General features: G+C 62.3%; 48 protein-coding genes and 1 pseudogene (1 of these 49 running past the window's edge). 24 read left to right on the top strand and 25 right to left on the bottom strand.

All coding sequences use genetic code 11. From position 1 onward, the window contains the following. From VGN82_RS05975 to VGN82_RS05965, 3 genes are all read left to right on the top strand, one after another. Nucleotides 1-631, top strand: partial view of an NAD(P)-binding protein gene (locus VGN82_RS05975; RefSeq protein WP_327526081.1) — the 3' portion only. 785 nt of this gene lie to the left of the window's left edge; the window shows 631 of its 1416 coding nt (coding positions 786-1416); its start codon lies off the left edge, out of view; it ends in the stop codon at nt 629-631. After that, a complete protein-coding gene (locus tag VGN82_RS05970; protein ID WP_327526080.1) occupies nt 628-1800 on the top strand; it encodes an MFS transporter in 1173 nt (390 codons plus the stop codon). Before VGN82_RS05975 ends, VGN82_RS05970 begins: the two co-directional genes overlap by 4 nt. A gap of 73 nt (nt 1801-1873) precedes the next feature. Further along, nucleotides 1874-2698, top strand: coding sequence for an IS110 family transposase (locus VGN82_RS05965; RefSeq protein ID WP_327526079.1), 825 nt, complete (start codon nt 1874-1876; stop codon nt 2696-2698). 163 nt (nt 2699-2861) lie between these two features. Here the strand turns inward: VGN82_RS05965 and VGN82_RS05960 are convergent. Then, nucleotides 2862-3867: pseudogene (locus tag VGN82_RS05960) on the bottom strand (IS110 family RNA-guided transposase). 203 nt (nt 3868-4070) lie between these two features. On the opposite strand from VGN82_RS05960, the gene VGN82_RS05955 reads away from it, so the two are divergent. The 4 genes from VGN82_RS05955 (at nt 4071) to VGN82_RS05940 (ending at nt 8025) form a co-directional block, all read left to right on the top strand. Then, complete coding sequence (locus VGN82_RS05955; RefSeq protein WP_327526078.1) at nt 4071-4199, top strand: hypothetical protein; 129 nt, start codon at nt 4071-4073, stop codon at nt 4197-4199. A 906-nt stretch (nt 4200-5105) separates the two neighbouring features. Then, a complete protein-coding gene (locus VGN82_RS05950) occupies nt 5106-6221 on the top strand; it encodes an ABC transporter substrate-binding protein (protein ID WP_327526077.1) in 1116 nt (371 codons plus the stop codon). Next, nucleotides 6218-7282 carry a FecCD family ABC transporter permease gene (locus tag VGN82_RS05945; protein ID WP_327526076.1) on the top strand — a complete coding sequence of 355 codons (1065 nt, stop codon included), beginning with the start codon at nt 6218-6220 and terminating at the stop codon, nt 7280-7282. Before VGN82_RS05950 ends, VGN82_RS05945 begins: the two co-directional genes overlap by 4 nt. Further along, nucleotides 7279-8025, top strand: coding sequence for an ABC transporter ATP-binding protein (locus VGN82_RS05940; protein WP_327526075.1), 747 nt, complete (start codon nt 7279-7281; stop codon nt 8023-8025). The genes VGN82_RS05945 and VGN82_RS05940 overlap by 4 nt, the downstream gene beginning before the upstream one ends. A 4-nt stretch (nt 8026-8029) precedes the next feature. On the opposite strand, the gene VGN82_RS05935 is transcribed toward VGN82_RS05940, so the two are convergent. The 5 genes from VGN82_RS05935 to VGN82_RS05920 all read right to left on the bottom strand — a co-directional run bounded on the left by VGN82_RS05935 (nt 8030) and on the right by VGN82_RS05920 (nt 12443). After that, nucleotides 8030-9052: an amino acid ABC transporter substrate-binding protein gene (locus VGN82_RS05935; RefSeq protein WP_327526074.1), complete on the bottom strand. Its 1023-nt coding sequence runs from the start codon at nt 9050-9052 to the stop codon at nt 8030-8032. A 109-nt stretch (nt 9053-9161) separates the two neighbouring features. Continuing rightward, a complete protein-coding gene (locus tag VGN82_RS05930; protein ID WP_327526073.1) occupies nt 9162-9506 on the bottom strand; it encodes a PLP-dependent transferase in 345 nt (114 codons plus the stop codon). Between the two features lie 626 nt (nt 9507-10132). Next, on the bottom strand, nt 10133-10351 hold the full coding sequence (locus VGN82_RS26450) for an MOSC domain-containing protein (RefSeq protein WP_414644208.1): 219 nt from the start codon (nt 10349-10351) through the stop codon (nt 10133-10135). 399 nt (nt 10352-10750) lie between these two features. Next, complete coding sequence (gene scpB, locus VGN82_RS05925) at nt 10751-11512, bottom strand: SMC-Scp complex subunit ScpB (protein WP_327526072.1); 762 nt, start codon at nt 11510-11512, stop codon at nt 10751-10753. Between the two features lies 1 nt (nt 11513). Further along, entirely contained in the window at nt 11514-12443 is a 930-nt protein-coding gene (locus VGN82_RS05920; RefSeq protein ID WP_327526071.1) for a DUF1403 family protein, read from the bottom strand. Nucleotides 12444-13008: 565 nt separating this feature from the next. Between VGN82_RS05920 and VGN82_RS05915 the strand changes: the two genes are divergently transcribed. From VGN82_RS05915 to VGN82_RS05905, 3 genes are all read left to right on the top strand, one after another. Then, complete coding sequence (locus VGN82_RS05915) at nt 13009-13398, top strand: toxin-antitoxin system TumE family protein (protein WP_327526098.1); 390 nt, start codon at nt 13009-13011, stop codon at nt 13396-13398. 55 nt (nt 13399-13453) lie between these two features. Then, entirely contained in the window at nt 13454-13792 is a 339-nt protein-coding gene (locus tag VGN82_RS05910) for an HVO_A0114 family putative DNA-binding protein (RefSeq protein ID WP_327526070.1), read from the top strand. Between the two features lie 107 nt (nt 13793-13899). Then, on the top strand, nt 13900-14946 hold the full coding sequence (locus VGN82_RS05905) for a tyrosine-type recombinase/integrase (RefSeq protein ID WP_327526097.1): 1047 nt from the start codon (nt 13900-13902) through the stop codon (nt 14944-14946). Nucleotides 14947-15012: 66 nt separating this feature from the next. Here VGN82_RS05905 and VGN82_RS05900 read toward each other — a convergent pair whose 3' ends face one another. The 7 genes from VGN82_RS05900 to repA all read right to left on the bottom strand — a co-directional run bounded on the left by VGN82_RS05900 (nt 15013) and on the right by repA (nt 21251). Beyond that, nucleotides 15013-15261 (bottom strand): hypothetical protein, encoded by a 249-nt coding sequence (locus tag VGN82_RS05900; protein WP_327526069.1) that lies wholly within the window; start codon nt 15259-15261, stop codon nt 15013-15015. A 601-nt stretch (nt 15262-15862) separates the two neighbouring features. Beyond that, nucleotides 15863-16336, bottom strand: a complete 474-nt coding sequence (locus VGN82_RS05895; protein ID WP_327526068.1) for a Ros/MucR family transcriptional regulator — start codon at nt 16334-16336, stop codon at nt 15863-15865. A 166-nt stretch (nt 16337-16502) separates the two neighbouring features. Next, on the bottom strand, nt 16503-16775 hold the full coding sequence (locus VGN82_RS05890) for an HU family DNA-binding protein (RefSeq protein WP_327526067.1): 273 nt from the start codon (nt 16773-16775) through the stop codon (nt 16503-16505). A gap of 103 nt (nt 16776-16878) precedes the next feature. Further along, nucleotides 16879-17151, bottom strand: a complete 273-nt coding sequence (locus VGN82_RS05885) for a WGR domain-containing protein (RefSeq protein ID WP_327526066.1) — start codon at nt 17149-17151, stop codon at nt 16879-16881. Between the two features lie 449 nt (nt 17152-17600). Further along, nucleotides 17601-18830, bottom strand: coding sequence for a plasmid replication protein RepC (gene repC / locus VGN82_RS05880; protein WP_327526065.1), 1230 nt, complete (start codon nt 18828-18830; stop codon nt 17601-17603). Between the two features lie 193 nt (nt 18831-19023). After that, nucleotides 19024-20043, bottom strand: a complete 1020-nt coding sequence (gene repB / locus VGN82_RS05875) for a plasmid partitioning protein RepB (protein WP_327526064.1) — start codon at nt 20041-20043, stop codon at nt 19024-19026. Beyond that, a complete protein-coding gene (repA, locus tag VGN82_RS05870; RefSeq protein WP_327526063.1) occupies nt 20040-21251 on the bottom strand; it encodes a plasmid partitioning protein RepA in 1212 nt (403 codons plus the stop codon). The genes repB and repA overlap by 4 nt, the downstream gene beginning before the upstream one ends. 541 nt (nt 21252-21792) lie before the next feature. On the opposite strand from repA, the gene VGN82_RS05865 reads away from it, so the two are divergent. Next, the gene (locus VGN82_RS05865; RefSeq protein WP_327526062.1) at nt 21793-22086 is read left to right on the top strand and encodes a transposase; all 294 of its coding nucleotides are present in this window, start codon (nt 21793-21795) and stop codon (nt 22084-22086) included. Continuing rightward, nucleotides 22059-22883 carry an IS3 family transposase gene (locus tag VGN82_RS05860; RefSeq protein ID WP_327526096.1) on the top strand — a complete coding sequence of 275 codons (825 nt, stop codon included), beginning with the start codon at nt 22059-22061 and terminating at the stop codon, nt 22881-22883. The genes VGN82_RS05865 and VGN82_RS05860 overlap by 28 nt, the downstream gene beginning before the upstream one ends. Nucleotides 22884-23416: 533 nt before the next feature. On the opposite strand, the gene VGN82_RS05855 is transcribed toward VGN82_RS05860, so the two are convergent. Next, a complete protein-coding gene (locus tag VGN82_RS05855; RefSeq protein ID WP_327526061.1) occupies nt 23417-23635 on the bottom strand; it encodes a helix-turn-helix domain-containing protein in 219 nt (72 codons plus the stop codon). Nucleotides 23636-24005: 370 nt separating this feature from the next. On the opposite strand from VGN82_RS05855, the gene VGN82_RS05850 reads away from it, so the two are divergent. From VGN82_RS05850 to VGN82_RS05840, 3 genes are all read left to right on the top strand, one after another. Beyond that, the gene (locus tag VGN82_RS05850) at nt 24006-24632 is read left to right on the top strand and encodes an HAD family hydrolase (protein WP_327526060.1); all 627 of its coding nucleotides are present in this window, start codon (nt 24006-24008) and stop codon (nt 24630-24632) included. A gap of 177 nt (nt 24633-24809) precedes the next feature. Further along, nucleotides 24810-26234 (top strand): HAD family hydrolase, encoded by a 1425-nt coding sequence (locus VGN82_RS05845; protein ID WP_327526059.1) that lies wholly within the window; start codon nt 24810-24812, stop codon nt 26232-26234. Further along, on the top strand, nt 26216-27079 hold the full coding sequence (locus VGN82_RS05840) for a metallophosphoesterase (RefSeq protein WP_327526058.1): 864 nt from the start codon (nt 26216-26218) through the stop codon (nt 27077-27079). Before VGN82_RS05845 ends, VGN82_RS05840 begins: the two co-directional genes overlap by 19 nt. Before the next feature lie 555 nt (nt 27080-27634). On the opposite strand, the gene VGN82_RS05835 is transcribed toward VGN82_RS05840, so the two are convergent. Beyond that, nucleotides 27635-30679 carry a MobA/MobL family protein gene (locus VGN82_RS05835; protein ID WP_327526057.1) on the bottom strand — a complete coding sequence of 1015 codons (3045 nt, stop codon included), beginning with the start codon at nt 30677-30679 and terminating at the stop codon, nt 27635-27637. Nucleotides 30680-30991: 312 nt separating this feature from the next. Between VGN82_RS05835 and VGN82_RS05830 the strand changes: the two genes are divergently transcribed. The 3 genes from VGN82_RS05830 (at nt 30992) to VGN82_RS05820 (ending at nt 33109) form a co-directional block, all read left to right on the top strand. Then, nucleotides 30992-31243 carry a helix-turn-helix transcriptional regulator gene (locus tag VGN82_RS05830; protein WP_327526056.1) on the top strand — a complete coding sequence of 84 codons (252 nt, stop codon included), beginning with the start codon at nt 30992-30994 and terminating at the stop codon, nt 31241-31243. Beyond that, nucleotides 31243-32553 (top strand): type II toxin-antitoxin system HipA family toxin, encoded by a 1311-nt coding sequence (locus VGN82_RS05825; protein WP_327526055.1) that lies wholly within the window; start codon nt 31243-31245, stop codon nt 32551-32553. Before VGN82_RS05830 ends, VGN82_RS05825 begins: the two co-directional genes overlap by 1 nt. A 136-nt stretch (nt 32554-32689) precedes the next feature. Next, nucleotides 32690-33109 (top strand): DUF3597 domain-containing protein, encoded by a 420-nt coding sequence (locus VGN82_RS05820; RefSeq protein WP_327526054.1) that lies wholly within the window; start codon nt 32690-32692, stop codon nt 33107-33109. Nucleotides 33110-33156: 47 nt separating this feature from the next. Here VGN82_RS05820 and VGN82_RS05815 read toward each other — a convergent pair whose 3' ends face one another. Continuing rightward, nucleotides 33157-33744, bottom strand: coding sequence for a thermonuclease family protein (locus tag VGN82_RS05815; protein WP_327526053.1), 588 nt, complete (start codon nt 33742-33744; stop codon nt 33157-33159). A gap of 1309 nt (nt 33745-35053) precedes the next feature. Here VGN82_RS05815 and VGN82_RS05810 point away from each other — a divergent pair. Both VGN82_RS05810 and VGN82_RS05805 read left to right on the top strand, forming a co-directional pair. Then, complete coding sequence (locus VGN82_RS05810) at nt 35054-35356, top strand: hypothetical protein (RefSeq protein WP_327526052.1); 303 nt, start codon at nt 35054-35056, stop codon at nt 35354-35356. Between the two features lie 610 nt (nt 35357-35966). Further along, a complete protein-coding gene (locus tag VGN82_RS05805) occupies nt 35967-37529 on the top strand; it encodes a hypothetical protein (RefSeq protein ID WP_327526051.1) in 1563 nt (520 codons plus the stop codon). A gap of 144 nt (nt 37530-37673) precedes the next feature. Here VGN82_RS05805 and VGN82_RS05800 read toward each other — a convergent pair whose 3' ends face one another. Beyond that, a complete protein-coding gene (locus VGN82_RS05800) occupies nt 37674-38810 on the bottom strand; it encodes an extracellular catalytic domain type 1 short-chain-length polyhydroxyalkanoate depolymerase (RefSeq protein WP_327526050.1) in 1137 nt (378 codons plus the stop codon). A gap of 18 nt (nt 38811-38828) precedes the next feature. Further along, entirely contained in the window at nt 38829-39221 is a 393-nt protein-coding gene (locus VGN82_RS05795; protein WP_327526049.1) for a CopG family transcriptional regulator, read from the bottom strand. 417 nt (nt 39222-39638) lie between these two features. Between VGN82_RS05795 and VGN82_RS05790 the strand changes: the two genes are divergently transcribed. Together VGN82_RS05790 and VGN82_RS05785 are read left to right on the top strand one after the other, a co-directional pair. Next, nucleotides 39639-40499 carry a calcium-binding protein gene (locus VGN82_RS05790; protein ID WP_327526048.1) on the top strand — a complete coding sequence of 287 codons (861 nt, stop codon included), beginning with the start codon at nt 39639-39641 and terminating at the stop codon, nt 40497-40499. Nucleotides 40500-41143: 644 nt separating this feature from the next. After that, a complete protein-coding gene (locus VGN82_RS05785; protein ID WP_327526047.1) occupies nt 41144-41464 on the top strand; it encodes a hypothetical protein in 321 nt (106 codons plus the stop codon). A 546-nt stretch (nt 41465-42010) separates the two neighbouring features. Here the strand turns inward: VGN82_RS05785 and VGN82_RS05780 are convergent. The 4 genes from VGN82_RS05780 to VGN82_RS05765 all read right to left on the bottom strand — a co-directional run bounded on the left by VGN82_RS05780 (nt 42011) and on the right by VGN82_RS05765 (nt 45075). Then, complete coding sequence (locus tag VGN82_RS05780; RefSeq protein ID WP_327526046.1) at nt 42011-42637, bottom strand: ferric reductase-like transmembrane domain-containing protein; 627 nt, start codon at nt 42635-42637, stop codon at nt 42011-42013. 5 nt (nt 42638-42642) lie between these two features. After that, on the bottom strand, nt 42643-43143 hold the full coding sequence (locus VGN82_RS05775) for a peptidase associated/transthyretin-like domain-containing protein (RefSeq protein ID WP_327526045.1): 501 nt from the start codon (nt 43141-43143) through the stop codon (nt 42643-42645). Nucleotides 43144-43433: 290 nt separating this feature from the next. Further along, nucleotides 43434-44789, bottom strand: coding sequence for an MFS transporter (locus VGN82_RS05770; protein WP_327526095.1), 1356 nt, complete (start codon nt 44787-44789; stop codon nt 43434-43436). 7 nt (nt 44790-44796) lie between these two features. Then, nucleotides 44797-45075: a metal-sensing transcriptional repressor gene (locus tag VGN82_RS05765; RefSeq protein WP_327526044.1), complete on the bottom strand. Its 279-nt coding sequence runs from the start codon at nt 45073-45075 to the stop codon at nt 44797-44799. 755 nt (nt 45076-45830) lie between these two features. Here VGN82_RS05765 and VGN82_RS05760 point away from each other — a divergent pair. Then, nucleotides 45831-46094: a hypothetical protein gene (locus tag VGN82_RS05760; RefSeq protein ID WP_327526043.1), complete on the top strand. Its 264-nt coding sequence runs from the start codon at nt 45831-45833 to the stop codon at nt 46092-46094. 154 nt (nt 46095-46248) lie between these two features. On the opposite strand, the gene VGN82_RS05755 is transcribed toward VGN82_RS05760, so the two are convergent. From VGN82_RS05755 to VGN82_RS05745, 3 genes are all read right to left on the bottom strand, one after another. After that, a complete protein-coding gene (locus tag VGN82_RS05755; protein WP_327526042.1) occupies nt 46249-46905 on the bottom strand; it encodes a response regulator transcription factor in 657 nt (218 codons plus the stop codon). Nucleotides 46906-47034: 129 nt separating this feature from the next. Further along, nucleotides 47035-47691 (bottom strand): response regulator transcription factor, encoded by a 657-nt coding sequence (locus VGN82_RS05750; protein WP_327526041.1) that lies wholly within the window; start codon nt 47689-47691, stop codon nt 47035-47037. Then, nucleotides 47684-49126: a sensor histidine kinase gene (locus tag VGN82_RS05745; RefSeq protein ID WP_327526040.1), complete on the bottom strand. Its 1443-nt coding sequence runs from the start codon at nt 49124-49126 to the stop codon at nt 47684-47686. The genes VGN82_RS05750 and VGN82_RS05745 overlap by 8 nt, the downstream gene beginning before the upstream one ends. 402 nt (nt 49127-49528) lie before the next feature. Here VGN82_RS05745 and VGN82_RS05740 point away from each other — a divergent pair, with 402 nt between their 5' ends. Beyond that, entirely contained in the window at nt 49529-57451 is a 7923-nt protein-coding gene (locus tag VGN82_RS05740; RefSeq protein WP_327526039.1) for a peroxidase family protein, read from the top strand. The last annotated feature ends 220 nt before the right edge of the window (nt 57452-57671 follow it).

The following is a 57671-nucleotide window of genomic DNA, read 5'->3' as shown; positions in this document are numbered from 1 at the left end:
CGATAGCGGTCGGATCGAGCTCGCTCGCGGCTTCGCCCTCGCCGGCATGCGCGAGGAAAACGGGCGCCTGCTGATCAATGGCGAGACAGCGGAAGGAGGCCGCACGATCGGTCCAGTCGACCGCCTTGTAGCCTGCACGGGACAGCGCCCGGATCTGACACTGACCCGAGAGCTGCGGGTCGAACTCGATCCCTGGCTGGAGAGCACCCGCATGCTCGGGCCGATGATCGATCCGAACCTGCATTCCTGCGGGTCGGTGCCGCCGCACGGGCATCGCGAACTCTCGCATCACGAGCCGGGCTTCTACACGGTGGGGATCAAGAGCTACGGGCGTGCGCCGACCTTCCTGATGCTCACGGGCTTCGAACAGGTTAGATCGGTCGTCGCCGCCATCGCCGGCGACATGGTGGCCGCGGACGACGTCAAACTGGTTCTCCCGGAAACCGGCGTCTGCACGACGGCCCCGGCCGGCGCCTCCTCATGCTGCGGCGGCCCCGCGCCCGACCCTGTTGCTGCCTGTTGCGCCGATGACGCCCGTGCGAAGGCCGATGGTCAGGGCAGCTGTGGTTGCGGCCCCGCCAAGCTCCCGGAACCCGTGACGACCTCCTCCTGTGGCGGCAAGGTCGCGTGACCGATCGAAACCGGCTGACGGTCATCTCGGCCCTGGGCGTGGTCCAAATCCTCGCCTGGGGGTCCTCCTTCTATCTCCCGGCGGTTCTCGCGGCACCTATCGCTGCCGACACCGGATGGCCATTGTCGTGGATCGTCGGCGCGCTCTCGGTAGGCCTGCTCACAGCGGGCGCCGTTGCGCCCTATGTCGGTCGCCTCATCGGGGAAACCGGGGGAAGACCGGTCCTGGCCGCTGCGGCAATGCTCATCGCCTCGGGGCAGCTCATTCTCGGGCTGTCGCCCAACCTTCCCGTATTCGTCCTCGGATGGATCGTGTTGGGGGCAGGCATGGCCGCCGGTCTCTATGATGCGGCCTTCTCGACCCTCGGGCGCCTCTATGGCGGAAGCGCGCGATCGGCGATCACCGTGCTGACGCTTTGGGGCGGCTTCGCCAGCACGGTCTGCTGGCCGCTGTCGGCCTATCTCGTCGAGCAATTCGGCTGGCGGGGGACCTGCTTCGTCTACGCAGCCATCCAGTTTCTGATCTCGCTTCCGCTCGTGTTGACGATCCTGCCGCGCGTTCCGCCGGAACTGCCCGCACTGACGACGGGAACTTCCGGGGCGGCATCGAGCCTGCTCCCAGCGGAGCGTCGCGCTTTCCTGCTTCTCTCCGGGATCGTCATCATCGGCGGCGCGATCAGCGCCATCGTCGGCGTTCACCTGCTCACGCTTCTCCAGGCACAAGGGATCGGTCTCGCGGCTGCCGTTGCTCTAGGCGCGCTCGTCGGTCCGGCGCAGGTCGGCGGGCGAGTGATCGAGATGGCGGGCGGAGGGCGGCATCATCCGCTCTGGACCATGAGTGCCGCGCTCGGACTGATGGCATGCGGATTGGCGCTGATGGCGATTGGAGTTGGCCCTGTCGGGATCGCGATCATCCTCTACGGAGCGGGGAACGGCGTCTTTTCCATCGCCAAAGGCACGGTGCCGTTAGCCCTGTTCGGCCCGCATCGGTACGCTCCGCTGATTGGGCGGCTCGCACGGCCGAGCCTGATTGCACAGGCGGCCGCGCCAACTGCGGGTGCGCTTCTGTTGGACCAAGCTGGCTCGACCTGGACCTTCGCTGCTCTCCTAGTGCTCGCACTGCTCAACGCGATATTCGGTGTGGGACTATGGTGGTCCCAAAGGCGTTAGCCCTGCGCCACTAGCATGCGTAATCGGGCGGACCCGAGAGGGTTCAAGCTCCCGTTAGGATCTCGGCAGATCCATGAGGGAGGACGTTGCGATGTTCTACGCTGCGCTGGATGTGTCGCTGCGCTCGGTGGCGATCTGCATCATCGACCATGACGGAAAGATTTGCCTCGAGCGCTCGGTGCGCTCCGAGGTTCCCGATGTCCTTCTTTGCCTCGCGGGATTTGGTCAGCCGATCCATCAGGTCGGGTTTGAGGCCGGCGCGCTGACGCAGCCCATCACCTACGGACTGACGGAGGCTGGCTACAACGTCGTCTGCATGGAAGCGCGTCAGGTCGCGGCTGCGCTTTCGGCCATGCGGAACAAGACAGACAAGCATGACGCCCGCGGCATCGCCCAGATTCTCCGGTCGGGGTGGTATAGCCGAGTGCATGTGAAGAGCGTCGAAAGCCACCACATGCGAGCGCTCCTGACGAGCCGCAAGGTGATGCAGCGCAAGTGCATCGACCTCGAGAACGAGATCCGCGGCCTGTTGCGGATTTTCGGCGTCGTCCTGCCTCTCCGGGTCTCCCGAGGCGCTTTCGATGCCGCTGTGCGCGAGACGATCGAGACCGATCCTGCACTCAGCCATGCGCTCCTGCCAATGCTGGAGGCGCGGGCGATGCTCTTCGAGACCTTCACCGAGCTTGATCGGCGGGTGAAGCGGGCCGCCCGCGAAGATACGATCTGCCGGCGCTTCATGACCGTGCCGGGCGTTGGCGAGATCACCGCCCTGAGCTTCAAGGCTGGCGTGGACGGCGGAGCGCCATGTGTGGACGACTCTCCGTTGGCAAGGACAATCGAGCGATCTGCAGGGCTGGTCGGTGCGGCCATGTGTTCGACCTGTTGGTGCGGCACATAAGGCCGCTGGCCATAATGCCTTCCGCGAAGACGGGTCCCAACCAATTGCACGCGCTCGAGGCGCTCTGGCGCTAGTGGGTTTTCCCGTTCGTCGGTTCGACCGGCAGGGTGCGTTACGTTCGAGTTGCCCTTCCCAAGCTACATCGGTGAGATTCGCTCGATCCTTACGCAGTCTGCAGGATTGGTTCGCGATAGGCTTCACCAGTGGTCATGATCGCCCAGACCATGCGGGCGGTTTTGTTGGCCAAGGCAACGGTCGCGACCTTTGTCGTTCGTCGTGCGAGCAGTTGGACCAGCCATGGTCGGCGGGTTCCGTTTCGCTGCGCATAACGCACGACGGCCAGAGCGCCGACAACCAGCAACTGGCGTAGGTAGCGGTCGCCTTGTTTGGTGATGCCGCCCAAGCGCTCCTTCCCACCGCTTGAGTTCTGCCGCGGCACGAGGCCGATCCACGCGGCGAGGTTCCGACCAGAGCGTGCTGGCCACGAGAGCGCTCGCCAGGAGCGGGCCGACGCCCGGGACATCCATCAGCCTGCGACCGATCTCGGTCGCGCGGGCGCTGGTTCTGATCCGACGGTCCGCTTCCAGGATCTGATCATTGATCAGGGCGAGCTGAGCAGCCAGCATCGTCAGGCAAGTTCGTGCCTCAGCCGGCACGCGTTCGTCGTTATCGACGATGAGCCTGATGAGAGCACCCAAGCCCTCCCTCCCAATCGGCGCGGCAAACCCGAACTCCGCCATGTGGCCTCGGATCGCATTCGAGAGCTGGACGCGCTGGCGCATGAGCATCAGCCGAACGCGATGCAGCACCATGATGCTCTGCTGCTCGATGCTCTTCCCCTCGACGAAGCGCATAGTCGGGCGAGTCACCGCCTCACAGATCGCCTCGGCATCGGCCGCGTCGTTCTTCTGGCGCTTGACGTAGGGCTTCACATAGCTTGGCGGCATCAGCCGGACCTGATGGCCGAGCTCGGTCAACTCGCGTGCCCAATGATGCGCCGTGGCGCAGGCCTCGATCCCGACCAGGCAGGCCGGAAGCTGGGCGAAGAAGGAAAGGAGCTGCGTTCGCCGAACCTGCCGACGGACCACGACGACGCCGTTCCGGTCGACCCCGTGAACCTGAAAGACTGACTTCGCAATATCCAACCCGATCGTGACTGCCTGATCCATGCTCTCCTCCATCTCTGCGAGAGCCTATGCTCCCGCGGGGGTGGAGAGCCGTGGACATGGGACGGCCGCCTGATTTCGGACGTTGGCATGATCGCTGCCAGGCAGCATTGAGCTGCTGTATCTCGCTAGGGACACCCCTTGGGGCGACCGTGGTTCATGAATGGTGCGCCTGCTGACCCGTCTTATTGAGCCCATGGGAATCGGTGCAGATCGTCCAAATGCGGGTCGAGAACTTTCGCGGCATCCGCGAGGCGTACCTGTTCGCGGTCTCGCCCTATCCCGGCGGCGTGCCGATGTTCGTGCTAACGGCGCGGAAGTGCTCGAACTCCTAGTTAGTCTGCAGACGAGGCTACCGGAGTTTGGACCGATCCCGTCGACCTTGGCGCTATGGTCTCCTCGCTGCCGGGCATTGCTTTCGCGATCGCCTGCACGGTCATGTCCTTTCCAGTAAGCAGTTCCAGTTTTTGAAGTGGATCGGGCGGCTCGCGGTGCGATCGCTATTTGGGTAAGCCCAGGAGGGCGGCTGCGACTGCAAGACCATTTTACGCCGGCCCCGATGGTGCTAACGACGTGGCGGGGGTCGAAGCTTTGAGCCATCGTAACGGTTCACACGTCAGAAGCTGGGTCGCGGTTTTCGCGGCCTATCTGCTCGTGGTTCAAGCGCTGTTCGCCGGCCTTGGAGCGGGCGCTTATGCCAATGCGCTCCACCTGGACCGAACGCTCGCCCTGACGCATTGCGCGCCGAGCGGCGAGGGAACTGCAAGCGGCGAGCATGACAAGTCCACGGCCCATGCTGGCATGGGCTGCTGCACCGCCGGCTGTCCAATGCTGGTCGGCGGCGACCCGGGACAGCCCAATTTCCGGATACTGTCACAGCGCCCGACCGACCTGATCGCCTTCGTCCATCGGCTGGACAGGCCGGTTGGCTTCCTCACGGACCATTCGCCCAGGAATCCGCGCGCACCTCCCGTCGCCTTGGTCTGAGCGGCCGTTCGGCGCGGCTTGCGCCCGCGACGGCTGTCTTCAGCCTGCCGCTGGTCGTCGTGAAGCTAACCTTCTCACATTCGCCGACCGTGAGAGTGCGGACTCAGGCGCCATGCCATACGCCGCTCCTGGCCTGATTTCATGAGCCGGCCGGCGCTCGCAACCAACTAACTTCAAATGCTGCTCGCTCGGGAAGGACGTGTCGTAGCTCTGCTGCGAGCGCTCCCATCGCTGCAGAACGTAGGGATCCTACCATGCATAAACTCGTCTCGATTGCGCTTGGCGCATTCTCCATCCTCGCTTCTGCTGTCAGCGCGATTGCCGCTCCAACGGAAGTCACCGATGCGCTCGGGCGCAAGGTCTCCGTCGACCTTCCGGTCAAGCGTGTCGCCGTCAATTTCAACTTCGAGGAGTTCACCGCTGTCGCCGGCGTCGAGGGCTGGCAGAAGGTCGTCGGCATCTCGCGTGCGCCCTGGGAAGGCTGGCGGCCGCTGATCTTCGATCGCTACAAGGCCGTGATCCCCAACCTGGCGGCCATGCCCGATTTCGGCTTCACCGAGGACAACAGTCTCAGCGCCGAGAAGATCATCGGCCTCAAGCCTGACGTGCTGCTGATGTCCGACTGGGGCTACAAAGCCGCCCAGACCCAGATGCAGCAAATCGAGGGCGCGGGCATCCCGATCGTCGTGATCGACTACAACGCCCAGCAGCTCGGCCGTCATCTCGCCTCGACGCGGGCGCTCGGCGAGGTCATGGGCCGCGAGGCGCGTGCCGAGGAACTCGCGACGCTCTACAAGAGCCAGTATGACGACACGCTCGCCCGCGTTGCCAAGGCGAAGGCGGCGGGCGTTCCGGCCAAGACCGTCTATGTCGAGCTCGGTCGCGACGGCGCCGACACGATCGGCAACAGCTACAACGGCACGATGTGGGGGGCGATCGTCACGACGCTCGGCGCCAACAACCTCGCAACCGGCAAGTTGCCCGGACCTTGGGGGCCGCTGAACGCCGAGGCGGTGATCGCCGGCAATCCGGACCTGGTCCTGTTCGCCTCCTCATCCTGGGTCAGCAAGACCAAGGCCGTCAGGACCGGCTACGAGATCAAGCCCGAGGAGACGCGCGCGAGCCTCAGACCCTATGCCGAACGGCCGGGCTGGGGCGACATCAAGGCGGTGAAGGCCGGCGAGATCAATGCGATCGAGCATGGGCTCGCCCGCACGCTCTACGACTTCACCGCGATGCAGTATCTCGCCAAGCGGCTCTATCCGGAGCAGTTCGCCGATGTCGATCCGGTCGCGAATTTTAGGGCCTATCACGAGAAATATCTGCCGATCGCCTATAGCGGCACCTGGATGCTGACGCTGAAGCCATGACCCGTACTTTGGGCATCATGACTGAAGGCAACGACGTCGAAGCCCTCTACCGGCGCCTCGCCTGGCGCCGGCAGATCGTCCTGCTGACGGGCCTTGCCGCGCTCGCTTTCTCGCTCGTCCTGGACGTGGCGACCGGGCCCGCCATGCTGCCGGTTCCGGCCGTGGCGCGCTCGATTCTCGGCCTGGCGCAGGACCGCACGGTGGATGCCATCGTCTGGTCGATACGCCTGCCGATCGCCTTCCTCGCGCTGGCGGTCGGAGCGGCGCTCGGCCTCTCCGGCGGCATCATGCAGACCATCCTCAACAACCCGCTGGCGTCGAGCTATACGCTCGGCGTCTCGGCGGGCGCCGGCTTCGGCGCCGCGCTCGTCATCGTGCTCGGCGTCGCGATACCGCTGCCGGAAGCCTGGGCGATCCCGGCCATGGCCTTCCTGTTCTCAGGGATTGCCTGCGCCGGCGTCTACGGCATCGGCAGTCTGCGCGGCTCCTCTCCCGAGATGCTGGTGCTCGGCGGCATCGCGCTGCTTTTCCTGTTTCAGGCCTTGCTGGCTCTGTTGCAATTCGTCGCCTCGCCCGAAGCGCTCCAGCAGATCGTGTTCTGGCTGTTCGGTTCGCTGCAGAAGGCGACATGGCCGAAGCTCTGGATAATCAGCGCCGTGCTTGCCGTCTCGCTGCCGCTCCTCCTGCTTGATGCCTGGCGCCTGACCGCCCTGAAGCTCGGGGATGAGCGCGCGCGGGGACTCGGCGTCGATGTCGCGAGGCTGCGCATCCGCTCCTTTGCGATCATCTCCGCTCTGACCGGCGTCGCGGTCGCCTTCGTCGGCACGATCGGCTTCGTCGGGCTGGTGGCGCCGCATATTGCGCGGATGCTCGTCGGCGAGGATCAGCGCGGTCTGCTGCCGGCCTCCGCCCTGTTCGGAGCGCTGCTGCTGTCGCTGTCCTCGATCGCTAGCAAGACCCTGCTGCCCGGCGCCGTCGTGCCGATAGGCATCGTCACCTCGCTCATCGGCGTGCCCTTCTTCGTCTGGCTCGTCATCCGCAGCCGGAGGGCGTTCTGGTGAGGGTCAACATCGAGGATCTGGCAGTCTGCTACGGCGCGACGCAGGCCCTGTCCGACATCACGCTGACGGCCGAGCCCGGTGAGGTCATGGCCGTGATCGGTCCCAACGGCTCAGGCAAGTCGTCACTGGTCAAGGCTATCGCAGGCCTGGTGCGATGCAGCGGGCGTGTTGCGTTCGAGACAGGGGATGGCGATCAGCCCCGCATCGGCTACATGCCGCAGGATATATCGAGCCGTGCGGCCCTCACGGTGCTGGAAGCCGTGTTGCTCGGACGACTGGGCCAGCTCGGGCTGCGCGTTAAGCCGGACGACCTTGCCATGGCCCAAACGGTTCTCCAGGAACTGGACCTTGGCGGCCTTGCCGGCCGGTATCTCGGCGAACTGAGTGGCGGCCAGCGCCAGCTCGTGTTCCTGGCGCAGGCGCTGGCTTCGGAGCCGAACCTGCTGCTGCTCGATGAGCCGATCAGCGCGCTCGACATCCGCCATCAGCTGGAAGTGATGCTGATCGTCCGTCAGCTGACGCATCAGCGCGGATTGACGACTATCGTGATCCTGCACGATCTGAACATCGCGGCCCGCTTCGCCGATACCGTCGCGGTCATCTCGGCAGGAAAGCTGGTCTGCCATGGCAGACCAGCCGCCGTGATCGAGCCAAGCATGGTCGCATCGGTCTTCGGCGTGGATGCGGCCATGTCGGCGGCACCCGACGGATCGCTCGTCGTTACGGCGCTGAGGCCGGTTTGATCCGTTACCGGAACGGCGGGCTGTACTGCAGGCCGCCATTCGTCCAGAGAGCATTCGGTCCGCGCTTCAGCTGCAGTCGCGATTCAGAGCCGAGATAGCGCTCGAAGGATTCGCCATAGTTGCCGACCGTGGAGACGATCCGCACGACCCAGTCATTGGTCAGGCCCATCGCTTCACCGAGCTTCCCGTCCTGTCCGAGGAAGCGCTTGATCTCGGGATTGGCTGATTTCACCATCTCCTGGACATTTGCCTTGGTCACACCGAGTTCCTCGGCATTGACGAGCGCGGCGACTGTCCAGCGAACGATGTTGAACCAGCCATCGTCGCCCGAGCGCACCCATGGCCCCAGCGGCTCCTTGGAAATGACCTCGGGCAGGATGACATAGGTATCGGGGTCGGCCAGCTTGAGCTTGACTGCGGCAAGCGCCGAGATGTCGGTCGTGTAGGCATCGCAGCGGCCGGACTCATAAGCCTTCAGCGCCTCCTCGGACGTGCCGAAGGCGGCCGGCTCGTATTTCTGGCCGAGCTTGCGGAAATAATCGGCCATATTGAGTTCGCTAGTGGTGCCCTGCGCCACGCAGATCGAGGCGCCGCCGAGCTTGGCGGCGCTGTCGACGCCCAGCTTCTTCGAGACCATGAAACCCTGGCCGTCATAATAGTTGACCGCCGTGAAGGTCACGCCCTGTCCGGCATTACGTGAGAGCGTCCAGGTGGTGGTTCGCGGCAGCACGTCGATCTCGCCGGCCTGCAAGGCGATCAGCCGGTCCTTCGAGGACAGGGGCACGAATTTCGCCTTGTCCTGATCGTTGAAGATCGTGACGGCGAGCGCCCGGCAGATGTCGATGTCGAAGCCGTTCCAGCGTCCCGCACCGTCCTGGATCGAGAAGCCGGCGACTCCGGGGCTGGTGCCGCAGATGATGTATCCGCGCTCGCGGATCTTGCTCAGCGTGGGACTACTCTGGGCCTGAGCCGTCTCCGTCATGCTCGCGAAAAGGCCGATGAAAGCGGCCACAATAGTGAATTTCATTGTGATCCCCTTTTATGGTTGGCAGTCGAATTCCTCGGCGTTCAGGCAAAGCTCTCCCTGCCGCGCCCAGAGCTCCGGGCGCGGTCGTTCTGCACACTGGAAATGCTACTCAGGCCGCCTTGCTGGCCGGCGCTTGTCCAAGCACGCCGAGCAGTCGTCCGAGATCGGCCCAGAGCTCGTCGGGGTCCTCGAGACCGATGCTGATGCGCAGCAGCGGGCCGGGATAGGTCCAAGACGTCGCGCTGCGATCCTGCGCCACGGCCTGCGGCGCCACGAGGCTGCGCGTCCCGCCCCAGGATGCGCCGATGGCGAAGACCTTCAGCGAGCTCAGCGCCGCGCTCATCGCTGCCTCGTCGACCGGCTTGAGTACAAGGCTGAAAAGGCCCGAGGAGCGGCCCATGTCGCGCTTCCAGACCTCGTGGCCGGGGCAGGATGGCAAGGCTGGATGCAGCAATCGCCGCCAACACCAGCGCCAATGCCCGCGCCCTCCCCGACATTGCGCTCCTCCGTAAGGTCGCGGGGGCCAATGAGGCTCATCTCGTTGTCGGGAAAGCCTGCTCGATCTAGTTTCTCCACCACTGCGCTCGCGGTGTCAAAGTCATCGTAGGACTTGGTAATAGTGCGCGTCATGCTCATAGCTCCTGACAAATTGTTCAGTTGGCGAGTCATGTTGCTGCGGTAGTCCACGTTCACGCCGACCTGCTGGCCGCCGTGGGTCGCCTTGGCCTTCCAGATGCGTCGTCGTCCTTGTTGGCTCTTGGCTTGTCGTTCGTTAAAACAATCGGCGCTTGGCAGCGGCGCGTTTGCAGTTTTGGGCGCTGGCGCCCGCCGGCGCGATCGTCGAGGTATGCGCGTCCGCTCGGCCGAAGCGATCCGCATGGTGATGATGAGAATTTCATGGAGATCGCTCCATAAGCAGGTCTTGCTGCGGAATGCTCACAAGAACGGCGCATTGCCAGACCGAGTTCCACGTCGGAGGCCCACTGAGAAATAAATGAAACGGCCTGCCGAGGCGGGCGTCGTCCTGCTCACCGCTCTTACGGCGGTCCCAATTATCAACCCCTGGCTTTGCCTCGCCTTTCACCAGACGTTAGCGGACTTAAGCGGTGTCGATGGATTGGGGTGACATTCCCCCGTGGTTTCCAGGACGGCAGAACCAATCTGGAATCGCTTGTCCTTCAGGGCCAGGAGGTTGATGCCATGCGTGACGAGGTTGCGCCGGAGGTCAACCGGTAAGACCTCTGATTGGCCAATAAGATTAGCGTTAGGCGCAAGGTGCGCAGCCTGGAGCAACGTCACCTGCCTGCTACCACAGCGCGAGAGTAGCGATCGCCTATGACGCCCTGCGCGGTGTCGAAACCGGCGTTCTGAACCACGAGCATCGGTGGTCCCCGCGCTGAGCGCTAGACGTCAGGCAACCCGGACATCGGCCCACAATCGGAGCAGCGGACCATCCTCGCCAACGACTGGATCGCGCGGAGGAAAGCTCAGTACGGAAATTCTTTCGGCCATAGCGGCCGAAGCTTTCTCGCGAACGATGTCGCCACTTTGGCCAATAGAGGCCTTGCTGCACAAACGCCTCATGGTAACAGCAAGGCCTGCTGGTCCTGTTCGGGACCATGGACATGCAGGTCACACGGCGATTGTCCGATCGCCAGAGCCACTTGGCACAGTGCGCGGCGACGATCATCCAGAGGATCACATCGCTCCGGATCCGTCGGCATCACCAGGGGCGGCGCGGTCGTCTGGCCTCCCCTGTGCCGGCTTCTGGTTGTCAGATGCGTCATCTGAACCGTGACCATCACCGTCATCCGCATTGGAATGGCCCAGCCCCGCCACGGGGATCTCGCCGGCGAGCAGTCTGTCCTTGCTGAGCAAGCCCGCATCCTCGAGCGCCTCCATATCCGGCAGGTCGCGCAGGGTGTCGAAGCCAAAATGGCTCAGGAAGGTCTTGGTGGTGACATAGGTATAGGGCGCCCCCGGCTGCGGGCTGCGGGGTCCGGCCGCGACGAAGCCCAGGCGGCGCAACTGGCCGATGGTGTCGCGGCTGACCTCCTTGCCAAAAATCTGGGAGAGTTCGCTGCGGGTGATCGGCTGAAAATACCCGATCGCCATCAGCGTCAGGCTTTCGGAGGGCGAGAGCGGCTTGACCTGCTCCCCCAGCCCGGTCGCAACCCGAATGGTGGCAGCAAAGCTCTTGCGGCTGCGCATCTGCCAGCCGCCCGCCACCGTGACGAGCTCGTAAGGGCGACCGCGCAGCTCGTCGCGGATGTCGTCGATGATCAGGTCGATGCTGCAACCTTGGCCAACGACCCGCGCCAGCATCTCACGCGTGACCGGCTCTGGCGACGCAAAGATCACCGCCTCGACCCGTCCCATCCATTCGCGCCAGCGCAGATCCGCCGGCAGATCGGCCAGTTCGGTATCGAGCGGTGCGGTCGAACGGGGGCGACGGCTCATCTCAGAGCCCGTACAGTCGAAAGCTGCCGCGCCCGGTGAGCTCGCGCACGCCGCCGAGAGCGACCAGCCGATCGCACAGGCGTCGCCCCGAACGGTCGCTGGCCGAAGGACCGGCCCCAGCCGCGAGCGCGTCCTCGCTCAGCAGTCTGGCAATCATCCGGTCGGCATCCTTGCTGCGCAATTGCGGGGCGACCGCGAGCAGCCGCCGTGCGTTCCGGGCGAGCTCGCTGTGCAGATCGAGCGCCGCGGCCGCGGCCCGCGCATAGGCCCGGTGGCAGATGCCGGCCCAGGCCTCCGCATCATGCGTCGCGGCGCGCAAATCCGAGCGGCTGAGCTGCGTGGCCAGCAGCGGCACCGCGGCCGGCCAGCCCAGGCGTTGCGCCAGCACGGCGTCCGCCAGCCAGAGCGCTAGGATTGGCTGACGCGGCAGGGTCGTGAGCGTCGCCTTGACCAGCTGGGCCACGGCCGCAACCGGATCGCCCGACCCGGTCCGCGGCGCTCGCGCGATCGCGATCGCCTCCTCGAGACCGTCCCCCACCCCGTCGAACAGGGTCGGCAAGCGGACCGGCCACGTCTCGCTGCGCAGCGCCGCAGCCTCGCCCAGGAACCGCCAGGCGGTCAGGAGGCGCCCCGCCGGGCCGGGATCATGGCCCGGCCGGGTCCAATAAAAATGATCGCGCAAGGTCGCTTCGTCCTCGCCCCGCCCCTGCAAACGCGCCAGCGCCGCGCCACTGCGCAGCGCCAGGCGTTGCCGCCACAGGCTGCCGATCAGGTGCTCGTCGCGCGCCGGCCCGTCCAGCAGTGCCAGGGCCGCGCCGCTCAAAAACGCAATGCCACCAGTCGCTTCGCCCGCGAGCGACGCCCTGATCCAGCGCGGCAGCGGCGGGCGGAGCAGCGGGGGGTCGGGCAGGGTGCGGGGACGCTTGCGCATCGCCGCAGGCTATCGTGTTACGGCGCTTAGATCCATCCTATTGATCATAACCGCCGCGCCCCGAGACAGATAATAACGACCGATAATGTTGGATTATCGGTCGTTCTAGTCATTATCTAAAGAATGGCCCTGGCGCTCGCATTTCACCGCCGGACAGCCCCCAAAATCGGCGCCCCAGGCGTCATATTTCGCGTTCATTGAGCGGACTGGGTTCGCGCTTGATTCTCGGACCATGGTCGGAGGGATTGCGAAGTTGGGCGCGCCCTGCCACGGCCGAGGCGCGCTTTGGTAGCTTACTTCGCTCCAACAGGCTGATGCCCCGGCACGATCGCGTTTTATCGACCTCGTCAGAAGGCCGGAGAGGCCGATCGGACGTCATCGACAGGGCAAAGCTCGGAAAACCGCAAATCGCCGCCCACGAGGCTCTGAGTGGCCTGGAGGCAACTCCGGCCTTTTGCGCCCGGGAGGATGCTCGAGCGGATCGATGATCGACCGTCTCGCGCTCCCGAAGGCGCCGGCCACTCTGACTTCACAGGATTAACAGGATGTGTTAAGGGTGCAGCCGATGCAAACGGGCGACCCTTCCCTCGATAGCTTGCTTGATCTGGACGGGCTGACCTTCATTCTGGACGATGCTGGAAGCTATTGGGTCAAGTTCGAGGTCCGGCGTGTGCTGGTGACTCCTGAGAAGCCCCACGGGCTCGACTATTCGCTGACCCTTCATGGTCCCAATTCCGGCGACCCGAAGGATAGCCGCCTGGTTGGTTTCGACAACGCCCACGCGGTTGCCGCATCGAGTGGGCCAGGCGGGAAAAGCCGGAAGACCGCGTGGGACCACAGGCATCGCTTCAGGACCATCAGGCCCTACGACTATGCCGATGCCGCGACGCTGCTAGTAGACTTCTGGGACCAAGTTGACGGGGTCCTCAAGGAAAGGGACGTGCACCATGGCTAAGGTGATACGCAAGGCTGGCGTCACTGCGCCCGGCCGAGTGCTCCGGATCGGCGTCATGCCGGTTTCCGAGATGAGGGCGCGCACGATCGCGATCGCACGCGGTGAGCTGAAGCCGAGCCCGACCGATCCGAAGGTCTGGATTTCGTCGGCGGAGGCCGCTGGGAAAATCCTCTCGTCCAAGAACGTCGAGCTGCTGGAGCATATCAGGCGGTCGCGTCCCACCTCGCTGCAGGCACTGTCCTCGAGCAGTGGACGAAAGGTGCCCAGTCTGTCCAGAACGCTTCGTCTCATGGAAAAGTACGGAATCGTCAAACTTGAGCCCGGAGAGCGCGGCGCTTTGCGACCCGAGGTGCCATTTGACGAGTTGGACCTGCAGATCAGGCTGTCGGCGTAAGAGGCGCCGGCGGCTTCGTCTTCAACGCGCTGCCAGGAACTCGCATGAGCATAGAAGCGTCGCCGGCCGAGGACGAACGGCTCGCCAGCACCGCGCTTGTGGCTGAGATGACGGAGGCCCCTCCCCTGCCGGTTCCGAGCGATGCGCATCCAGATCACTCCGTCGTCCCCGCCCATCTCGAAGGCCTCGCTGACCGGGCGCGCGGCTACGTCGAGGCCGCCAGCTCGGCCAATACGCGGCGGGCCTACGCATCCGACTGGAGCCAGTTCCAGACCTGGTGCCGCCGCCAGAACCTTTCTGCCCTTGCCGCCGATCCCCAGATCCTCGGGCTCTACATGACGGCTCTGGCGTCCGGGGCCACGACCGCGAACCGCAAGCCCTCATCCGTCAGCACGATCGAACGCCGGCTTTCGGCACTGGCCTGGAATTTTGCGCAGCGGGGCCAGGTCCTCGATCGCAAGGACCGCCATATCGCCACGGTGATGGCCGGCATCCGCAACAGCCATGGCCGCCCGCCGGTGCAGAAGGAAGCCGTGCTGCCGGAGGATATCATCGCCATGCTCGAGACGCTCGATCGCGGCACGCTGCGCGGCCTGCGCGACCGCGCCATGCTGCTGCTTGGCTTTGCCGGGGGCTTGCGCCGCTCGGAGATCGTCGCGCTCGACGTCGGACCGCAACAGAGCGAAGACGGTCGCGGCTGGGTCGAGATCCTCGACAAGGGCATGCTGGTCACGCTGAAGGCCAAGACCGGCTGGCGCGAGGTCGAGATTGGCCGCGGCTCCTCCGACGCAACCTGTCCGGTCGTCGCCCTGGAGACCTGGCTCAAGCTCGCCCGGATCGCCCATGGTCCCCTGTTCCGGCGGGTCACCGACCAGGGCCATGATGTCGGGCCGCACCGCCTCGGCGATCGCGAGGTGGCCCGCCTGGTCAAGCGCGCGGTGCTGCAAGCCGGCGTCCGCGCCGAACTCACGCAGGCCGAGCGCGCCTTGAAGTTTTCCGGCCATTCCTTGCGCGCTGGCCTCGCCTCATCCGCCGAGGTCGAGGAGCGCCATGTCCAAAAGCAGCTCGGCCACGCCAGCGCCGAGATGACCCGCCGCTACCAGCGGCGGCGCGATCGCTTCCGGGTCAATCTGACCAAGGCGGCCGGGCTGTAGCCTTCGGCGTCCGCGCTTACGCTCACAGCGAGGAAGAATCGAATCGCAACCGTCTAATTCTTCTCGTCAGAGAGCCGGGTAAACCACGCGGACTTTCCGGGGCGGTGTTGGCTTGCCCCCCGCTGGATCGGACTCCTTGCGCTGACCGGCGGTCGCCTGCAGCTGCTCGTCTTGCTGCAGCGTCGTCTCGACCTTGGCACTGAGGCGGGGACCGAGTTCAACCCCCGTGCCGACAGGGATGGCGCCATGACCCTGGTGGTCCGCAAGCGCGGCTCCGCTCACCAGAAAGAGGCTGAGAGAGGTCGTGGCGAGCATCGCGCGGATCATAGGGCACCTTGAGGCTGGGAACGTCGCTTCGCCAACTTCGGGGCGAGGCCATTGTTCCACCGCACAGACCGTTCGCGGGCAACCTGTCACGAAAGCCTCATAAAACGCTGGAGGCGGCCCTCCGCGGCGCAGCTCAGCCGTCAGAAAGGGCCACCAGCACGGCGGCTCCCCTTTTTGTACCGCGCGTCAGACCGCTGCCGAGCGCTAACGCTGTCCGGCCCCCCTCAGAGGGGTCCGCGAGCCCAGCGTCGGCCGGCTTGGTTGCTGAATGCTGGCGTCGGCGACCTTCAGGGTCGCCAGAACGCAGGGTCGGACATAGGCCCGCAAATCCCGGCGCCAATCCTCGGTCATCAATTCCCAGCGCAGCTGATGCTGGCGGCGGACGGAGTCGTGAAGCGCTCGCGCCGCCGCCTCGACTGCAAGCTCAATTCGATCGCTACTCACGAAACGCCCCGGCTCTACTAGCCCCTAGAGCATGCTAAGCACGTTTTCCTCAAACTGAAATGTCGGAATGCGGCGCCCGTACTGCTTTCCCAGGCAAATCGACAAAATCGCGGGAGCGCGAGCCCCCGCGATCCAATCTGGAAGTTTACGCCGGGACCTTTGCCCGGGGGGCTTTCGCCCGCGGCCCGGACTTCTTGTCGGCGGCCACCCCAGCCTTGCGCCCCAGTCCCATCGACTTGGCAAGCGCCGAGCGCGCCTCGGCGTAAGCGGGAGCGACCATCGGATAGTCGACCGGCAGGCCCCATTTCTGGCGGTACTGCTCCGGGCTCAGGTCATAGGCGGTGCGCAGGTGGCGCTTCAGCGATTTAAACTTCTTGCCGTCTTCCAGGCAGATGATCGCGTCCGGCGTAACCGATTTCCGGATCGGGACGGCAGGCACCAGCGCAGCAACCGGTTCGGCAATAGCGGCAGCACCGGAGGCCAGACCTGAAAGCGCAGCGTAGGTGCTGGAAATCAGCCCAACCAAATCAGAAGATGGAACGCTGTTGTTGGCGACATAAGCGGCAACGATCGAGGTGGTCAGGTCGAGAAGTTCTGTTTTGTTTTCGTTTTCGGACATTTTGCTCTCCGGGTTGGAGGATTTTTCTGAATTTGGCCCCTCAACTCCAGAATTATCGATGCCGTCTCGCGAAGTCTATCTGATTTCGACATTGCCATGAGCAAAAGAGGTGCAAATCCGAGACGCCGATCGCGTCCAGAACTGCACCTCAATTGAATCGTCTTGATCAGGCGACGGTATCCGCCAGATCCTTGGCGACTTTGAACTTGACGACGGTCTTTGCGGGGACGTCGATCATTGCGCCGGTTGAGGGATTGCGCGCCTGGCGTGCTTCACGCGTTGCAGCCGAGAGCTTGCCGATGCCGCCAAGGGTGACGTCGCTGCCGTCCTTCAACGCCTTCGTGGCAACCTCGGCGAGCGAGGCTAGGACGGCACTGACATCGGCCTTGGTCTTGCCGGTGGCTTCGGCGACGGCCGCAATGAGTTCGTTCTTGGTCATCGAAAATCTCGCTGATTTCTGGAAAGGGCGCCCCGCTTAGCCGAATTGCGCGAAAGAGCAAAGATTTTGCGGTTTATCCGCGCCCCTCCCCTGCCCGCGCACCTTAGCGGAATCGGTAGCCGCGACGGGCTTTGCGGGTCAGCCAGACCTCGAGGGCTTCTGCCGCCGCAACGTGATCGGGATGGAGCTCGAGGCGGCGTTGGCCGCGAGCCCCGATCCGCCCCCACTCTCGCACCAGAGCGGAATCGCCGAAGAGCGTCGGCTCGATCGCGAGCACATAGAACCGGGCCATGTTGCAGGCCTCATCCCGGCGCTCGAGCACGAGCATCTGCAGTTTGCCAGGGTCGGTGTCGCGCGCGCTGTCCATGCCGGACATTTCGCCCGCCTCGACGACACCGGTCCAACGCAAAGCTTGAATCGATCAGCTCGCAACGATTCACATCCGTGATGCGATTGACCGCGATCGGGCTTTCAAACCGATCGATCACCAACGGCCGTGACTACAACCCCGACTGAGCTCTCAACCCCTCCACCGTTGCCGCACTCAAGAGCTCGGCGTGTCCAATCAGGACGCCGTTCCTCATCACCGAGCAGGATGTCACGCCCGGCCGCGATTGAAGTTCACGGTAGCGCTGCAGAGCCTCGGTCGCATTCGTTGCGCCCTGGCTCACCTTCCCGCCTCGAATGACGGCCTTAATCTTGAACACGCTGATCCCTCAAAACATGGTTGGTCGTGCGACGCCGCCTCGATAGTGAAATCGTACCGCGACGAACAGGCCCTTCTGCATACGAACTACAGCCAGATCCGGACACGGTACTGCTTGATCAGGCCCGCTGCTTGTCGCGCTTGCGGCTGTTGATCAACGCCATGAGCATCGGTCCAAGCGAAAATTCACCCGCTTCCGCTTTCCTAGTCAGGCCCCGCAGATAGCCGCCCGCACTGCTGATCGCATCACTTCGCTGCAGGATCGCCGCAACCACAATCGCCGCATCGCCCTCGCCCATGGCTCTTTGCGCCTCAAACCAGGCGCTGGGGCTGATACCGAGAATTGGCCGCACTACAGCTGCCGCGGCCTGAAGGTCGCGCCAGTTCGAAACCCCGCCGCGGACGTAGTCGATGATGTCTGGGCACGCCTCGAGCACCATCCCGAGAGGATACGACCGATCTGGCATCCGCCCGGGTTCCGGAGTGAATGCGACGACCTCCCCCCTGCTCTCTGTGGAGGCAGGTTCAAGATCAGTAAGAGAGTCTGGTTTTGAATTCTGTATGTGGCGCTCAGAATGAGACTCTGTGCCGCTCAGATTCTGAGTTTTAATGTGTGTTTCCAACAGCATGAGGATTTCGTCAGCGAGCAGCGCCAGTTCCTCGGCGAGAGGCTCCAGCGCCTGCCGTGTTGCGGTGCGCGGAATCCGGCCGGCAATGCCTCGGTAGAGTTCATGCACCTCGGTCCAGTCAGCTGGGCCCTGCCCTGAGATCCGCGTCGGAACGCCTTCTTCCAACCCCGTGGCGATCATCTTGGCGATATCGCGCCGGCAGATGGTGATCTTCTCGCGGACGAGCCTGAGCGCGCGCTCCTCGCGTTCCACCTCGTCGGCCCAGGCCTCGAGTTCGTCAGCCCGGGCCACCAGAGGCGACAGGTCGAAACCGAAGGCGATCTCGATCTCCCCTGCCCCGTCCTTGCGCGCATAGCGCTTGCCGTTGGGACTGTCGCGCCGGATGATCAGACCGCAATCGACCAGGACGCCCAGGTGTCGCCGCAGCGTCGCCGGCGGCATGCCGTGCGCCCGCAGGCAGAGCTGCTGGTTGGAGGGAAAAACAACCAGCCCCTCGCCCGTCAGCACGGTCTCCGGGTGGAACGACAGCAAGGCGTCGAGCACGGACAAGGCGCGCTCGGTCACGCCGATGCGCGTCTTCGCCGTGCAGATCGCCCGGAAGATCTTCCACTTGTGGACCGCCTTCTCAGGCGGGCGTTCTTTCGCGTTCGCCTGGCTTGCGACATGCGCAAGCGTCAGCGTTCGCCGCCCAAAAGGCGTCGTCGACAATCTTGATACCATTCCCTTTGCCTTCCCTGAGGCAAAAGAAGTCCGCTCGCCGAAACGACGCTTAGTCTCTCACGAGACTCTTGACGGTGATTCGAGGAAGTGCGATTCTCAGTTTGCTGAAGACAGAGAAGGGCTTCCGGAACTCGTTTCGGGGGCCTTTTTCTTTTGCGTGAAATAGCTCCTGGTTGCGGGCAGTCCTGGTCGCCTAGCCTTCCTGCTTGAGATGCAGTTCGAACAAGCGAGGCAATTCACTCAAAACGAAAGCGGCGAACTCCGGCGATGCTTTGCGGTCGACCGTAAGCGTGACGCGCTGCTTCGTTTCGGAAAGGCGTCCGATCTCGCGGCCGGCGTGTGAGACGGGCACGGTCTCGCTACCGGTCGGAGAATATTCCGAGATGCCCTTGAGAAGGGCTTCAAATCTCTCCTTCGACGGCAACTCCTTGAACGATGCTTCCGAAGACAGCTTACGCGCCTTCTCCACATTTGGCTTTTCCGTGAGGAGATTTGCCAGCGCCATCCAGCTGCGCCGGCCGACCGAATGAGCCGGTCCGACGCTTTCAATCAAGTCGTCAGGTACGCGGTTAGCGACAGACAACATGTTTGAGAGATCGCTGCTGTAAACAGCTAGGGCAGAAGTGATGACGTCGCGGGAAAATTGCCGATCCAGCCGACGCGCGAATAATGCCTTCTCGATATACGACAGATCCTGTCGCTCATTGTTTTCCTGGCCCTGAGCGATGACAAGCTCTTGGTCAGTCAGAATCCTAACAACAGCTTTGATGGGCCGCTCAAGTGCCTTTGCCGCTCGCCAGCGGCGATGGCCAAAGGCGATTTGATACTTGTCGGGCTTCTCGGGGTGCGGGCGCACCAAGATTGGGACCTGCTGCCCCTCCGCCTTTATCGACTGAACGAAGGTCTTGAAAGCTTCGTCATCGATCTGCATGCGATCTGGGACGAAGGATGGCTCGATACTAGCTACATCGAGATCCACAATCGTTTGCCCTGCGGATAGAAGGCGCTCGATCTCCTCCGCGCGCTTGGTCCGCTCGCTCATTTCTCCAAGCGACTGCCCCAGTGCACCAACAGGCGATCGCGGACCGCCCCCCTGCGCTTCATTATCCAAAGCGGCCATAAGCGGACGCATGGCCTGCCGGCGGGGTATCGAGGCAGAGTCCGCCGGTTGCGTACCTGGCGCAGGAAGGTCGGCGAAAATCTTTCGGCTCACGCCGCCCTCCCCCATGACTTGCGAATCATCGTTTCGATCTCACCATTGACGTTCTCGACCGACTCCAACGCGCGGTCGTAGGTCGCGCGAGTGAATTGGTTACGCTCGACTTCGAATATGGTTTGGTTCGTCAATCCGGCGTCGGAGATTGCAGTGCTCTTGAGCATTGGATGATTCAGGACGTGGTCCCCGAAAATTGATCTCAGGAAGGCCACCATCTGATTCTGTGGGCCGTCACTCGGCTCGAAGCGCGTGATTAGGTACTTCATCCAGAGATAGTTCGACGATGCGCCGGCCTTGCTAATCTCCTCGAGAAGGTCGCCAGTCATTGCCAGAAATTGGTTCATCGACATGACGTCAAGCATCTGTGGATGCACCGTGATGAGGACCGAAGTCGCGGCCGTCAGCGCGGACATAGTAAGGAAGCCGAGTTGCGGCGGGCAGTCGATCACCACGACATCGTAGGCATCTTGAATTTCTGAAAGCGCCTGGCCAATTCGGGCAAAGAACATGGTGTCCCCGGGAGCGCGACGCATCAACGCTTTAGGCGTGTCGTGTTCGAACTCCATCAGTTCGAGATTTCCCGGGATCAGGTGGAGATCCGGAATGTAGGTTGAGCGGACGATCTCTGCGATAGACCGACGGTGCTCGTCGTACCTGATTGCACCGTAGAGCGTCTCGTTCGCGCCAACGTCCAGCTCGGGCTGATGCCCAAACAATGCCGAAAGACTGGCTTGTGGGTCCAAATCGATCGCCAAAACGCGATAACCCCTCAAGGCTAGGAACTGCGCCAGGTGTGCCGTTGTCGTGGTTTTTCCTGAGCCGCCCTTGAAATTCATGACACTAACGACCTGAAGGGGCTCATCCTTCGACCGCCAGGGCAGGTATCGACGGTGCCCCCGAGCTCCGGCATCGAGGAGCTTGCGAATCTCATGAATGGACTCGACTGAATAGGATCGGCGGCCACCCGGAGACATATTGCTCAGGTCTGGAAGCTCAGACGCGACCTGACGGAGATAGCCCTCCGTCACGCCAATGAGCTTTGCCACCTCCGACGGCGATAGATTGCGGATTCCCTTTTGGGCGTTCGGTGGAAACGTTGTTTGATGGTGCGCCTGAAGCTGAGCAGCCAACATCGCGGACTGGCTCTGAATGAGCGACTTCAGTCCTTCTACGACTTCGGCTGGTTTGGCAGCGTTTGTAATCACGGGTTCGAATCGCCAGTGCAGCTGCGGTTTTTTCGCGGGATTGCGATTTTTTCCGCAACTGGTTTGACTATGTCCGATTCGATGATTCTGGCAACAGAATTAGAGTTAACGGGCGTTTACTTCTAGCCGGCGAATTCTGACTATCTGGATAACCAAAAATTAGCCGCGGCTAATTTTGCGCGGCAGCCGCTCGGAAATGCGCGGCCATGGTTAGCGACATGTGATTTAGCCGCGGCTAATTTTCGGAATCCCCTGCGTCACTGCAAAGTGCCCTGACTGATCCGTACGGGCATTGTCGCAACATACTTCGGCTTCGGAGCATCAATGCCCGTGAGAACCGCAGAAAATGCATCCGTATAGGAACCCTGAGCCCGGTGACCATTTTGGTCTGAATGGCCTATCCGGCATGGAGTGCGCCCCTTGAGGCGGACAGCGTGACGGTGAGCAATTGACCGGAGAGCCGGGCTTTCGAAGGATGAAAGCCCATGGCCAGACACCGCACTCACAGCATCGAGTTCAAGCGCCAGGTGGCGCAGATTACATGGCCGGCGAGACGCTCCATAGCCTCGCCCGTCGACATGACCTTTCGCGCAACCTGATCCGCATCTGGATCCAGAAGTTTGAGGCCGGTGCCTTCGACGACGAGTCGGCCGCCGCTGATGCGATCGAAGCCTACGAGGCGCGGATCGCTGCGCTGGAGCGGCTGGTTGGCAGGCAAGCTCTGGAGATCGAGTTCCTAAAGGGGGCTCTGAAGCACGGACCGCGGCCGAGAAGCGCGACTACGTCCGTCGTCACCGGCCCCGCGGCATCCCCGTCGCCGAAGGATGTCGTCTGATGGGGATCGCGCGCTCGACCTATTATGACAGGCCGGCCATGAGCATCGACGACACCGCGCTCGTCGAGACGATGGCCGCGATTTCCCAGAGCTTCGAAGCCTATGGCTATCGCCGGATGCAGGCGGCGCTGCGCCATCGCGGTTTTGCCGTGAACCACAAGAAGGTCCGACGCCTGATGCGGGACCATGATCTGCAACCCCGCCGGCGCAAGCGCTATGTCGCCACGACCGATGGCGATCATGACCTGCCGATCTTTCCGAACCTGGCAAGGGGCATGATCCCGGACGGGCCGAACCAGCTCTGGGTGGCCGACATCACCTATGTCGCGGTCACCGCCGGCTTCGTCTACGTTGCCGTCATCCTCGACGCCTGGTCGCGCAGGGTTGTCGGTTATGCCATCGGCCGTTCGATCGACGTCAGGCTGACGCTCGCTGCCCTGCGCTCCGCCATCGAAAGCCGAAAGCCGCTGCCCGGCTGCGTCCATCACACGGACCGTGGGTCGCAATACGCGGCGGGACGCTATCGGCAGGCTCTCGCCGAACATGGTCTCGTCGGATCGATGGGCCGCCGCGGCAACCCGTACGACAACGCAAAGGCCGAGAGCTTCATGAAGACGCTCAAGGTCGAGGCCGTCTATCCCATGGCCTACGAGACCTTCGAGGACGTCGCTGTCGACCTTCCACGCTTCATCGATCACGTCTACAACGCCAGCCGACTGCACTCCGCGCTCGGCTATCTCAGCCCGCAGCAGTTCGAGGATCAACACGCCCGGCTCACGGTCAAAACCGCAGCCTGATCCTGTCCACCAGCAGGGGCGCACTCCAGGCAATGCCGAGCCCCTCGCGCAACATCTGGCCCCAGACCTTGCGCGCCATAGACCTCGAAGTTTTCGCCGAACACGCGCTTCATCTGCGGCTTCAGTTCCAGGTCCCGCTTCGCCCGAGCCGATAGCCGCCGCGGATCGATCCGCCTGGCGACGTGCTCATGGTAGCCTGCCAGGGCGATCAGCAAGACCTTGCAGATCGGCTCAGGATGCGGCGCTGCAGCGGGTGCCCATCAATGGTTGGAAAGTTGGCAGCCGTTGTAACGGCGACACTGCCACGGACCAAAGATCACTTTGACGGGCGAGTAGATGGGGAGGGGGATGTTCGCGATCTAAGATTTTCGTCCTAATTTAACTCGGTTCAGTGATGTGCGATCACCGTGATCAACAATACCCGCCTCGCGGCGATCAAAGTTCATGCGCGAGCTTTCGGGAAAGGGCTCCACGGCGATATGCGTCGGGATGAGCTCCGTACGTAAGCCTGCCCTATTGGCTGAGGGATCGGGCTATTCTCGTGGTGGCTCAGCGACGAGGTCGCCGACGGTTGCTTCAAGAGCTTGCGCAATCTCCCAAAGACTCACAGCTGTTGGATTGCGTTGGCCCATTTCAAGTGCGCTCACGTGGGCACGGTCGATGCCAAGGCGTGAGGCAACCTGCGCCTGGGTTAGGCCTTTGGCTAGCCGTAAGGCACGCGCGTTGGCTCCAATAATTGAACGAATATCCATTGCCCACTGGTAGAGCCAGCGTGCCGTTTGATGCGACGCGTTTTATCGCGTTGCATTATAGAGCGTTGCCGTATATAGCACATTATCGAATGAGCTTGGGGACCACTCGGCGCGAACCGCGAGGCGAAAAACGAATGCGCAAGGGGCTCCCAGATTTGAAGACATTCTTCACCTCATCCGAAGTGAAATAGAAGCAATTTCTGTATTTCGTCATCCATTGCTCAACGCACCGTACCATTATAACAAATTATTTGCCGGTCGAAAACCGCACCCCGTTCGATCTTGGTTTATAGAGCTTGTTATTAGGTACAGTTATTCAAAACTGAACGCTCAAAACATCGCCGACGACCTCATTTGGATTGATTTGAACGTGGCTAAGATTCGCGCAATATGCTTCGGTATTTTTGGAACCGTTTTGGAAATCACCGATAAGCGGCATCCTTACCGCAAACTCATCGACAATGAGTACGATGCAATCGCCGTGCGGGCGTTGACCCAGCCCTTGGGGGTGAGAGATCTCGGTCAACACCTCAAGCCGCAGCCCAGCGAGGATACAATTTCGAGATGGGAAGCGGATCTCAATGTTGAGTGCGCCTCGCTAAAGCTACGACCAGGCATGAAGTCGATCTGGGCAACTTTGCGGCGAGCTCAGCTCCAAATCGGAGTGTGCTCAAATCTGGCTCTGCCCTATGCACAACCGACATTGGCCGCGCTACCGAGCCAGCCAGATGGCTTGGTGCTCTCCTATCGTGTCGGGCTGATGAAGCCTCACAAGGAGATCTACCGGTTGATGGCCTCGCGGCTTGACCTGCGGATTTCGGAAATTCTGTTTGTTGGCAATCACATCGACGAAGATTTGGTCGGTCCTGTCGCTGCCGGCGCTCTTGCAATGCCGATCAGCGAATTCGAGACGTCTTTCTCATCGTGGCCTTCGATCTTCGCCCCCAAGCAAATCATCAACCTCTTCGCTCGCATTTCCAATGCGAAGGCAGCATGACCCGCCGGGCGCCTGCTTGATCTCGCTCAGAGCTCGCCGCTGGCAGCATGCGCCGAACCGGGAATTCCAACGCTCGTCTGGGATTGGCCCCCTTCAATTTGATCCAAAGGCCCACGACAGCAACCAGAGAGTTGCTGGATCGATGCCGCAACTGCAGCGTCTCAATGCGAGACTAGAATGTTAGATCCGAATTTCGAAGAACGCGCTCGCGTGAGCGCACCAGTACTTCGCACATTCCTGAACATCGCCGACCGGTGGCAATTGTCGCCGGCCGACCGGCTCGCGCTTTTGGATTGCGACGAGCAGCAATTTGACGAGTGGGCAAGCATCGCACGCTCGCACGGACCGCTCGTGCTCGAAACCGACGTACTCATGCGCATCTCAGCGATCCTGGGCGTCTTCGCGGAACTGAAGCAACTCTTTGTATCAGCGGATCAAGAGCGGGCTTGGTTGGTCCGGGCACGCAAGGCGGCGCCCTTCGAAGGGAGGGCGCCGCTCGAACTCCTCCGTGGCTCACTCGATGACCAACTCGCGGTCCGACTCTACGCCATGGACATCCGGCAGGGTGGAGCTCTGCCGATCGAGATCGATCCGGAACTATCGCCAGTCGCGGAGCAGCAGATTATCTGGGACGATGCTCGCCCGCAGATCCGGGCGGTCTGCTTCGACGGGTTCGGAACGCTCGTCGACATTCGCGACAAACGTCGACCGTTCAGGGCGCTGCTGGGCGATAACCCCCACCCTGACCTCGTGACCAGAGCGCTGACCACACCGACCAGTCTGCGGGATCTGGCTCGTGACATTTCCTTCGCTCCTGACGAGGAACGCGTCGCCGCGCTCGAGGCCGGGCTGGCAGCGGAACTCGCATCGACTCGGCTAAGGCAAGGCATAGAGCTCCTCTGGGCGGGGCTTCGCCGCATTGGAGTGCGTGTGGGGGTTTGCTCAAACCTTGCGTCGCCATATGAACACGCTTTGCTGGGCTGCCTTCCGCGCGTCCCGGATGCGCTCGTCCTATCCTTCCAGGTCGGCTTGCTGAAGCCGCAAGCCGACATCTATCGACGGGTTTGCACTGAGCTCCGACAGGAGCCGGAGCATGTTCTGTTCGTCGGCGACCGTCTCGAGGAAGACGTGCTCGGACCGCAGCGCGCCGGTTTGTTCGCGATGCGTATCGACGAGTTCCAGGCTGCGCTCGCACAAGGGCCTGCGCCAGCGACGCCGAGCGCAATTGTCGAGCTACTTGATCCGCTCGCTGAGTTCAGCCGAGAGCCGCGCGTTCGTCTGCCGCATTCGCCGGAGGAGGCGCTCGATGCCGGGCTGTCAAACGTCAACTTCAACACGATCACCAGGTACAATCGGAACCAGCTGCTGCACGCCCTGCGTACTCCGTCCGCTGTCATGGAGAGTGACGATCACGTGCTGAAGCAGCTGCTTTGCGCGTTTCTCACTGAGACTGACGAGGCGCTCCTGATCCGGATTACCGAAGGGACTGAGATCGACTGGGCGGAGCTTGCCAAGGCAGCGCAGGCAGCACTGCGGCCTGAAAACCCGAGGCTCACCTGGATCACAGCGCGTGGCATCATGTCGTGCGTAGCGCGCCGCTGACGCCAGCTTCCATCGCCGCAAGCAAACCATTTGACCCGAAGGGGAGGGGGCTCATGCGCCTTCTGGTGATTTCCGACGTGCATCTCGAATTCGGCCCGTTCGCGTTTGCCGAGCCGATGCCGGATTTCGATGTCGCGGTCTTTGCTGGCGACATGCACCAGCCGATCGTTGCCGCGCTCAAATGGATGGCGGAGCAGCGAGAGAATGGACCCCTCCGGGGTCGAGAGATCGTCTATGTCGCGGGCAACCACGAGTTCTACAGGAGCGAGATGAAAGGCAGCCTGGCCGCCGGAAGCGAGCTCGCTGACGAAGTCGGCATCCATCTGTTGCAGCGGCGGACCGCGATCATCGGGCAGGCCCGCTTCGTCGGCTGCACGCTTTGGACGGACTACCGTCTGCTCGGAACGCCCAAACCGTCGATGGTTTTCGCCGGACAGGAGCTGAACGATCACCGGCTTATTCGCTATCGGGAGGAGGGCGGCCACTATAGCCGCTTCATGCCATGGCACGCTGCGGCTGAGCACCGCCTCGACCTCGCCTTCATCCGTGGCGAACTCGCGAAGCCGCATGACGGGCCAACCGTAGTGATCACCCACCACGCGCCACACCCGCAATCGGTCCAGGCGAGACACCAGGGGAGCGCGCTGTCGCCGGCCTTCGTCTCCGACCTCAGCTCCCTGATCGAGGAGCACCAGCCGGAACTCTGGGTCCACGGCCATGATCACGGATCGCATGACTATCGGGTCGGCCCGACGCGCGTCCTGGCCAATCAGGCTGGCTATCCGAACCTCCACGGCGATCGCGAGAATCCCTGGTTCGATCCCCTCTGCATCGTTGAGGTTTAATCAGACGATGGGTGGATACGACCTTCTCTTTTGCGAGATGCCTTTGCCGGAAACCACACTCGGTCCGGAAACCATCTTCTGCACCCGCGCCTTCGACGGCGTTTTCAACGATCTCTATCGAGTTACAGCAGACGGGCGCCTTTTCGGCCCCGTCGAGCCAGTCCTCACATACCCAAGCCGGCCGGGTGAGCCAGCTCATCACGTTGCTGCTACCGACTGCCCCACGGACGGGCCCCCTCTGGCTTGGAATGGGGACATTGAGTTCTGGAGCGAGCAGGACTCGCAGGTCGTGTTCTTCGCTTGTTTCGTCGAGGGGCGCTGTGTCCGGATCCTGCCCTGAGAGCGACTATCGCGCGCTTATGGAGAGGGCACGGCGCCGGGCGCTCCATTCGTCCGCAATGTGACTTCGTATGCAGCTCGCGGGAAAGGGGAGGGGAGGGGAGGGGGAATGTACTGCTCTCGCTTAGTGGAGTGCGTCGTCGATGAAGTCGACAGCAAGGTTGGTGAGGGATCTCAAATTTGCGCCCGCGAGGGACGCGGTTTCGAACTACCCTACTACCGTTCGTAGCCGTCATCGCGGGAGAAGCCCTTCTTTCTGCCCTTCCTGCCTTGCAGTGGTTTCGGTGGAAGGTCGGATTGGATAGGTGCTTGATCAGCATTGGCGGCCAGCCCCTTTCGCTGGTCGCCCTTCTCGGTTGGGCTTGTTGCGACATAGCGGCCAGATTCAAGTCCGCTATCCAAGATCTTCACGCGCTCAGGTTCCGTCCCCTGCATCATCATCCCTTGGATCAACCGCGCCGGCAAAACTGGCTTTTGCGTGAGGGTAACAGACCAGCGCGGCTCGCCTCCCGCACGCTCGGCTGCCGCCTGTGAGGGCACGGCAGGCATCGCCGTGCTTGGTTCCTTGCTGTTGGCCACGTCTTTCGCTGCGGTCGGCTCCTGCCGTTGAGTTGGCACGTTAATCCCACTAGTAGGCGCGACGAGTGGTTTTGAATCTGGCATGACTCTGGCAGGCGTAGGAGCCGGATCAACAGGGATACTCTTTGTCTGGCTTGCGACTGTCGATTCCTGCGGGTTCGACGCCGAGCGCGCCTGCTTCGGAGCGGCTGGGGGCGCAGGTACGGCGCCGCCTGAAGCCTGCCTGGCCTCAGGCGGGGACAGGGGTGTTGCATCAGGCGTCTGCGTTACCGTGGTATTGAAGCCGGTGCCACGGTGCGAGTTTGTCTTCTGCGGACGGTCGGGCCGATAAGAGAAGGGCTCGTACCGGAAACGCGTCCCTTTTGGATTTTTCTCATCGAGATAGGCCGGGCGGCTGCCCGGCCCGGTCGCTGGAGCCGATGGGGTAGAAGCTGGGGCCGGCTTCTGCTCGGTGGGTGGGGCCTCCGGTTTAGGTTCCGGGACAGGTGCGTGGGTCTGCGGCGCAGACGGGGGCGCAGCTTCGTTCAAAGCGGCCTTCAGAGCCTCGGACAGATTGCGCTGAGCCAACGCTGCCATGGATTCCTGGACCCGCTGGATGGCCTCTTCGCGACGACGTGCAATCTCGGCGGGTGTCGGGTCGAACTTATCGAGGTCGACGTAAGCCGGTTCGCGCCGGTCGCGTGGATGGGCTGTGGGATTCTTCTCGAATTGCTCGAGGCGCCGCGACAAGAGGGCCAAGTGTCCGCGGACCTGATTCAATTCCTCGCGGTTCCGCCTGTCGAGCCGCTGGCCCTCGGGTATGATCGTCTTCAGGAAGAGGCGCGCCTCCTCGGCGTCGGAAGGCAGGTGTTTTGCGCTCGCGATCGGCAGCGGGTTTTTGCGCGGCCGCCCTCTCGGCTTTTTGCCAGTGTCGCCGAAGGCAGAGTGGAACACGAGCTTCGCGCGGGAGGCGACGCGGTCGATGACCACGCGCGTGATATCCTGGCAGAGCTCTGCCATGCCGAGCAGCACCGCATACTTGTCGGCGATCTTCGCAATGCGCTGCACCTCGCGGATTGCGAGGGCCTTGTTCGGATTCATCCTGGTGATCAGGCGCTCAACGCGCTCGGCGTTGCGGGTGACGTTCCGCCGGCGCAGCGCCGTGCTGCGGAAATTCTCCGAGACCACGTTTTCAAGGATGACGTCCCACTGGCGGCGAGCAAGCGATACGCCGTCGGGGGTGAGTTCGCCCTTCCGCTCCTTGTTGAAGGTCTTTGATGGAATGTGTTTCAACGGCTCGAGCGAGATGCCCATTTCCTTGTAGGTGCGGGCGTCGTAACGCTTCTTCAGCCCTGCCTCCTCCAGGGCTGCGTTCGAGACCTTCTCCCAATGGGTGCGGAGGTCCTTGATCCATTTTTGGTCGCTGGCTTCGCGAAGCTTGTTTTGAGCGAAAGGGCGGACCAAACGCGTATTTCGGCTCCCATATTTGATCGTCGCCGTCGGCTCGAAATCCCAAATGAGCTTCATGGGACTCTGGGGATCCGGCATTTTGGCAGCCGGTCGGTCGTAATAGACGATGTGGACGTGGTAATTGCGCCGGTCATTGTTTTCATCCGGAGCGTGGATCACCGCCCAGAAGGGGAGCCCCTTCTCGGTGAGCTTGTTCGTGAAGTCGCGCACGATGGTGATGCGCTCGTGGGGGTCGAGCTCGTGGGGCAGCTCCGCAATGATGCGGTTCTGCACCCGTCCGCCGCGGCCAGGTTCGATCTCGATCGAGAAATTCTGGTCGATTCCGTACACCCACTTGTAGATGGCGAACGCCTTCGGCGTCGGCACCTTGTCGAGGGTGAGCACCTCGGGCACGGGTCCTGCGGCTCGGGTTTCGAGTGCCTTCCGCAATGGCTCGGGAGCTGATTTGAGGTTCGCGAGCGCGAGCCTCCAGATGGCTTGATCGCCATTGATCAGCAACTGGACCTTGTCGCCTCGCGGATCGGCCTCAAGCTTTTCGACCTCGCGCCAGAAGTGATGACGCTCCTCGATGGTAGCGCCGATCGTACCGAACGATGCGGTTCGGAGAGCGTCGATCTCGTCGTCTCGGATGTTGCGGAGCTCGAGCTTCTCGGCGGCGCCGGCGCGCTCCAGATAATCCTGCTGCTCCTGAGATGATCTCTTTGCGACCATATCTTCGATGGCGTCGAAATTATCCAGGAAGATGTCCATCCCGTCGTAGCGCTTGCGCCGGCCGAGTTCCTCGGCAGCGCCATCGCGCTCAATATATTCGAGATGGTCTCCCGCCTTGGAATTTGAATGGGCGCGGCCGCCATTGAACTCGCGGATCAAATTGTGGATCGGCGAGGTCTTGGACATATAGCTATGCGAGAAATGGAAGGAGGTCGCTCCATCCTTCGAGATCGGCCGGCTGGTCGACCTGGTTCGATCTCCGAAACGCACGCCGGGATTATCGTAGGCGAACACCATATTGGGGTGAGCGGACTGGGTGCTCACCCGAAAGTCGCCGGCGCGCAATTGAATGGCGTTCCGCTTACCGGCCGAGCGAGGGGTTGCTGCGAACGCACCGGCGCGCCTTGGGTCCATGCTTTTCAGCTGGCCGGTGGCTCCGAACTCCTTTGAATTGCGGATTGCTCCTGAGAGCTGATCGAGAGCGGTCACAGTGAAATGGGGCGGAGATCGTGGATCACTCATTTTATATTCAAATTGTTGCAAAATATATCTTACTATAACGGCGTCTTTGAATCTGTTCCAGAATTTCGATCGAAGGTGTTTGAGGCCAACTCCCCTGACGCAATCTTGAACCAGGCCCGGGTGCTCGAATGCGAGTGCGCCATTTTCATAGCACCGACGATTGATTGAGTTCGAAAGCCGCCACCAATCCCCTTCTATGTGCCAGATCAGATATTTCTATTTTATGAGCTTCGGCACATAATTGGACAGTATGCGTCAAGTCCGATATTGATCAATTATCGGATTCGACGCATAATGAGGCTGGAGTGACCAATGACCGACCTCGCCCGTACGCCAAGCCAGATCGGCAACCTCATCCGCCGAGCTCGCAAGCTGCGAGGGCTCAGCCAGTCGCAGCTCGGCGAGCAGGCAGGCCTGCGTCAGGAGACGATCTCGCTGATTGAGACCGGCCATCCGGCAGCCAAGGTCGAGACCATTCTCGCTGTGTTGGCTGCCTTGGCGCTCGAGTTCCGGATAGCCCCGCGCATGAAAGGCACTGCGGACGATCTCGAGGACATTTTTTGATGCCAAGGCGTGCCCGCTACAAGCCGCTGCGCGTGCAGCTGAATAACCGCCTTGTTGGACATCTCCATAGAGCAGCCAGCGGTGCCATTGACTTTCGCTACGATCCAAACTGGCTCGGATGGGAGCATGCCCTGCCTGTATCGCTCTCGCTGCCGCTACGCGAGGACGCCTTTCGCGGCGCAGCTGTCATGGCTGTCTTCGACAACCTCCTTCCCGATTCCGACGTGCTTCGCCGCCGTGTGGCGGAAAAGGTCGGCGCGGCCGGTACCGACGCCTATAGCTTGCTCGCAGCCATCGGCAGGGACTGTGTCGGTGCTCTGCAATTCGTCGCCGACGATGATGCTCGCCATGGCGATGGTCACGTCATCTCCGGCGACGTCGTCGACGACGAAGCGATAGAGAAGCTCCTCAAGGGCCTCGCCCAGGCTCCGCTCGGCCTCACGCGCGACGATGACTTCCGGATCTCCGTCGCAGGAGCGCAGGAGAAAACTGCGTTGCTGTCCCACGGCGGCAAGTGGCTCAAACCGCACGGTACGACTCCGACGACCCACATTTTCAAGACACAGATCGGGGAGCTGCCGGGAGGCATAGATCTCTCGAACAGTGTCGAGAATGAATACTACTGCCTGAAACTCGCCAACGCCTTCGGCCTGCCCGTGAACCACGCCGAGATTGTCGCTTTCGGCAATACGAAGGCGCTCGTAATTGAGCGCTTCGATCGGCGATGGACGAAGGATGGCCGACTGCTCCGCCTGCCGCAGGAGGACTGCTGCCAGGCTCTGTCAGTTCCGCCGACGCGAAAATATCAAAGCGACGGCGGCCCCGGCCTGGCGAACCTTCTTGATCTGCTCAAAGGCAGCGATACGCCCGCCACCGACCAGGCGACCCTGCTCAAGGCACAGATCTTCTTCTGGCTGATTGGTGCAACCGATGGCCACGCGAAGAATTTCAGCATCTTCCTTGCGCCCGGTGGTCGCTATCACCTGACGCCCCTCTACGACGTGCTCACGGCGCAACCCAGCCTCGATACTGGCCAAATCCAGCGCAAGCAGATGAAGCTTGCGATGTCGGTCGGAACAAGAAACCACTACCGGATCGCCGAGGTGCAAGGCCGACATTTCCTGCAGACGTGCGAAGCTGCCAACATGCCGAAAAAGCTCGTCCAAGACTCCATCGAACAACTCGCCGCTACCGCCGAGGCCGCGCTCGCCAACATCGAAGGGGGCCTCCCCAGGGGGGTTCCCGAAGCCATCCATATCTCGGTGAAGAACGCAGTTATTCAGCGCCTGCGCTCGCTGAGAGCCCAGTAGCGACCAACTACCGGTCCTCGCAGCGTTCGAGCGTTTCCGAGGCCGTTCCAAGATCCGCCAGGAACTCGGCCCGAAACGGGACGTTCTCGTTCCGCCGAGCGCGCCGCTCTGCGATCAGTTCGATGGGAGAACTCAGATGGGCATTTTCGATTCCATCAAGAAGGCAATCTTCGGCGAGGCTAAAGCTGCAACGATGGCCCCAGCTGGAACGGCCGCTTCGGTTTCTCCTGGTGCTGCGCCTGCTGGTGCGACGATTGCCGAAGCGACAGCAGCCACCGCAGCCGCGGCCCCTGCACCAGCGGTGGACGTGGGACCGATCCTCGATGCCGCGGTGAAGGCAAGCGGACAGCAGCTCAAATGGAAGACCTCGATCGTCGACCTGCTTAAGGCGTTGAAGATTGACAGCAGCCTAGCGGCCAGGAAAGAGCTGGCCCATGAGCTTGGTTACACGGGCGATACGAACGATTCCGCCGCGATGAATATCTGGTTGCACAAGGCCGTCATCAAGAAGCTTGCCGAGAACGGCGGCAAGGTCCCAGCCGATCTGCTGGACTGACCTAGAGTCCCTGAGGAAGGGACTGCGCGCTGAGCCCGTCGGCCGCTTCAGGTGATGCACCACGGCCGCCTGCGGCCTTCCCAGGGGCGCGCAAGCCCCTCCGAGACCAGGACCGCACCAAGGGACCGCCCGTCCTGATAGACCACCCTCAGGGCGCGTCCGTATTGGTCCCGGTCCCGACTGCCGTATCCGGCGAGGGTGAAGTCGCCGGCAGAGAGGAGTTCCGCCAGCCGGTGCTTGGCGCGATCGCCGAGGGCACGCTCGCTGGCGCACTTGGCACCACCCGTTTCAGGCGCGTCGATATCGGCAATTCGGATCTTGTCGCCGCGGTACTGGAAGGTGTCGCCATCGATCACGCAGTCCGACGCGCCGCGGCCGCAGATCGGAAAGGGCGTTGTGACCGAGGTTGTCGGTGTCGGAGCTGAGGATCGGCCCGCCCTGATCACCACGACCTCGGGCGGAGAGGGCGAGCTCGCCTGAAGGGGCGAACGGAAAGCAGAGACGATCTCCGCCTGTCGCTGAGGCTTGGGCGTCAGGACACCGAGGCCGGCGCCCATCGCGATCACGAAGACGCAGCCGCAGAGCAGCCCCCACTGGGAAGTGGTCATGCCGGCAAGGTCACGTCGGATACCCATGGCAGCCCTCCTTGCCCTGTAGAGTGCCAAGCATCTCCTAAGGCTCAGCAAAGGCAGGCTGTACGGTTTGAGGGATCGGAGAGCCGAACCTTTAGTGAGAGAAGGGCCCTGGTTAATGGGCCCCTAGGCGCTAGCCTCTGATCCCTCGAGCAGCAGCAACATGCGCCGGCGAAGGCCGCCGCACCTGACCGGTCCTGGAGCCCGCAGAGGGCGACACCTAAGGCAGAGAAAATCGCTGGCGCGAAGGCGCCAGAGGGATCACGGCAGGCTGATCGGCGTAGGCGAGGGCAGCCTGTTCCAAAGCCGCCTGAGGGGCGTGTGATCCACGAATTTCTCTGCCTTAGAATCTAGGTCAGTCTCGTCTCCAAGTCCCCTCGGCGCGAAGGCGCTGGACCACCAACAGAAGGCGGCCGAAGGGCCGGTCTTCGACCACCGAACCCAAACCGTGACCGGGCGAAGGCCCGGGCTGGCGTGCGCAGGCATGCATCAAGGTCGGGAGAGGGGAAAAGGGTGCGGTCCAGGGACTGTCGGAGACCTCAATCGGTGCGAAGGCACCTAGCAGTTTTTGTGCTGGCGAAGGCCTGCATAAAAACTGCGGTATTGAGCCTATTTTTTATTTGGGAGATGAGGCCCGTTTTCGGGCCTGTCATTGATGGGGTCAGCCGCTTCGAGGCTGCGCAATTGCCGGGGTTATGCCCGTCCTTGTCGGGGGCTTCTCAGGCGTCCAGGAGCGGCCTGGGAGCGTCCGCCCTGGACAGGGCCTGGTCTTCGGGGGAGGGAGGCTCCGTGGGGTCTTTAAGCCCGTCTATGGGAGCCTCGTCCTTGGTGGGGAACGCCGGCGGCAGCTGCTAGTGCTTCAGCCCGCAGATGCCGCCGGCGGAATTGTCCTCGAGAGCGGCCTGGTCGATAGCGGCCGCGGGGTTTTAGCCGATCCACAAAATTGAAGCGTAGGCGCCCGATTTGGCGCATTTTCAGGTCATTCTCGCTGATTCAAGGGGATTCCAGGCGGTACGCGGGGACGGCGTGATGTAAACCAAAACTACGGGATGCGGCCTCGATGGCGTCGATCGCCGGTCGCCGCGGTCATAGCGGGGAGCTCAGCTAGGGTACTGGGCCTGAAGGAGCATCGATCTGTCACGCTGAGGGAGGCGCGAAGCGGTCAGGGCGCAGGTACGTCGACCCAACAAATTCAATGGCTTAAGCAGTCAGGTGATAACCGAAACTACGGCATTGGCCGCGATCGTGTCGGACGCGAAACTGGCTTCAAGCCGTCCGCTGCCGGCGCTAGGCTCACTCCTGGGAGGATGCCATGGCTGACCTGCGGAGCTACTGCCTCAACCGGAACCAGGAGAGCAGGCTTCTCAATGCCTTATGGCATGCGCTCACTGACGAGCTGCCGCGGTCGAAAGGCTGGCATCCGCGCCCGCAGGACATCGTGGGTTTGCGCCTCGAGGTCGTGATCGGTTTGGGCTTCGTCGGGCAGGAAATCGTCCGTTTATGGCTCGAAGAGCAGGGATTTCCGCGGAAAACGCCAACAAGAGGGCCGTCGACCAGGCCGGGCTGTGTTTCGCAGGACAAGCGCTGGGTGCGGTTCCGGACCGAGAATCAATAGGTAGGGTATCGAGCAGCGCTCGACATACCAGATGATGCGTTTTCGCCTCTGGATTTGATTCGCATAAGGAAGATTATGGAACCGGATCGGGTGCGATTCCGAATTTTCGCGCCTCGCGCAGCGCATTCTCGCGCGGGATCTGCAGAGGCACGATCGCACGATAATGCGCCTCACTTGCCTCTATCGTTCTGAGGACGCTGCGAATTCGCCTCCGAAAAACGAGGCGACATAATTCAGACTTGGGTTCGTCACGGCGGGATAGGCGGGAATTTTCCTGTCTAATTTTCGAGGCACACTAATTCAGACAAGCGAGCGAGCCGCGGCGATTTAATTTCCAAATTTTCGAGGCAATATAATTTAGAACTTTTGCCGATTCCGCAGCGCGTCTCGAGCTCACGAAATTCCAATTTTCGAGGCGGAAGAATTCAGATTTAGTTTCGCGGCGTCGATTCCGGGATCTGATCCGGGGCAGCGATTTTCGTGGCCGAATGAATCTAATTTTCGAGGCAGAGAAATTCAGACGCCGCTTACGGAGGTCCCCCGCGGTCGGCTAAAATGGCGGTTAAATTTAGCGCCGATTTTTGGATGAGCGGCGCGTTTGGGAATCGCTATGGCTGGGTTCGCATACACATGGGGGATGGAGCCTCCGCGGCTTCATGAGGCGCGTCATCTGCGGCTCGTGGAGGTGCATGGAAAGGCGGCTCTCGAGCGGGCGCGCGAAGCGTACGAGGCGGTCGTCGCTCGCATTCTTCGCGATGTTGAGGCGTCTCAGAAACGCATCGAGATCGTGCGCCGGTCGACAGTTGACGGGCGCTATGACAGCGCGGTCGCTGCATCGGTCGCGGTGGAATTCGGCCTGGTGACATCGGGTGAGCCGGTGCGACGTGGGCGCGGTCGCCCGCGTAAGTACGGCCCTGAGGATGTCCGCCCGCCCCGCCCATCACGCCCGAAGACGCCGGCGGGACGCTTGCGTGCGGGGACAGTTCAGTTCCCGAAGCGGGGGCCGCGCGCTTCTGAGCCCCGTGAGCGTTCTGGGACCGTCTCCCCCGTGACCGCCTCCCCTGCCCGGTCTGTCGCGCCGCAGGTTGCGACGGCCGTTGGACAGGCACTGCTGGTCGACACGATTGCGGCGAAGCAGGAGGTTGTGGCGGCGGCTGAGGTGGTCGTGTCGATCACCGAGAACGCGATTGTCGCGAGCCCGGCGCCAGTGCCGGAGGCGCCGGCATTTGATTCAAGGGCGGCGTCCGAGCTGCATCGCGAGGGCATGCTTGCGGCTCTGCGCGAGGTGGTTGGCGGGCAGGAACTGACCGCCGATGGAGAGGTTGTGCTTGGCGCCTTTTTGCTGGCCCACAGGCAGCAGCATCACGAGTGTGAAGCTGATTGGGTCCGGGGCCAGAATGGGGCGAAGCGCCATGACTATGACTTCACCGACCCGGCAGATGCCAGCAAGGTGAGGCCAGAGATCCGGGCCTTGTTCAAGGGGTTTGGTCTGTCTCGACACGAGCCGATTTTCGACCAGGAACATCCCGAACGGGGCATGTCTGAGGAGGATCTTCAGGCTTGGATGAAGCAGGCGTACTTCAATGGCATCGATTATCCGGTAACGGGCTTCGACGAGAAGATGGCCTTCAACAAGTCGGCTCGCGCCTTCTTCTGGAAGCGGCGGAGCCATTTCGAGCGCGAAGTTACGGAGGAGCGCCAGCGCTTCCGGGTCTGGTCGTTTATCGAGCGGCGGCTTTGGTCGGTGGAGTATTATGCGGATCGGCTTGCCCGCGGCGAAATCGACCTGACCTTTGCTCGTGTGCGGGTGATGAATGACGAGCTTCGTTTCATCGGGCGCCTGAAGCTCTCTGAGCAGGTGATCTATCGGAAGGTCGTCGATGCGATGGAATGGTTCGAGGGTTTCTCTCGGATCGACCTGTTGAATTGGGCCGGCGACGATATTGCCAACGATCGGCAGTGCCGCATCCATCAGCGGTTTCCTGCGTGGGCGTACCCGAAGGAGTTGCACGGGGCTCTTCTCGATGGCGCGATCCTGATCGACGTGCCTCGCTTTGATTACAAGGCGCCGAGCTCGGAAGAGCTGGTGTCCTTTGCCGAGGCGGATGTTGAGGCCAGGATCGAAGCCGTTCGCAAGTTCGACAACCTCGATTGGGCGGACATCGAGATCTGAGGGATTTCCGGCATTCGCCCCGAAGAAGGGCAGCCACCGTGAGGTGTGCCGCCCTTTTGCGTCATAGGCTGCCATCGCGCGCGATCAGTCGTTTGCACACCTGATCGGTCGGGGCCTCGTCGCCGTTGTGTGGCGCGGCGGCGCTCACGGACTGGATCCGATTGCCTCCGTGCTTCGTTCTTGAGACCGCGTGTCAAAGTCCCTCAGAAAGAATTCCACGATCTCGCGGGATGCATCGGGGCCGACGGGATCTGCGTAGCTCCCACCGCCGTCGCCGCCGGACCAGGCGTGGCCCCCCCCCTCGATCAGAAGGTGCTCCGCCAGTGCCTCGCCCATAGGCCCGATCAAGACTTGACGGGTGACCTTGCGGCCCGCGGTCTTGTCGTTCGTCAGGATGATGGACGACGCTCCGACCCGCGCGCGCATCCGTTCGAAAATCTCATCGCTATTCGACGGATGAACCGTCGAATCGGCTGTTCCGTGGATGATGATCTTTCGACTGGCTCGACCGGCCGCGCCTCGCCGACCTGCTTTTCCGCCGCCTTTCATGGCTGCGAAGGCCGACATCACATCATGGGCGGCAAGATGCGGCATCCCCGAATGCAGACCGACCCGAGAGAAGACCTCCGGATAGGCTTCAGCGAGAACGTCCGCCATTGCCGCCCCGGCCGATAGTCCGGCAGCAAAGACGCGCTCCGGAGCGATACCGAATTCGACAGATACCGTTTGAGCCAGCGCCGCCAGCATCGCCGGCTCGCCGGAGCCGGCGGACTGATGGCGGCGATCGAACCAGTTCCAGCACCCCTGGGCGTTGGCGCTACGCGGCTGATGGGGATAGGCGACGATGAGGCCGAACTCATCGGCAAGTCGGTTCATTCTGGTCCCGCGCGCGAAGTCGTCAGGATCCTGCGTGCAACCGTGCAGCATCAGAACGAGAGCCGGTTCGCGAGCACGGTGCTCGGGCACGTATAGCTTGTAGTTCATCGTCCCCCACGCCGAGTTCAACGTTCGCGACGTAAAGTGGGGATCGTCGGCGCGGGACTTGGGAGTCGGCCGAGGCATCAGGGACGGGAACTCGCCGCGACGTGCCTTCAGCACTTTCAACACGTCCGCCAGCCTTCGTGCCATGGGGGCGTTGAAAGGATATCCTATCGTCGCGCGTTGCGCGGGAACGCCACCGCCCATCAGGGTGTCCCGGAGTGTGGAGGTAGCCCCTGCGACATCGGATGTCTTGAGGTGGGCCATCGCATCGGCGACGGCATCCAGGATGCGGAAGGTCATGGTGTCATCCTTGATGGGTTAGGAGATGCGGTCCGCCAGCGCGGCCTTGACCTCGGAAGATGCGTGGAGGGCGCCGAGGACCGTGAGCGATGCGATCGTTCGGCGCGCCAGTTCCGGCGTGACATCGTCGGCGATGATCGCCAAGCCGAGGACGCGGATGTCCAGGTGCTCATTCGCCGCCGCTACGGCCTCGAGGTCTGTCCGGGTGAAGGTCCGCAACCCTAGTTCGAGTGAGAGGCGGTTCGTCGCATTTGTCGCGACGTCGGCATGGGTCAGCAGTTGGTTGCGGATGGCGGTCCGGATGAAGTCGGATCGGTTCGAATAGAACCCGTCCCGGACGAGCAGATCGATCCGACCGAGGTCGACAAAACCGAGGTTGATTGTGAGTTTCTCACTGTCAGGAGCTTTCATCACCCATCCATAGAACATCCAACTGGATGGTATATGGATGATAAACCCGCACATTCAAGATCCGAAAAGGGTGTCGTCTGCGCCTCATCCCGCGGACCTGATTGCTGTCACGACCCGATGGAGAACGGTTCAGCCACGATGGATTGGTGGGCCGTTTAGTGGCTAAATGCCGAGGCGGCTCGACTGGCCATAGCGTGCAAACGGTCAGCGATGACTGAGGGCCATCATAAGACGGTCATATCCGCCCCGTGCCGAAAGCCGAACCCACTGAATCGCTGGCGCCTTCAGTTTGCCGGCCGGCGACCTCCTAGGCCGCGCCCATCTGCCACAATGATGTCGCAACCCGCATCAACTCTGCCAATGGGGAAATCATTGGCGATCATTACGGGTGGGCCAGCTGTCAGGGAGACTTGAGGCATGAGCCTGAACGTTCTGCAGAACCGTTGGGATGGCACCGAGGACAATGATTCCTGGGTGGCCGAGAGCAGCACAAGAGGTTGGACCGCTTATGGCCGCGGCGGTGACGATCATCTCATCGGTGGCGCGCACTCCGACATGCTGTCCGGAGGCGATGGCTTCGACACCATTCATGGCGGCGGCGGCAACGATCGCATCTATGGCGGAGAGGGCGTGGATCAACTCTATGGTGGGGACGGCAACGACCTAATTACGGGTGGCGGGCAGTATGACCTGATCTATGGCGGCAATGGCAACGATGTGGTGACCGGTGGCGGCATCGTCCATGGTGAGGCCGGTAACGACATCATCTACGGCGGCGACGAAAGAGATATCGTGTCCGGCGGCGACGGCCACGATACACTCGATGGCGGCAATGGCGCCGATCTCCTCATGGGCGGAGCCGGTTCCGACACGATCTATAGCGGCGGGGATAGCTCCGGCGATTTTTTCTACTCGGACGAGCTTCAAGGCGATGGCGGCAAGGATTTCCTGTACGGCGATCTGGGCCGCGACATTTTCGTTTATCGGGGTGTCAGCGATAGTGCGCCGGGAGCAGGCGCACGCGACGTCATCTACAACTTCACACGGGGCGCTGACGACATCCAACTGGCCATGGATGCCAATGCCAACACCGACGAGCACGAGGAATTCGTCTTCGTAGGGACGGATACATTTAGCGGCGAGGCCGGTCAGCTTCGGTATGAGGTCTCGAACGGCAACACGTTCGTCACCGGCGATGTGGACGGCGACAGCGTCGCCGATTTCGAGATCGAGCTCGTCGGCGAAATCAGCCTCACGGTCTCGGACTTCATGTTCTGAGTACAACGGGCTCGGACGAATCCAGCCCGGCTCCGCCCAAGTCCTAAAGCCGTAGGCGGCCGGTTCAAATCGATTCTTTCGGAGTTCAACCACGGGCTCCGGGAGAACGGCCTTACGACTGCCCTACGGCTACCGACGCGCCCCAAAGGACCAGCTCAAGCAAGGTGGCCGTCGATCGCCACCCCTCAACTGTCCAACACTCGTCTCTCACTCGATGAGAGCGCTCGAGAGCTCTCCAAAAGTTCGGCGTGATCCTTCCGTCGCTTGGGTCCGTGGGCTCTGGGGGCAGACATCGGACGGGTGCCCGACGGCCGACAAAGAATCGCTTTGGTGGGGACGAATGCTTACTGCCGCTGGGTGCGTACCGCATTGCCTTCGTGTCTGAGCAATCCACCAGCCAGGCGAAGCCGACATCTATTGCAGTTTTCGGGCGCCACGGCATTGACCCGAAAGCCGGGTAGCGAGAGCGGCAGGTCCAAAATGGACGACACCGAAGCGCAGCCCGCGCCAGGCGATAATCCCGTTCCGCGCCGAGCATCAACCTCGGCATGAGGGTCCGCTAGGCGCGCCTACGGGGTCATCTGTTTGGATGACTCCTTTCGCAGAATGTCGCGATAATATCGACCAGCTAGGGGGACGTTCGCATGGCGACACGGCACTGTCTGGCGCTACTGGTCGCAATCGGCGCGGCTTTTGCTTTCTTCGGAGCCGCTCGGTCCGAGCAACCTCTGACCCGAATACAAGAGGCGTGTCTCGCTTGGGATCTGCACTTGCAGCGTATGCTGGGGTGGAGCGAATTGCTTGGGATCCATCCTCGCGAACTGCAAATAGTCGTCCGTCAGGAGGCGTCCAAACTCCGGGAAAGGTGCACCCGCGACGTTACGCCGGCAACGATCAACCGATATGTCTTGCTTGGGAAGCTGCTAGATGACGATGAAGGCGACGAGGTCGAAAGCTTCGACTGATCACAGACGCGACCTGCCAGCAGTTAAAGCCGTCACCCAGTCCCCTCACCGTCCCTCCAAAAAAATTGACCGCGCCCATCCATCGCACCAACCTGCCTAGCGAGCGCCGTGCGATCTGATCGAGCAAGGATACGGCGATTGATGGTCTGGGAGCAGGACGGGCCACTTCGCGTGACCTTGGTCTATCGACGAGATCGTGCCGAATGGCGGCTGTTACACTGCCATGCAGACCCCCTTGTTGCACCAATAGCGTTGGGACCCGCAGCGGCTCTCGCGCGACAACTGAGGTCGCTGCCGATACGGTTCATCAACTACGAGCCTTATCCCGCTTGCACCCACTCACTCCCCTTGGCCAAAATCGCGGGTAGGAGCGCAACCCGCGCCAACTGCAGACATTCGGGCGATGCCGGAAAGCGGGGCGTATCCGAACAACGCTTCTCGGCTGTCAGCATCCGATCCGCGGCGGCAGTCACACGCTTCGCTCACACGCGGCCGACGGGGTGGATAGAGGGCCGACCGATGCGCGCTCGCTGGGAGCCGCGAAGATCATGGGCGCCGGTCTTCCGGCTTTCGCCGTGTCAGCACCATCCAAGCGCGAAGATTGAACAGCGCGACCGCGGTCGCCGCGACGACAAGCGCGCAGAGCACGAGCTTGGACATGCTCCCCATTGTCCCGTCGATCAGCAGCGCGTGGACGACCCCACCGACCACCACCAACACCACGAGCACCGTATGGCCAAGACGCCAGAGCCGCGGCTTGATGCGCAGGGGCCGGCGCAGAATGGCGAGAAGCGCCGCAGCGAAAGCGGCCCACATGGCGACGACACCCCAGGCCGAAAAGGGCGTTGGCGAGTCGAAGAGAAGCGCGTCGACTACGTCGGGCGGGCTGGTCACCCACAGCCCTGCGACGTGAATGATGATTGCCGTGACGAGTGCGGCTCCGACCCAGCGATGCACTAGACGCCCGCGCGGGACCGGGAGGCCCGGGAGGTATCCGGCCGCGAGCAGGGGCTGCAGCAGAACGAGCGCAAGCGCCAAGACGCCGGCGAAACCGGCCACGACATAGATTGGTCCACGCCAAGCAAGTAGCGGGCTCTTTGCAGCGACGCCGAGCGAAACAACGATCGTGCCCGCGACCACGGCCCAGATCAGGGCCGCCCTAATCCACGCCATACCATTCACGCCGGCTGGAGCACGAAATCAGCCTTCAAACTCTTGTCTCGGGGACTCTGCATAACCGGACGCAGGAACACGGTCTTGAAGGCGGCGTCGTCATAAGCGAGATGACCGTGCGCCTGCCCGAAGGCCGGGATGATCTGCGGCATCTCGAGGCGAAAGACACCGTCGGGATCGGTCAGCGTCGCACCGTGGCTGTGCGCATCGGTCTCGTAGCCCTCGGTTGTGTGGGCCCAGATCTGAATACGGATACCAGAAAGCGGCGCGCCGTCTCCGGCCCGGCGCACCGTCCCGGACATCCAGAAGCCGCCGCTGCCGATGCGCTGCACAGTCGGCGCACCGGGACGGTAATTATTGGCGCCGCCGCGCATCGAATCCGTCGCCACCAAACCTTGGGACTGCGCCGGCCGAATGATCCCCGGCGCTCCCGCTGTCAGCGCCGCCGCGCCGAAGGCGGTGCCTGCAGCCAGCAAACCGCGGCGTGTCGTCGAAATGGGCAGCATTGCATGCTCCAAGGGTCAAAGTGATAGCCCGTCGGCCAACGCCACGAGCTTCCCGTCCAGTTGCAGCCTACTGAAGCTATTCGTCGAAATCTCGTCAGCCAGGGGGGCACACGGCTTCGTGACGACCGTTGCAGAGGGCCGTCCTTCGCTCCGCCTCTCGGCGCGCGCCTAAGGCTCATTCGCCTCTGCGTGACCGAGGCACATCGGCCAACATATGGGCTCGTTCCCTTGGCGACATTTGCGGACATTGAGATACCCCCCTTGGACGCACGACCGGGACGAACTATCCGTCACCCGGCCCGAGACGGCCAGCTCGGGTGGAGGTCGTCGATGACGATGGCGTGGGAATGCCGCCCGGCGTGCTCGGCCAGATGAGGATGGTTGTGCGGAAGCTCGGGATGATCGTGCAGGACAGCCTCTGTACTGCCAGCCGGCCATAGCCTCGCGGCGCCGACGACGGCAAGCAACGTCGCCGCCCCGAACAGCGCGGCGAGTGTTGCCAGCGGCAGGGTGGCACCGAGCCAGCCCGCGAGCGGATAGGTCACGAGCCAGCAGGCATGTGACAGTGCGAACTGCGCGGCGAAGACCGCCGGCCGGTCGTCCGCATGAGCGGAACGGCGCAGTAGTCGCCCAGATGGTGTTTGCGTCGCCGAATAGCCGATCCCGAGCAGCGCCCATGTGACAAGCAGCGCAGCCCAACCAGCGGCGGACGCACCCGGAGCGAACGTCCAGCCCCGGGCGAAGAGTAGAAGTGCGAAGCCGCCGAGCACGGCGGCAAGGATCGTGGCCGCGCTCAGCATCACCGTCCGGTCGGCGTGGCGTTCCAGTATTCGTGGCAGGGTCAGGGCCGAGAGCATCGAACCGCCGCCGAAGCAGGCGAGCGCCAGCGCGACGGCGTTGTCGTCCAAGCCGAGACGCCCCTTCACGATCACGACCGTATTGACGATGACCAGTGCGCCGCCCATCGCTACGGCCATGTTGAGCGCCAGCAGGCCGCGCAGCCGCGGCGTCGCCAGATAGATCCGGATTCCCCTAGTGGTCTTGTCGTAGATGCCGCCCTCACGCGGCTTTGCCGGCGAGACCGGCAGCGCGACCGACAGGACCAATGCTGCGGACACTAGGAACCCGACGACCGTTCCGGCGAACAGCCAATGGAAGTTGATCACCGTCAGGAGAACTGCCGCGAGCATGGGGCTGACGATGCTCTCCAGGTCGTAAGCCAGCCGGGAGAGCAACGGGGCTTGGGTGTAGTCCTCCTCTTCCGGGAGCACGTCGGGGATGGTCGCCTGGAAGGTCGGGGTAAAGGCAGCCGATGCCGACTGAAGCACGAACACAGCCAGATAGACCTGCCATGTCTCTGTGATGAAGGGCAGTGTCAAGGCGATCACCGCTCGCACCAGATCCATCGCGATGAGGAAGGCACGGCGAGGAAGCTGCGCGGCGAAGGCCCCGACGATCGGCGCCACCGTCACATAGGCGACCATTTTGATCGCGAGCGCGGTCCCGAGCACGCTGCCCGCATTCGCCCCCGCAATGTCGAAAGCGAGCAGGCCAAGCGCGACGGTCAGTAGGCCTGTTCCGATCAGCGCGATGACCTGCGCACAGAACAGTCGACCATACACCCGATGGGAAAGTACCTGGAACATCGTCGCCTCAGAGAAACTTGGTGATCTGCTTAAACTCGTCGATCGGCTGGCGCCGTTCGGCCGGGAGGTCGCCAACGACCTCGTCGAGGCAATGGTCGAGATGGTCCTGCACCAAGGTCCGCTTGGCGGAGGCGATGGCGCTCTCGACCGCCTGGAGCTGCGTGGCTATCTCGAGGCATGCTCGGCCGGCCTCGATCATCTCGACGACCTTGGCGAGGTGCCCGCCGGCGCGTTTCAGGCGTTTGATAATGGCGGGATGACCGTTGTGGACATGCGACTCGCTCATCCCTTGTTTATATCCCCTCTGGGGGGATAAGGGGAGCAGCAGAAAATTCGATCACAGCATCGGCCGGGCGCTCCAGCTCACCGAGTTGGGCGAGATCAAGCCCCAACTGGCCCCGGAGGCGGAAACCGACAGGTTGCGCGACCAACAGGCGCCTGCTGCTCCCGCGACGCCGGCACCTGCGACGCCTGCCCTGGATCAGCGCTCCAGCCTGCTCGGCACAGTATTCACCGAGCTCTTCATCGGCTAGGCCAGAGCGCAGACCGCAACCCTCTCCGACGAGACCGTGATCACGCTCAAGCCCGGCGAAGGCATCGAGTACAAACTGACCATGAAAGCTGGCGGCAAGGTGAACTTCTCCTGGGCTGCCGAGTGTGGTGTCGTGAACTACGACGCAACAAGGAGAAGCGCCACAAGCAGGGCCGCGGCGTCGCCAATGACGAAGGGGCCGTCACCGCCGAGGGCAAGGCAGACGTAACGGTCCGCCTGAAAAACGATACGGCGCCGACACCGAGATCAAGTGCATGGTGTGAGTCGATGGAGGGCGGCACTACGGCGCCGCTCTCCTACGCGCCTGTTTGCTAAACGGCTCGCCGCCTGGAACCAGACATTCGCCACCGGCGTCATGGCCGACCCTCCGAACAATGACATAGACACGCCACACGAAAGGAGCATGACTGATCGTGCAGTTGTCTCCATGCCTCGTTTGGAAATGACCGCTCACGGCGCGCAGTGACGCCGCCAGGCGGAGACACACCATGATCACCGGAAGTGGCTCGATACTGTTGCGACATGCGGGCAGCATTGCCGTCGAGTACCAGTTCGGCGGCGACTATGATGACACGCGCACAGGCTACCTGCTTTGTGACACGTCTCACATTGACCCTTCTGCGTTTTGGGGGCGTCTGACCCTGCAATGCGAAGATGGGGCTGAGGTCGTCTTTGCGGTTGTGAATTACAGCGACCGGCATTTGGCTATTATCGGTCGGGTATTGCCTCCTGACGACTTGGCCGCCGCCTAAGCAGCCGGCCCAGCGTGATCGCATTGGACTGACGGCTTGGGGCCCGAATTCGCTTTAGTCCTCGCTGAGTTCTCGGGCAGTGTTGTGCAAGGAGCGGACTTTAGGTCGCTGCCCGAAAGCCGCCCTTTCCAGCAGCGGCCAAAATCGCTTGGGTTCAGATCTCCTCGTATGTCGTGTGGCTTTGCCCGATAAGAGCTGCTTCCACCCGGTTTTTGGCTCCGAGCTTGGACAATACGTTCGAAACATGGAATTTGACCGTCTGTAACGAGACCCCAGTTGCTTCGGCGACATCGCGATTGCTGAAGCCCCTCGCCACAAAACGCAATGTCTGGCGCTCCTTAACGGTCAGCGATGCGATCCTCGCCACCATCGAGTTGCCGTCGAGCTGACCGCGCATGGCGCTCAGCAGTCTCCCTGCCATTTGGGGCGGAACATACGACTCCCCCTGGACGATCGATCTGATGATATCGATCAGGCCAGACCCCGGCATCCCTTTCAGCGCATAGCCCAAGGCGCCCGCATTGAGTGCCTGCAGGACAACATCCTCTTCTTCAGAAACCGTAAGCATGACGACGCGTACATCAGGGCAATTGGTGTGGATGCTCTGCGCGGCCTCAATTCCTCCTCCGGGCATTGAGATGTCGATCAACGCGATCTGTGGTCGAAGGCGCGTGGCAAGATCGATTGCGTCGGCCTTTGAGGCTCCTTCTCCAACGATCTTGAGATCGTCGCTGCTGGCCAGAATATGAACGACGCCGGCGCGGAAAATCGCATGGTCGTCCACGACAATTATGGATGTCTTCTCACGCAAAGCGAAGCCCTCCACTTTAGATCGATGGCCATTTCGAGGTGCCGCCATTCACCCGCGGTCCAGGCTGCCAGAAAGACATGAACCCGATAGCCCGAGCGCTCGCCGACGAAGCGCCGCTAAGCCTTCCGCTTACGCATCGTCATAAACGGAATGGCTCTGTCCAATCAGCGCCGCTTCGACGCGATTTTTCGATCCGAGTTTCGCCAAGATATTCGAGACGTGGAACTTGACCGTCTTCAATGAGACGCCAGTGGCTTCGGCGATATCGCGATTGCTGAAGCCCCGCGCCAGGAACCGCAACGTTTGGCGCTCCTTCAGGGTGAGAGCCGCGAGCTTTCCGGTGATCGAGTTGCTATCGATGCGGCCACGCATGGCGCTCAGGAGGCTTACCGCCATATTTGGGGGAACATAGGTTTCGCCCTTCGCGATCGATCGAATGATGGTAATGAGTTCCGAGCCGGGCACCCCTTTCAGCACGTAGCCTGAAACGCCTGCGTCGAGTGCTTGCAGAACGACATCCTGATCCTCCGCAACGGTTAGCATTACGACGCGCACATCGGGACAGTTGGAGTGGAAGCTGCGCGCGGCCTCGAGCCCGCCGCCCGGCATGGAGATATCGATCAAGGCGATGTTAGGCCGAAGCCGCGTGGCCAAATCAATCGCATCGGCCTGCGAGGCACCTTCCCCAACGACGTCGAGATCGTTGCTGCTGGCGAGAATTTGGATGACGCCCGTACGGAAGATGGCATGGTCGTCGACAACTATGATGGCAGTCTTCTCACGCAATGCGAAGTCCTCCGCTGAGATCGATGGCCATTTCGATGGTGCTGCCACATTCTGCTCGCGGCTGCATTGTCAGCGTTCCGCCTAGGCTCTCCACTCGTTCACGCAGGCCGTGTAGCCCTAGCCCGCCTTCGGACAACGCCTGGTCATCCTTTTGCGCTTTGCCGCCTTCATCCGATACCGAAACACGTAGGGTTGTGCCCTCCATCCAACTCTTGACCTCCTGTCCGACGGCGCCGCCATGGCGGAAAGCGTTGTTTAGTCCCTCCTGAATGAAGCGATAGGCGCATATCTTGACGGCATGGGAAACCGGATCAACTTGGTCTGTCATTGCCAGCGTTACTTTGGTGGAGGTGCGGACTTCATGGGCGCGCACAACCCGTTCCAAGACGTGAGAGAATGGCTGGGCCGCAATGTCGGGAAGCAGCAATCCGCGTGCGATGGCCCTGAGATCGCGCAAGGCCTCGTCGAGTGCGGTCTCCGCCCTGGCGAGCTGCACGTTGCGTGACGCCGACGTGCGCGCCTTGTGAGCGGCATCGATCATCAGTACCGAGTAGCTCACTAATTGTGCCGGTCCGTCGTGGATATCAGCCCCCACCGAGCGAATGAACTGCTCATTGATCTCGGCCACGCGCGCCGAAGCCCGCTGGGAGCGCTCCGTAAGGTTCCGGTTGAGCCGCAATAACTCTTCAATCTCGGTGATGCGGGATTTTAGGTCGAAGCTTTGCTGCTCTATAGTACGGCTACCGCGATGGACGATCCCAAATAACCCCGACATGATGATCAAAGTCATAAGCGCAACGACAAACCAGGCGCTTAACCTTAGTTGCATCATGTCTTCGCTTAATGGCAACAAATCTTCGTGGATCTCTGCCACGGCAACGACCTGACTAGATCCTTGTTCGCGGATCGGGCTGTAAATTTCCAAATACCGCTTGCCAAACCCGCGGATCGTATGCTCACGAGCATTGAGATCTGCGTAGTCGGAGGTGACGTCCCCCGCAAGGGCCAAGCCGAGACCCTTGGGTGGGCTGAAACGGTACCCGATGAGTTTAGGGGTGTTCGAGTAAACTATGCTGCCGTCAGGAGCCCACAATTCCAGATAAGGAAAGCGGCTGCCGAAGGTTTCGTCAGCGTATAGCCGATTTAGTTGAGCAATCGACTGCTGCGATAAATTTCCTGATGTTCGAAGTTCTTGCGCGAACGGCGCCACGAGGCTTTGCACGAAAAGCGCCGTTGCTGCAGCGCGGCTTTTGAGCGCTTCGCGGGAGATCATATCAGACACTAGGACGCCTGAGACGATCATAGCCGCCAGCATCAACAGGCCGCCGGTGATAACAAAACGTAATGACAGCGACATCGAGCGCCAGAGACGCCGGCTGGCTGTTATCCAGGCAGCGTCACCAAACTTTAAGCTTTCGCATTTGGCTTTCGGCATTCTTCTCTCGTATGCGGAATGAAATACTTGGTCGACATCGAGAATAAGGCAAGTGCAATTTATCGCTAGGTAGTGGCGGCCAACAAGATACGGATTCGGCCACGCGAGCTGTGACCTAGCCTTAGGTCTAGTGTATCAGCCCGCCTCCCGACGAGGTCCCCTAGCCGATTTAGTCGCCCAATATTGGCAGACTTTGATCAATTCATTTCCTTGAAAAATCAATCATCTTCTCCCTAACGCTTTATTAATGTTCGCATCATCGATGCAGTTAAACGGCGATGCAGGCAACAATCTAAGCAAATGCGCCTCCAAAAGTGGGTAGCATTAAGAATAGAAATCAAATTGGCTCGATGGGGAGTTAGCGATATGGTTAAACTCGTCAAACATGATCTCGAATTCATCTTGAAGCAAATTCAAATCGCCGAGTCCCATGCGGCTGGCGTGGATTTGGCGGAGCTTGTGGCGGGCTACAACGGCAATGACGGCCTGACCCAGGCTCACCTGCTGCCGTATGGCCTGCGCACGGTCGACGGCAGCTACAACAATCTGCTGCCCGGCCGCGAGAACTGGGGCGCTTCCGACCAGAGCTTCCCGGGTCTGTTCGACCCGACCTACATGAACGACGCCGATGGCGACCGGTACGACTTCAACCCGCTCCCCAACATGCAGACGTGGTACACCAACAACGACTACGCCAATGCCGGTCCGCGTACAGGCTCCCAGCCCGGCCCGGGCAGCGGCACTGTAATCGACGCCGACCCCCGCATCATCTCGAACCTGATTGTCGACCAGACACTGAATAACCCGGCCGCGATCGCGGCTGCGCTGACGCATGCCGGCCTGTCCGGTCAGCCGCTGATGAACGCGCTCAGCGCGATCGTCGCAGCCAAGGCGGCCCTCGACGCCGCGATCGATGCGGCCGAAGCAGCCGAAGGGTTGATCGCAGGCCTGCAGGCCAATGTGGATGCAGCCGAACTTGCCCTGGCGAACGCCACTGCCGCGGCTTCCGCGGCCATGGCCCAGGCGGCTGCGGACTTGGCCGCGTTCGAGACGGCCGAAGCGCTGGTCGCTCCTGCTGCCGCTGCCCGCGACGCGGCGCTGCTCGCCTACACCACGCTTCTGACCGATGCGACCCCGAACAATGAGGAGTTGGCGGAGATCGCCGAAGCCCTTGCCGCGTTCGAGGCGGCGCAGGCCGATTACGCGCTAGTGCAGGCGAATGCCGACGCGCTCGAGGCCACGGCGGACGCGTCGGCAGGGCTGGCCGCCGATGCCTCAGCACTGGCTGTCGCCGCGCAGGCCACGCTGACCCAGGCCGAGGCGGACTTGGCCGAGGCAGCGGCGGTGACCGCCGAGGTCGTGGCCGCGACAACTGCGCTCGACGGCCTTCTCGCCACGCATGGCGTCGAGATGGACGGCAACACCGTCTACCTTCCGAACGTCTCGCCCGATGAAGGACTGTCCTCGCCGTTCAACGGCTGGATGACCATTTTCGGCCAGTTCTTCGACCACGGCCTCGATCTCGTCGCTAAGGGCGGCAACGGCACCGTCTATGTGCCGCTGTCGCCCGACGATCCTCTCTATGTCGAAGGCGGGCAGAACTATATCCCGCTGACACGCGTCACCGTGAACCCGGGCGACGACGGTGTTCTAGGAACCGCCGATGATGGTCCCGGGCCGAAGAACCTCACCACGCCCTGGGTCGACCAGAACCAGACCTATGGCTCGACCGCGTCGAAGCAGGTCTTCATGCGCGAATATATTCCGGGTCCGGACGGCAAGCCGGTCGCAAGCGGCCTGCTGCTGGAAGGCAGCAATGGCGGCCTCGCCACGTGGGCCGACATCAAGGCTCAGGCGCGCGACGTTCTCGGCATCGAACTGACCGACCTCAATGTCGGCAACATCCCGCTGATCGCGGCCGACGAGTACGGCAATTTCATTCCGGGCGCGAACGGCTATCCGCAACTCGTCGTGGGGATGGGTCCGGACGGCCAGCTTGGCACCGCAGACGATGTGCTGCGCGAGGGCAATCCGGCTGCTCCCGTCAGCGCGCAAGGCGTCGTGCTAACCGGTCACGCCTTCCTCGACGACATCGCCCATGCGGCGGTTCCGATTGTCACCGGTGGCGTGCTCATGGCCGATACCGACTCGGCGCTCGGCTATGCCAATTCAGATGGTTCGCCCGGCCCCCAGGGGCAGCGCGGGCCGACGGCCTATGACAATGAACTGCTGGACCGGCACTTCATCGCCGGCGACGGCCGCGCCAACGAAAATATCGCCCTGACGGCCGTTCACCAGGTCTTCCACGCCGAACACAACCGCATCGTCGAGCATACCAAGGACGTCGTGCTCCAGAGCGGCGATCTTGCCTTCCTCAACGAGTGGCTGCTGGTCGACGTGGCCGCCGTTCCGACGACGGATGACGCGATCAACGCGCTTGTCTGGGATGGCGAGCGTCTTTTCCAGGCCGGCCGCTTCACCAACGAGATGGAGTACCAGCATCTCGTCTTCGAGGAATTCGGCCGCATGATGCAGCCGGATATCGATGCCTTCGTGTTCGAGCCTTCGGCCGACATCAACCCGAGCATCGCCGCCGAGTTCGCCCATGTCGTGTATCGCTTCGGCCACTCGATGCTGCGGCAGGACATCGCCGTCATCGAGATGGATGCGAACGGCAACCCCGTTCAGAACGACATCACCCTGTTCGACGGCTTCCTCAACCCGGTCATGTATGACTCGCTCGGCTCGGCCGAGCAGGCCTCCGGCGCCATCATACGGGGCATGAGCCGCCAGGCCGGCAGCGAGATCGACGAATTCGTCACCGACGTGCTGCGCAATCAGCTGCTCGGCATTCCGCTCGACCTTGCGACCATCAACATCGCCCGCGGCCGCGACGTCGGCACGCCGCCGCTCAATGCAGCGCGTGAAAAATTCTTTGCCGCGACGGGCGACACGCTGCTCAAGCCGTATGAGAGCTGGGCCGATTTCGCCCTCAACATGAAGAACCCGGCTTCGATCATCAACTTCATCGCGGCGTACGGCACGCATGCGTCGCTGCTCAACAACGAGGCGAATCCGAAGACGATCGAGCAGCTGCGTGAGGCCGCGACCAAGCTGGTTCTCGGCGACAACACACTGACGGGCCAGGAGAAGATCGACTTCGACAACGATCGCCTCGACTTCCTCAACGCGACCGGCGCCTATGAAGACGACGATATGCTGGGCGGCCTGAACACCGTCGACTTCTGGATGGGCGGTCTGGCCGAAAAGAAGATGGCGTTCGGCGGCATGCTGGGCTCGACCTTCAGCTTCGTCTTCCAGATGACCATGGAAAACCTGCAGGACGCCGACCGGTTCTACTACCTGTCGCGTACCCAAGGCCTGAACCTGCTCAACGAGCTCGAGAACAACACGTTCGCCGAACTCGTGATGCGCAACACCGACCTCGGCGACGACGAGCAGACCGCCTTGCCCGGCAATCTCTTCTCGGCCTTCCAGATGCCGACGCTCGAGATGGACATCAGCAAGCAGCTCGGCGCCGATCCGGTTTCGGACGATCCCTTCCTCGGCGGCTTCTCCCAGCTCGTCGAACGCGTCGATGCCAACAATGACGGCATCGCGGAGTATATCCGCGTCAACAGCAACGAGCACTTCACCATCGGCGGCACCGAGGGCAACGACACCATCGTCTCCGGTGGCGGCGACGATGCCATCTGGGGCAGGGGCGGCAATGACCGCATCGAGGCCGGCTACGGCGTCGACAAGGTCTTTGGCGGCGAGGGTGACGACATCATCACCAATGCCGGCACCGATATCGGCGAGGCCGACTTCCTGCACGGCAACGAAGGCAACGACGTCATCCATGGTGGCTCGGGCCTGTCGCTGCTCTTCGGCAACCAGGGCAACGACTTCATCGTCACCGGTCCCGACGGCAAGGAAGCCTTCGGCGGCACTGGCAATGACTTCATCCTGGGGGGGACGGGCGGCGACTTCCTGCTCGGCAATGAGGGCGACGACTGGATCGAAGGCGGGCAGCGGTTCGACACTCTGTCGGGCGAGAACTCGGAGTTGTTCTTCAATTCAAGCATCATCGGCCACGATGTTCTCAATGGCGGCAGCGGCGACACCGACTATGACGGCGAGTCCGGTGACGACATCATGTTCCAGAACAGCGAGGGCATCCAGCGCAGCAACGGCATGGCCGGCTTCGACTGGGCGATCCACAAGGGCGACAGCCAGGCTGCCGTCTCTGATCTGGGCATCCCGCTCTTCGAGACCCAGGAAGCCTTCATCCTTCGCGACCGCTTCGACCTCGTCGAAGGCCTCTCGGGGTGGGACAAGAACGACACGCTTACGGGCCGAAGTGTCGCGGTCAATACCCGCGCCGAAGCGACCGGCACGGCAGCAATTCCCAATAATGACTCCGCGCTGGACAGCTATTCCAACGCGCTGCTGGAGAAGAATGTCGACCTGATCACCGGGCTTCGTGCCTTGGTTGCACATATCACCCGCACGACACAGATCGGCGAGAACGGCGTCAGCGAACAGGTGGTGATGGATACCGCCGACGCCTCCGATATCATTCTCGGCGGCGGTGGCAGCGACAGGATCAAGGGCCTAGCTGGCAACGATGTCATCGACGGCGACATGTGGCTGAACGTCCGCGTCCTGGTGACGCCCGTCGTCGGCCAGACCTGGGCCGCCTTCAGCGTCGACAGCCTGACGGAACTGGCCCCGCGCATGCTCTCGGGCGAAATCAACCCCAGCCAACTGTCGATCGTTCGTGAAATCGTCGACGGCAAAGTCGCTGGCGATATCGATACGGCGGTCTACACGGATGTCCGCGCCAACTACAGCTTCGGCCTCAACAGCGACGGCAGCCTGTTCGTCGACCATACGGGCTTCGTTCAACCGCAGGCTGACGACGACCTGCCGGAAGAGGAAGCGCTGGTGAACCCGCGCTCGGATGGTCGCGACACCGTGCGCGGTATCGAGAAGCTTGAGTTCACCGACGGCACGCTGAACGTCATCATGGGTACGCCGTTCAACGACAACGGTCAGCCCGGTGTCGCCAACCGCCCCGTCCTCAACGGCACTGCCCAAGATGACTTGATCGTCGGGTTGGCCGGTAGCGATATCCTGAATGGCAATGGCGGCAACGATATCCTGCTCGGCAGTGCCGGTAGCGACGCACTCAATGGCGGCCTCGGCAACGACACCTACATGTTCGGCCTCGCCGATGGCACCGACACGATCATCGACGCCGGCGGCACCGACAGGATCAGTATCACGGCGGGAACGCTGAGCGGCCTGAATGGCTTCGAGGTGACGCAAGGCGCGGGCAACGACGATCTGACCATCCAATTCAACGGTCAGCAGATCACCATCGTCGATCATTTCGATCAGGCCGTTGAAGCCGTCGAATTCATCAACTTCAACGGCGGTACCTACGAAGGCTACGAGCTCGCGGGCGATTATGTCCTCGGCACCGATGACAACGGTACGCGATCGGCCGCAACGGGCGACAACACCCTGCTGGCTGGAACGACCGCAAGCGACGATCTTGCAGGTGGCGATGGCGCCGACCTGCTGTTCGGCCACTCCGGCAATGACGATTTGGACGGCGGTGCCGGCGATGACTTGCTCGTCGGTGGTGCGGGCACTGACGAGCTGAATGGTGGCCTCGGCTCGGACACTATGATTGGCGGCGGCGATAGCGACCTCTATGTCGTGGATGACGCCGACGACGTGGTCATCGAAGCCATCGGTGGTGGAACGGCCGACGAGGTCGAAACCACACTCGCGGCCTACACGCTCGGCGCCAATGTCGAGAACCTGACTTATGCTGGCGCGGGCACCTTCACCGCCACCGGCAACGAGTTGGCCAACCGTATCGAGGGCGGCGCCGGCATCGACACCCTTTCGGGGCTGGGCGGCAATGACACCTATGTCGTCACCGCCGGCGACATCATCATCGAGGCCGTGGGTGGCGGTACCGACACCGTCTCGTCGGCTGCGTCCTACACGCTGGGCGCAAACCTTGAAAACCTGACTCTGACCGGCGGCGGCGATATCGATGGCACCGGCAACGAGCTGGCCAATACGATCACTGGCAATGACGATGACAACCAGCTCTTCGGCGGCGCCGGCGACGATACGCTCACCGGCAATGACGGCAACGACCTGCTCGACGGCGGAACCGGCAACGACACGCTCAATGGCGGCGACGACAACGACACAATCATCGGCGGTGCCGGCAATGATACGATCGATGTTGGCGGCGGCTTCAACACGGTCGTCTACAACGCGACCGGCTTTGGCAGCGACGTCGTCAACAGCTTCGATGCCAACGCCGCGAACGGTGGCCAGGACCGCATTGATCTGAGCGGGCTGGGCATCACGGCTGCAACCTTCGCCAGCCGCGTGACGCTGGCCAATGTTGCCGGCAATGCTGTCCTGGCCACTGTCCTCAATGCGGACGGCTCGCTCGCCGGCACCATTCGCATCAACGCGGCTTCGGTCACTAACGGCAACAATAACCAAGTCACCGTTGCCGATTTCATTCTGGCGAGCACGACCGCTCCCGTCGGTGGTGCCACGAACGGCAACAACACACTGACCGGAACCAACGGCAACAATACCTTCATCGGACTGCAAGGCACTGACACGATCTTTGGGCTGGGCGGTGACGACACGATCATCTGGAACGCCAATGCAACTGGGCCGACAGATGGGCGCGATATCGTCAACGGCGGCACGGAGGGCACGCTCGGCGACACATTCGTCGTGAACGGCAACGCGTCGATGGAGGCCTACACGATATATACCCGTGCGGCCTGGGATGCGATCCCTGGCAATAACGGAAACTCCCCCCTGGCGGCAGCGACCGAGATTGTCATTACCCGCAACGGGTCGAACTTCGCCAACGTCATCGCCGAGCTTTCGGAGATCGAGGAAATCCGCATCAACGGCTTCGATCCGTCCGGCACGGGAACGGCCGGCGGCGATACGTTCCAAGTCATTGGCGACTTCTCCGGCACGAGCTTGCGTCTCAACACCATCACGATCGATGGCAATGCTGGTGACGACACGGTCGACATTTCCGCCTTGAGCTCGGCCCATCGGATCGTGTTCCGCTCGAATGGCGGCAATGACACGATCGTCGGAACGTTGCGTCCGCAGGACGTGATCGAGCTCCCGGACGGAGCCGTGCCGGAGGATTATACCAGCACGACCGATGAGAGCGGCGTGACGACGATGACCAACGGCACGCACAGCATCTGCTTCACCGCCCCAGACGGCCCGCCGCAGGTTGGTCATGGCGATGACGACGACCATCATGATGAAGACGACGAGGACGACGACTGCGGTTGCGACGATGACGACGACGAGACGGGTACGCCTGCTCCGTCGCCCTCGGGTGGCGCCACCAGGGTCGGCACGGTCTCGGGCGACACCCTGCTCGGCACGGCCGGCGCGGACAACATCATCGGGCTTGCCGGCGATGACGTCCTGATCGGCGATGGCGGCGACGACGCGATCTCGGCCGGGGAGGGGGCCGACTTCGTCGACGGTGGTGCCGGACGCGACTCGATCCTGGCCGGGGCCGGTGACGACACCGTCTTCGCCGGGGCGGATGCCGACCTCATCCATGGCGAGGTCGGAGCGGACCGGATCTTCGGCCAGGGCGGCGACGACGTCATCTTCGCCGGTGCCGGCAACGACACCGTGGTCGGCGGTGCCGGCAACGACCTCTTCGTCGCCGGTCAGTACGACGATCATGACGTCTACTTCGGCGACGAGATCGGTGGCGGCAACGGCGTCGACACGCTCGACCTCTCGGCGATCACCGCCAATCTGACGGTGGATCTCGGCAACGGTGTGCTGGGGCGTGGCAGCGCGGTCAGCAACGAGAGCGGCGACGACACGCTGTGGAGCATCGAGAATGTCGCGACCGGCTCCGGCAACGACACGATCACGGCCAGCGCGGCGGTGAACGTGATGCAGGGCGGTGCCGGCGACGACACCTTCCGCTTCCTCGACGCGGCGGGCGCCGATGGCGACACCATCCTCGACTTCGAGCCCGGCGACCGGCTCGACGTCTCCGGCATCGACGCCAACAGCGCGGTGGCGGGCAATCAGTCCTTCACCCTGATCCCGGGCACGGCCTTCACAGGGCCCGGGCAGCTCATGGTGAGCTACGAGACGCGCGATGGCGTCGACTACACGATCGTGAGCGGCAATATCAGCGGGGCCGATGGCGAGGAGTTCCGCATCGACCTGAAGGGCAGCCACAACCTGAACGGCGGCAACTTCTCGCTCTAAGCCTAAGCCAAGCCTGGCAGGCGGACCCCACGGTCCGCCTGCCTTCGCTGCCTCCCATATTTCATTCATATTCAAGGGCGTGCCGCCATGGCCTCCTCTGCCCTCCTGTCTCAGGCTCGCAAGCGCGACGCCGCCGTGCTGACCCAGGATTTCCGCAAGGTCGGACTGTTCCTGTTCGTGGTCTCCGGGCTCATCAACATTCTGGCCCTCACAGGCTCCT

This window comes from Allobosea sp., from assembly GCF_035999205.1.
Lineage (GTDB): Bacteria > Pseudomonadota > Alphaproteobacteria > Rhizobiales > Beijerinckiaceae > Allobosea.
This window is presented reverse-complemented; position numbering and strand designations above follow the sequence as displayed.

What these genes read in the sequence shown, in the direction of transcription:
- VGN82_RS05830 (WP_327526056.1), top strand. Translation starts at nt 30,992, where the DNA reads ATGACCGACCTCGCCCGTACGCCAAGCCAGATCGGCAACCTCATCCGC.
- VGN82_RS05950 (WP_327526077.1), top strand. Translation starts at nt 5,106, where the DNA reads ATGCATAAACTCGTCTCGATTGCGCTTGGCGCATTCTCCATCCTCGCT.
- VGN82_RS05885 (WP_327526066.1), bottom strand. Translation starts at nt 17,151, where the DNA reads ATGTCCGGCATGGACAGCGCGCGCGACACCGACCCTGGCAAACTGCAG.
- VGN82_RS05920 (WP_327526071.1), bottom strand. Translation starts at nt 12,443, where the DNA reads ATGCGCAAGCGTCCCCGCACCCTGCCCGACCCCCCGCTGCTCCGCCCG.
- VGN82_RS05795 (WP_327526049.1), bottom strand. Translation starts at nt 39,221, where the DNA reads ATGAAAGCTCCTGACAGTGAGAAACTCACAATCAACCTCGGTTTTGTC.
- VGN82_RS05910 (WP_327526070.1), top strand. Translation starts at nt 13,454, where the DNA reads ATGCCGGTTTCCGAGATGAGGGCGCGCACGATCGCGATCGCACGCGGT.
- VGN82_RS05945 (WP_327526076.1), top strand. Translation starts at nt 6,218, where the DNA reads ATGACCCGTACTTTGGGCATCATGACTGAAGGCAACGACGTCGAAGCC.
- VGN82_RS05785 (WP_327526047.1), top strand. Translation starts at nt 41,144, where the DNA reads ATGGCGACACGGCACTGTCTGGCGCTACTGGTCGCAATCGGCGCGGCT.
- VGN82_RS05800 (WP_327526050.1), bottom strand. Translation starts at nt 38,810, where the DNA reads ATGACCTTCCGCATCCTGGATGCCGTCGCCGATGCGATGGCCCACCTC.
- VGN82_RS05915 (WP_327526098.1), top strand. Translation starts at nt 13,009, where the DNA reads ATGCAAACGGGCGACCCTTCCCTCGATAGCTTGCTTGATCTGGACGGG.
- VGN82_RS05900 (WP_327526069.1), bottom strand. Translation starts at nt 15,261, where the DNA reads ATGCTCGCCACGACCTCTCTCAGCCTCTTTCTGGTGAGCGGAGCCGCG.
- VGN82_RS05770 (WP_327526095.1), bottom strand. Translation starts at nt 44,789, where the DNA reads ATGTTCCAGGTACTTTCCCATCGGGTGTATGGTCGACTGTTCTGTGCG.
- VGN82_RS05820 (WP_327526054.1), top strand. Translation starts at nt 32,690, where the DNA reads ATGGGCATTTTCGATTCCATCAAGAAGGCAATCTTCGGCGAGGCTAAA.
- VGN82_RS05890 (WP_327526067.1), bottom strand. Translation starts at nt 16,775, where the DNA reads ATGACCAAGAACGAACTCATTGCGGCCGTCGCCGAAGCCACCGGCAAG.
- scpB (WP_327526072.1), bottom strand. Translation starts at nt 11,512, where the DNA reads ATGAGCCGTCGCCCCCGTTCGACCGCACCGCTCGATACCGAACTGGCC.
- VGN82_RS05745 (WP_327526040.1), bottom strand. Translation starts at nt 49,126, where the DNA reads ATGCCGAAAGCCAAATGCGAAAGCTTAAAGTTTGGTGACGCTGCCTGG.
- VGN82_RS05815 (WP_327526053.1), bottom strand. Translation starts at nt 33,744, where the DNA reads ATGGGTATCCGACGTGACCTTGCCGGCATGACCACTTCCCAGTGGGGG.
- VGN82_RS05905 (WP_327526097.1), top strand. Translation starts at nt 13,900, where the DNA reads ATGACGGAGGCCCCTCCCCTGCCGGTTCCGAGCGATGCGCATCCAGAT.
- VGN82_RS05760 (WP_327526043.1), top strand. Translation starts at nt 45,831, where the DNA reads ATGATCACCGGAAGTGGCTCGATACTGTTGCGACATGCGGGCAGCATT.
- VGN82_RS05805 (WP_327526051.1), top strand. Translation starts at nt 35,967, where the DNA reads ATGGCTGGGTTCGCATACACATGGGGGATGGAGCCTCCGCGGCTTCAT.
- VGN82_RS05780 (WP_327526046.1), bottom strand. Translation starts at nt 42,637, where the DNA reads ATGGCGTGGATTAGGGCGGCCCTGATCTGGGCCGTGGTCGCGGGCACG.
- VGN82_RS05765 (WP_327526044.1), bottom strand. Translation starts at nt 45,075, where the DNA reads ATGAGCGAGTCGCATGTCCACAACGGTCATCCCGCCATTATCAAACGC.
- repC (WP_327526065.1), bottom strand. Translation starts at nt 18,830, where the DNA reads ATGGTATCAAGATTGTCGACGACGCCTTTTGGGCGGCGAACGCTGACG.
- VGN82_RS05965 (WP_327526079.1), top strand. Translation starts at nt 1,874, where the DNA reads ATGAGGGAGGACGTTGCGATGTTCTACGCTGCGCTGGATGTGTCGCTG.
- VGN82_RS05775 (WP_327526045.1), bottom strand. Translation starts at nt 43,143, where the DNA reads ATGCTGCCCATTTCGACGACACGCCGCGGTTTGCTGGCTGCAGGCACC.
- VGN82_RS05855 (WP_327526061.1), bottom strand. Translation starts at nt 23,635, where the DNA reads ATGGATATTCGTTCAATTATTGGAGCCAACGCGCGTGCCTTACGGCTA.
- VGN82_RS05790 (WP_327526048.1), top strand. Translation starts at nt 39,639, where the DNA reads ATGAGCCTGAACGTTCTGCAGAACCGTTGGGATGGCACCGAGGACAAT.
- VGN82_RS05845 (WP_327526059.1), top strand. Translation starts at nt 24,810, where the DNA reads ATGTTAGATCCGAATTTCGAAGAACGCGCTCGCGTGAGCGCACCAGTA.
- VGN82_RS05895 (WP_327526068.1), bottom strand. Translation starts at nt 16,336, where the DNA reads ATGTCCGAAAACGAAAACAAAACAGAACTTCTCGACCTGACCACCTCG.
- VGN82_RS05865 (WP_327526062.1), top strand. Translation starts at nt 21,793, where the DNA reads ATGGCCGGCGAGACGCTCCATAGCCTCGCCCGTCGACATGACCTTTCG.
- VGN82_RS05835 (WP_327526057.1), bottom strand. Translation starts at nt 30,679, where the DNA reads ATGAGTGATCCACGATCTCCGCCCCATTTCACTGTGACCGCTCTCGAT.
- VGN82_RS05810 (WP_327526052.1), top strand. Translation starts at nt 35,054, where the DNA reads ATGGCTGACCTGCGGAGCTACTGCCTCAACCGGAACCAGGAGAGCAGG.
- VGN82_RS05935 (WP_327526074.1), bottom strand. Translation starts at nt 9,052, where the DNA reads ATGAAATTCACTATTGTGGCCGCTTTCATCGGCCTTTTCGCGAGCATG.
- VGN82_RS05825 (WP_327526055.1), top strand. Translation starts at nt 31,243, where the DNA reads ATGCCAAGGCGTGCCCGCTACAAGCCGCTGCGCGTGCAGCTGAATAAC.